Annotated in this window: 42 protein-coding genes and 1 pseudogene (1 of these 43 running past the window's edge); 24 read left to right on the top strand and 19 right to left on the bottom strand. The window is 50.4% G+C overall.

All coding sequences use genetic code 11. The features are described 5' to 3' along the window. The 3 genes from A7098_RS18585 to pdeL form a co-directional block, all read left to right on the top strand. Nucleotides 1–397: the 3' portion of a LutB/LldF family L-lactate oxidation iron-sulfur protein gene (locus A7098_RS18585; protein WP_000023938.1), read on the top strand. It extends 1,031 nt beyond the left edge of the window; only the last 397 of its 1,428 coding nucleotides appear in the window; its start codon lies beyond the left edge, outside the window; its stop codon occupies nt 395–397. After that, nucleotides 390–1,085 (top strand): lactate utilization protein C, encoded by a 696-nt coding sequence (locus A7098_RS18580; RefSeq protein WP_000370408.1) that lies wholly within the window; start codon nt 390–392, stop codon nt 1,083–1,085. The genes A7098_RS18585 and A7098_RS18580 overlap by 8 nt, the downstream gene beginning before the upstream one ends. A gap of 998 nt (nt 1,086–2,083) precedes the next feature. Further along, nucleotides 2,084–3,172: a DNA-binding transcriptional activator/c-di-GMP phosphodiesterase PdeL gene (pdeL, locus tag A7098_RS18575; protein ID WP_010350394.1), complete on the top strand. Its 1,089-nt coding sequence runs from the start codon at nt 2,084–2,086 to the stop codon at nt 3,170–3,172. A 41-nt stretch (nt 3,173–3,213) separates the two neighbouring features. Here the strand turns inward: pdeL and A7098_RS18570 are convergent, their stop codons facing one another. After that, nucleotides 3,214–4,146 (bottom strand): LysR substrate-binding domain-containing protein, encoded by a 933-nt coding sequence (locus A7098_RS18570; protein ID WP_001084384.1) that lies wholly within the window; start codon nt 4,144–4,146, stop codon nt 3,214–3,216. Between the two features lie 91 nt (nt 4,147–4,237). Further along, nucleotides 4,238–4,735 (bottom strand): DUF1097 family protein, encoded by a 498-nt coding sequence (locus A7098_RS18565; protein WP_001013863.1) that lies wholly within the window; start codon nt 4,733–4,735, stop codon nt 4,238–4,240. 257 nt (nt 4,736–4,992) lie between these two features. Between A7098_RS18565 and A7098_RS18555 the strand changes: the two genes are divergently transcribed. From A7098_RS18555 to A7098_RS18530, 6 genes are all read left to right on the top strand, one after another. After that, nucleotides 4,993–5,598 carry an ankyrin repeat domain-containing protein gene (locus A7098_RS18555; protein ID WP_105281252.1) on the top strand — a complete coding sequence of 202 codons (606 nt, stop codon included), beginning with the start codon at nt 4,993–4,995 and terminating at the stop codon, nt 5,596–5,598. Between the two features lie 39 nt (nt 5,599–5,637). Beyond that, nucleotides 5,638–6,501, top strand: coding sequence for a DUF2877 domain-containing protein (locus A7098_RS18550; RefSeq protein ID WP_024165068.1), 864 nt, complete (start codon nt 5,638–5,640; stop codon nt 6,499–6,501). Next, complete coding sequence (gene fdrA / locus A7098_RS18545) at nt 6,491–8,038, top strand: acyl-CoA synthetase FdrA (protein ID WP_105281251.1); 1,548 nt, start codon at nt 6,491–6,493, stop codon at nt 8,036–8,038. Before A7098_RS18550 ends, fdrA begins: the two co-directional genes overlap by 11 nt. Next, entirely contained in the window at nt 8,038–9,456 is a 1,419-nt protein-coding gene (locus tag A7098_RS18540; RefSeq protein WP_105281250.1) for a DUF1116 domain-containing protein, read from the top strand. Before fdrA ends, A7098_RS18540 begins: the two co-directional genes overlap by 1 nt. A gap of 212 nt (nt 9,457–9,668) precedes the next feature. Beyond that, on the top strand, nt 9,669–10,619 hold the full coding sequence (locus A7098_RS18535; protein WP_000661628.1) for a carbamate kinase family protein: 951 nt from the start codon (nt 9,669–9,671) through the stop codon (nt 10,617–10,619). 9 nt (nt 10,620–10,628) lie between these two features. Continuing rightward, nucleotides 10,629–12,011 carry an amidohydrolase family protein gene (locus A7098_RS18530; RefSeq protein WP_105281249.1) on the top strand — a complete coding sequence of 461 codons (1,383 nt, stop codon included), beginning with the start codon at nt 10,629–10,631 and terminating at the stop codon, nt 12,009–12,011. A gap of 154 nt (nt 12,012–12,165) precedes the next feature. Here the strand turns inward: A7098_RS18530 and A7098_RS18525 are convergent, their stop codons facing one another. Next, nucleotides 12,166–14,031, bottom strand: coding sequence for a YaaW family protein (locus A7098_RS18525; RefSeq protein WP_085460434.1), 1,866 nt, complete (start codon nt 14,029–14,031; stop codon nt 12,166–12,168). 312 nt (nt 14,032–14,343) lie between these two features. Here A7098_RS18525 and zorA1 point away from each other — a divergent pair, with 312 nt between their 5' ends. The 4 genes from zorA1 to zorD are packed head-to-tail and all read left to right on the top strand — an operon-like array spanning nt 14,344 to nt 22,671. Then, entirely contained in the window at nt 14,344–16,899 is a 2,556-nt protein-coding gene (gene zorA1, locus A7098_RS18520; protein ID WP_085460435.1) for a type I Zorya anti-phage system protein ZorA1, read from the top strand. 11 nt (nt 16,900–16,910) lie between these two features. Then, the gene (zorB1, locus tag A7098_RS18515) at nt 16,911–17,648 is read left to right on the top strand and encodes a type I Zorya anti-phage system protein ZorB1 (RefSeq protein ID WP_000483327.1); all 738 of its coding nucleotides are present in this window, start codon (nt 16,911–16,913) and stop codon (nt 17,646–17,648) included. Beyond that, nucleotides 17,645–19,432: a type I Zorya anti-phage system protein ZorC gene (gene zorC, locus A7098_RS18510; protein WP_105281248.1), complete on the top strand. Its 1,788-nt coding sequence runs from the start codon at nt 17,645–17,647 to the stop codon at nt 19,430–19,432. The genes zorB1 and zorC overlap by 4 nt, the downstream gene beginning before the upstream one ends. Further along, nucleotides 19,432–22,671 (top strand): type I Zorya anti-phage system protein ZorD, encoded by a 3,240-nt coding sequence (zorD, locus tag A7098_RS18505; RefSeq protein ID WP_105281247.1) that lies wholly within the window; start codon nt 19,432–19,434, stop codon nt 22,669–22,671. Before zorC ends, zorD begins: the two co-directional genes overlap by 1 nt. Nucleotides 22,672–22,984: 313 nt before the next feature. On the opposite strand, the gene A7098_RS18500 is transcribed toward zorD, so the two are convergent. The 3 genes from A7098_RS18500 to A7098_RS18490 all read right to left on the bottom strand — a co-directional run bounded on the left by A7098_RS18500 (nt 22,985) and on the right by A7098_RS18490 (nt 29,838). Continuing rightward, complete coding sequence (locus A7098_RS18500; RefSeq protein ID WP_123056771.1) at nt 22,985–23,617, bottom strand: LysE family transporter; 633 nt, start codon at nt 23,615–23,617, stop codon at nt 22,985–22,987. Between the two features lie 133 nt (nt 23,618–23,750). Then, on the bottom strand, nt 23,751–26,396 hold the full coding sequence (locus tag A7098_RS18495) for an autotransporter outer membrane beta-barrel domain-containing protein (protein WP_105281245.1): 2,646 nt from the start codon (nt 26,394–26,396) through the stop codon (nt 23,751–23,753). Nucleotides 26,397–27,210: 814 nt separating this feature from the next. Further along, a complete protein-coding gene (locus tag A7098_RS18490) occupies nt 27,211–29,838 on the bottom strand; it encodes an autotransporter outer membrane beta-barrel domain-containing protein (RefSeq protein WP_105281244.1) in 2,628 nt (875 codons plus the stop codon). A 582-nt stretch (nt 29,839–30,420) separates the two neighbouring features. On the opposite strand from A7098_RS18490, the gene yahO reads away from it, so the two are divergent. Continuing rightward, nucleotides 30,421–30,696: a DUF1471 family periplasmic protein YahO gene (gene yahO, locus A7098_RS18485; protein WP_000848012.1), complete on the top strand. Its 276-nt coding sequence runs from the start codon at nt 30,421–30,423 to the stop codon at nt 30,694–30,696. 110 nt (nt 30,697–30,806) lie between these two features. Here the strand turns inward: yahO and prpR are convergent, their stop codons facing one another. Next, nucleotides 30,807–32,393, bottom strand: coding sequence for a propionate catabolism operon regulatory protein PrpR (prpR, locus tag A7098_RS18480; protein WP_105281243.1), 1,587 nt, complete (start codon nt 32,391–32,393; stop codon nt 30,807–30,809). A gap of 238 nt (nt 32,394–32,631) precedes the next feature. Here prpR and prpB point away from each other — a divergent pair, with 238 nt between their 5' ends. The 6 genes from prpB (at nt 32,632) to codA (ending at nt 41,786) form a co-directional block, all read left to right on the top strand. Beyond that, nucleotides 32,632–33,522: a methylisocitrate lyase gene (prpB, locus tag A7098_RS18475; protein ID WP_000052204.1), complete on the top strand. Its 891-nt coding sequence runs from the start codon at nt 32,632–32,634 to the stop codon at nt 33,520–33,522. A gap of 160 nt (nt 33,523–33,682) precedes the next feature. Further along, nucleotides 33,683–34,852 carry a 2-methylcitrate synthase gene (gene prpC / locus A7098_RS18470; protein ID WP_105281242.1) on the top strand — a complete coding sequence of 390 codons (1,170 nt, stop codon included), beginning with the start codon at nt 33,683–33,685 and terminating at the stop codon, nt 34,850–34,852. A gap of 505 nt (nt 34,853–35,357) precedes the next feature. Beyond that, nucleotides 35,358–36,809 (top strand): 2-methylcitrate dehydratase, encoded by a 1,452-nt coding sequence (gene prpD, locus A7098_RS18465; protein ID WP_105281241.1) that lies wholly within the window; start codon nt 35,358–35,360, stop codon nt 36,807–36,809. A gap of 39 nt (nt 36,810–36,848) precedes the next feature. Beyond that, nucleotides 36,849–38,735 (top strand): propionate--CoA ligase, encoded by a 1,887-nt coding sequence (gene prpE / locus A7098_RS18460; RefSeq protein ID WP_105281240.1) that lies wholly within the window; start codon nt 36,849–36,851, stop codon nt 38,733–38,735. A 518-nt stretch (nt 38,736–39,253) separates the two neighbouring features. Continuing rightward, complete coding sequence (gene codB / locus A7098_RS18455; protein WP_000076233.1) at nt 39,254–40,513, top strand: cytosine permease; 1,260 nt, start codon at nt 39,254–39,256, stop codon at nt 40,511–40,513. After that, complete coding sequence (codA, locus tag A7098_RS18450; protein WP_105281239.1) at nt 40,503–41,786, top strand: cytosine/isoguanine deaminase; 1,284 nt, start codon at nt 40,503–40,505, stop codon at nt 41,784–41,786. Before codB ends, codA begins: the two co-directional genes overlap by 11 nt. 39 nt (nt 41,787–41,825) lie before the next feature. Here the strand turns inward: codA and cynR are convergent, their stop codons facing one another. After that, a complete protein-coding gene (gene cynR / locus A7098_RS18445; RefSeq protein WP_105281238.1) occupies nt 41,826–42,725 on the bottom strand; it encodes a transcriptional regulator CynR in 900 nt (299 codons plus the stop codon). A gap of 109 nt (nt 42,726–42,834) precedes the next feature. Here cynR and cynT point away from each other — a divergent pair, with 109 nt between their 5' ends. Genes cynT through cynX form a run of 3 tightly spaced genes read left to right on the top strand, consistent with a single transcriptional unit; the run spans nt 42,835 to nt 45,182 of the window. Beyond that, on the top strand, nt 42,835–43,494 hold the full coding sequence (cynT, locus tag A7098_RS18440) for a carbonic anhydrase CynT (RefSeq protein ID WP_000658635.1): 660 nt from the start codon (nt 42,835–42,837) through the stop codon (nt 43,492–43,494). A 30-nt stretch (nt 43,495–43,524) separates the two neighbouring features. Further along, nucleotides 43,525–43,995, top strand: a complete 471-nt coding sequence (cynS, locus tag A7098_RS18435) for a cyanase (RefSeq protein WP_105281237.1) — start codon at nt 43,525–43,527, stop codon at nt 43,993–43,995. 5 nt (nt 43,996–44,000) lie between these two features. Then, nucleotides 44,001–45,182: a cyanate transporter CynX gene (gene cynX, locus A7098_RS18430; RefSeq protein ID WP_038809064.1), complete on the top strand. Its 1,182-nt coding sequence runs from the start codon at nt 44,001–44,003 to the stop codon at nt 45,180–45,182. Between the two features lie 102 nt (nt 45,183–45,284). Here the strand turns inward: cynX and lacA are convergent, their stop codons facing one another. The 5 genes and pseudogenes from lacA to A7098_RS18400 all read right to left on the bottom strand — a co-directional run. Further along, the gene (gene lacA, locus A7098_RS18425) at nt 45,285–45,896 is read right to left on the bottom strand and encodes a galactoside O-acetyltransferase (protein WP_085460755.1); all 612 of its coding nucleotides are present in this window, start codon (nt 45,894–45,896) and stop codon (nt 45,285–45,287) included. Between the two features lie 65 nt (nt 45,897–45,961). Continuing rightward, complete coding sequence (gene lacY / locus A7098_RS18420; RefSeq protein ID WP_000499563.1) at nt 45,962–47,215, bottom strand: lactose permease; 1,254 nt, start codon at nt 47,213–47,215, stop codon at nt 45,962–45,964. A gap of 51 nt (nt 47,216–47,266) precedes the next feature. Continuing rightward, the gene (gene lacZ, locus A7098_RS18415) at nt 47,267–50,341 is read right to left on the bottom strand and encodes a beta-galactosidase (protein ID WP_105281236.1); all 3,075 of its coding nucleotides are present in this window, start codon (nt 50,339–50,341) and stop codon (nt 47,267–47,269) included. Nucleotides 50,342–50,463: 122 nt separating this feature from the next. Then, nucleotides 50,464–51,555, bottom strand: a complete 1,092-nt coding sequence (gene lacI / locus A7098_RS18405; RefSeq protein WP_123056770.1) for a DNA-binding transcriptional repressor LacI — start codon at nt 51,553–51,555, stop codon at nt 50,464–50,466. 27 nt (nt 51,556–51,582) lie between these two features. Further along, nucleotides 51,583–51,684, bottom strand: a pseudogene (locus A7098_RS18400) (GlxA family transcriptional regulator); the annotation flags it as partial. A 62-nt stretch (nt 51,685–51,746) separates the two neighbouring features. Here A7098_RS18400 and A7098_RS18395 point away from each other — a divergent pair. Next, a complete protein-coding gene (locus A7098_RS18395) occupies nt 51,747–52,286 on the top strand; it encodes a DUF2058 family protein (protein WP_001096716.1) in 540 nt (179 codons plus the stop codon). 57 nt (nt 52,287–52,343) lie between these two features. On the opposite strand, the gene frmA is transcribed toward A7098_RS18395, so the two are convergent. The 6 genes from frmA to A7098_RS18365 form a co-directional block, all read right to left on the bottom strand. Further along, nucleotides 52,344–53,453: an S-(hydroxymethyl)glutathione dehydrogenase gene (gene frmA, locus A7098_RS18390; RefSeq protein WP_000842101.1), complete on the bottom strand. Its 1,110-nt coding sequence runs from the start codon at nt 53,451–53,453 to the stop codon at nt 52,344–52,346. Nucleotides 53,454–53,487: 34 nt separating this feature from the next. Continuing rightward, a complete protein-coding gene (frmR, locus tag A7098_RS18385; protein WP_001141271.1) occupies nt 53,488–53,763 on the bottom strand; it encodes a formaldehyde-responsive transcriptional repressor FrmR in 276 nt (91 codons plus the stop codon). 201 nt (nt 53,764–53,964) lie between these two features. Continuing rightward, nucleotides 53,965–54,738: a YaiO family outer membrane beta-barrel protein gene (locus tag A7098_RS18380; protein WP_085460444.1), complete on the bottom strand. Its 774-nt coding sequence runs from the start codon at nt 54,736–54,738 to the stop codon at nt 53,965–53,967. A gap of 1 nt (nt 54,739) precedes the next feature. Continuing rightward, a complete protein-coding gene (locus A7098_RS18375; RefSeq protein ID WP_000582576.1) occupies nt 54,740–55,264 on the bottom strand; it encodes a hypothetical protein in 525 nt (174 codons plus the stop codon). A 34-nt stretch (nt 55,265–55,298) separates the two neighbouring features. Next, nucleotides 55,299–56,495, bottom strand: coding sequence for a glycosyltransferase family 2 protein (locus tag A7098_RS18370; RefSeq protein ID WP_000860450.1), 1,197 nt, complete (start codon nt 56,493–56,495; stop codon nt 55,299–55,301). Between the two features lie 9 nt (nt 56,496–56,504). Then, nucleotides 56,505–57,176, bottom strand: coding sequence for a PIG-L deacetylase family protein (locus A7098_RS18365; RefSeq protein ID WP_000362065.1), 672 nt, complete (start codon nt 57,174–57,176; stop codon nt 56,505–56,507). Between the last annotated feature and the right edge of the window lie 495 nt (nt 57,177–57,671).

Below are 57,671 nucleotides of genomic sequence, written 5' to 3'. Positions count from 1 at the left end.
GATTTCTCCATTGCTTGGCGGCTATAAAGATTTTAAAGATTTGCCTTACGCCTGCTCTTTATGCACGGCCTGTGACAGCGTTTGTCCGGTGCGTATTCCTCTGTCGAAACTGATTTTACGCCATCGTCGGGTGATGGCTGAAAAAGGAATCACCGCAAAAGCAGAGCAACGGGCGATCAAAATGTTTGCTTATGCCAATAGTCATCCGGGATTGTGGAAAGTCGGAATGATGGCTGGCGCCCATGCGGCAAGCTGGTTTATCAATGGCGGCAAAACACCGCTCAGGATCGGCGCAATTAGCGACTGGATGGAAGCACGCGATCTTCCTGAAGCTGACGGAGAGAGTTTCCGTAGCTGGTTTAAGAAACATCAGGCGCAGGAGAAAAAGAATGGATAATCGGAGCGAATTTTTGAACAACGTTGCTCAGGCACTGGGGCGCCCGCTGCGACGTGAACCGCAAGCAGAAGATGCGCCGCTTAACAACTATGCTAACGAGCGGCTTACCGAACTTAATCAACAGCAGCACTGTGATGCGTTTATCCAGTTTGCCAGCGATGTCATGTTGACGCGTTGTGAACTGACCAGCGAGGCGCAGGCGGCAGAAGCGGCATTACGTTTGTGTAAAGAGCTGGGAGATCAGTCGGTCGTGGTGAGTGGCGACAAGCGACTGGAGGAGCTGGGGATCAGTGGACGTTTACAGCAGGAATGCAATGCCGCTGTTTGGGATCCGGCGAAAGGTGTCGAGAATATCGCTCTGGCGGAGCAGGCGAAAGTTGGCGTTGTGTATGCTGAATATGGCTTAACAGAGTCGGGAGGTGTGGTTCTTTTTTCCGCCGCTGAGCGCGGGCGTTCATTGAGTCTGCTACCTGAGTCCTCTATTTTTATCTTGCGTAAAAGCACTATTTTGCCCCGAGTGGCGCAGCTGGCAGAAAAATTGCACCAGAAAGCGCAGGCCGGTGAACGTATGCCATCCTGCATTAACATCATCAGTGGCCCCAGTTCAACAGCGGACATTGAACTTATCAAAGTCGTTGGGGTTCACGGGCCGGTGAAGGCGGTGTACCTGATTATTGAGGATTGTTGAGAGAGAGATTGGCGGCCATTCTGGTATTCAGCAGCCAGAAAGACATCGATAGCGACTATATCGCTATTACTGATTTGCACTGCGGGACACAAGTTTGCGCCATGTCCAGGATATGGCGCACTTTCTTATACCTCTGGTGCCATCATCACTGTGTAGATAATCATGTATCCTCTCGCAGATGTTATATCTATACAGCGCAGCCATTAGTTTAGATTGGTGGTCTGCCAGACAGCGAATTATAAAAAAACATAAAAAGAAACATTGATGCCTAAAATTACCACTGGGCTGAAAACATTGTTCAATAAGCTTATTCTTATTTAATGCAATTGAATTGACATATTTGAGTTGCAACCTTATTCATGAAAGGCGTGTAGAGTCAACGCGTCAGATTCAAGATAACCATATGTTATTTAAGGTTTAATTATCTGTGCGTGATATTTTATTGGATGTTTGAAATGTTATTTTTTCTTAATCTCTCATTAATATTTCAATGCAAGCTGAATGGATTCAGCCCTAAAGCTGATGGAATCAAAACATGCGCATAGCATGAATAATTTGCATGTTTAACACGCATCTTTACTCATTTTGTAATCGGATGTTGACGCTATGTTCATATCGATGGGGATATTTTAAGTTGATTTGGATTGTTAAATTCATATAATGCGCCTTCGCTCGTGACTGAAAGTCAGTACTTAGTGGTAAATTATAAATATAGTAAAACTACTTCTCTAGTACCCAAAATGAGTTGACTGAAATTTTTGGCTTTAAATATTAAATTTGCGTGATTATCTGCTGAGATTCACTTGTGATGACATTTCTGAGGTATTTAACGTAATCGTTATTGAGTAAACATTAGAGGTAACGATAAGCTGCTTGATAGTGGTGTTTGTTGTTATAGATACGGCATCGCTGATGTTTATGGTTACCCCTTATGCGTACTCAGGAATCCACCAGTAGTAACTCATACTGAACAGCGATAAAAGATAAAAGGTGTGTTCATGGATTCATGTGATTTTCGTGTTTTTCTGCAAGAGTTCGGTACAACGGTTCATTTGTCATTGCCCGGTAACGTATCCGAGAAAGAACGACTGCTACTCAAGCTGCTGATGCAGGGGATGTCGGTAACAGAAATATCACAATACAGAAATCGCAGTGCAAAGACAATTTCACATCAAAAGAAACAACTCTTTGAGAAACTGGGGATTCAGAGTGATATTACTTTCTGGCGCGATATTTTCTTTCAGTACAATCCGGAGATCATATCTGCCACTGGTAATAACAGTCACAAATATATTAATGACAACCGTTGCCACCATATTGTCACGCCTGAAGCCATCAGCCTGGCGCTGGAAAACCATGAATTTAAACCGTGGATCCAACCTGTTTTCTGCGCACAGACAGGGGTACTAACAGGCTGTGAAGTGCTTGTTCGCTGGGAGCACCCGCAAACGGGAATTATCCCTCCGGATCAGTTTATTCCTCTGGCGGAGTCATCTGGCCTTATTGTCATAATGACCCGCCAGTTGATGAAACAGACTGCGGATATTCTGCTGCCGGTAAAACATTTGCTACCGGACAATTTCCATATTGGTATCAACGTCTCGGCGGGCTGTTTTTTGGCTGCGGGATTTGAAAAAGAGTGTCTGAACCTGGTCAAGAAATTAGGTAATGATAAAATCAAGCTGGTTCTTGAGCTGACAGAACGTAACCCCATTCCGGTAACACCAGAAGCCAGAGCGATATTTGACAGCCTTCATCAGCACAACATTACCTTTGCGCTGGATGACTTTGGTACGGGTTATGCGACCTATCGTTATCTGCAGGCGTTTCCGGTCGATTTTATTAAAATTGACAAGTCGTTTGTGCAAATGGCGAGTGTTGACGAAATTTCCGGCCATATTGTGGACAATATTGTCGAACTGGCGCGTAAGCCTGGTCTGAGTATCGTAGCGGAAGGGGTAGAAACCCAGGAGCAGGCGGACTTAATGATCGGTAAAGGTGTTCACTTTTTGCAGGGCTATTTGTACTCTCCGCCGGTTCCGGGTAATAAATTTGTCTCTGACTGGGTAATGAAAGCCGGTGGTTGATGTAAGCCGCTATTCACAGCGCATCGGGAGGTTGGCAGCGATTAATTCTCCCGATGCAGTAAATCCTGATAGATCCCCGTTAATATGCCATTTGGCGCAAATTGCCTTTTAATCCACTGCGTCACCTGACCCGTTGCAGAGTGCTGGGTCGCCAGTAACATGCGTGAATCCTGGCGCGGATTATGAATTTGTCGGGTAACCAGCAGTGATTGCGCCATCGCTTCACGAACCATGTAATCTGGCAAAAAACCAATCCCTTCACCTAAAATCTGGCACTGACATTTGGTGTTGAAATCTGGCACCAGAATCGACTCCTGCCCATGCAGCAACCAACCCACCTTTTTATTAATCGTATGCGCGGTGTCCTCCACCATAATATTAGGGTAGAGACGCAGCTGGCTTTCGGCGATCGGCTCCGGCACAAAGGCTAACGGGTGATCCGGGGCGATAGCAAAAGCCCAGCGAATCGCACCAATCTCGGTGTAATCAATGCCGCCACCGTCCAGCAGCGTATCGGGCGCGCCGATGGCGATATTCGCCTGGTTATTGATAATCGCATCCCAGACGCCGTTATACACTTCGGTGGTGACGGTAATCTGGCAGGTAGGAAACTGCTTTTTCAGCACCTGTAATAAGCGTGCGGTGTGTTTGGGTGTATAAAGTAGCTGATTAATACAAATGCGCACGCGTGCTTCTATGCCCTGCGAAATAGTATCGATGCTGCGTTTGATGGCGTGAAAATCATTCAGCAGGTCGGTGGCCTTGCGGAAAAAATAACGCCCGGACTCCGTTAACTCAATGCTGCGGGTATTGCGGGTGAACAGCACTACATCCAGCCCCGTTTCCATTCGCTTGATGGTGTAGCTAATGGCGGAAGTGGTTAAACCCAACTCTTCTGCGGCTTTACTGAAACTGCCAAAACGCGCAGCGGTAGTAAATGCCAACAGGTTTTCTTCGGTAAAAATTGAGTTCATTAAACCATTCCCGCCATTTTCTAATATGAATTTCTCCAGCCATGACTGTAGAGGTATCGGTTAAAGATAGATAATCATTTTTGAATAACTTTTAATACCCGTCGCGTTTAGTTGTCGCTTCGCTTAATTTTTGTCCGCCATATTCGGAAATTATCCCCACGCAGTTACCCGCCAGAAAACCCAGTAACGTTACCGTCCAGTTCATCCCGCTAGCAAAAAATAGCGTCATGCCGAGAAAGCCACCGGGAATGAATGACAGTAACCAGAAACGTCCTTGCCAGACCACCACCGCTGAGAAGGGCACGGTAGTAATCACGCTTGCCCAGAATCCAGAAAGACCACTTACAGAAGCCAGCCAGCCGGCAGCCAGCGCGGCGAAAAACGCCCACACCATCCCGGAATAATTAACCGCCAGGCTTCTGATAAACCCCGATTTACCGCCGCCAGCGGCATAAAAACTGCAAAAGGCGACGAAGCCAATGGTTCCTAATAATTCCCATCCCTGAGAGAGCCCGACATGTGAAGCCACTAACTGCCAAAGCCCAGCACAAATACCGACGGTGACACCCGTTGCCGTGAGTCCGTTCATCTTGTTCCCCTCTGGTTAGACATGGACGAAAGCTACTCTTACATGTGCAGACTATAGAGAAATAAAACCTGATTGAGTGAAAGGGTATCGGGTCAAAGAAACAAATATTGCACTACCGCACACTGCGAAAAGATTATTGAACATCATTCAACAAAAAGGCGAAATACGGCGAATTAAATTTAAGCGGGTTCTTTTAGCTGAATTTCGTTGCTATTCTCAATTCATCGAAAACAGCCACAAAAACCAGGGGAATGTTAATGACTATAAATAATCTGCCTGCCGACTATTTATTGGCTGCACAACAGGGCGATATCGATAAAGTAAAAACCTGCCTTGCGCTGGGTGTCGATATAAATACCTGCGATCGTCAGGGGAAAACGGCAATTACGCTGGCAAGTTTATATCAGCAATATGCTTGCGTTCAGGCATTAATTGATGCCGGAGCGGATATTAATAAGCAAGATCATACCTGTTTAAATCCTTTTTTAATTAGCTGTCTGAACGATGATTTAACGCTACTACGAATTATTTTACCGGCTAAACCCGATCTTAATTGCGTAACCCGTTTTGGCGGTGTCGGCCTGACGCCTGCCTGTGAAAAAGGCCATTTAAGTATTGTAAAAGAGCTTTTGGCGCATACGGAAATTAACGTTAACCAGACCAACCATGTTGGCTGGACACCGCTGCTGGAAGCGATTGTGCTTAACGATGGCGGTATTAAACAGCAGGCGATTGTCCAGTTATTGCTGGAACACGGTGCCAGCCCGCATCTGACCGATAAATATGGCAAAACGCCGCTGGAACTGGCGCGGGAACGCGGTTTTGAAGAGATTGCTCAATTGCTGATTGCCGCAGGTGCATAATCCGGGAGGCTTGCTATCGACACACCACAAAGACGGTGTGTGTGGGCGCTAACTGCGGATGCGGATTTTCTGGCGCAGCGGGGGCAAGGACAGGTTGAACAGGTCTTTGCCAGAGCGGTAAATATCGCACTCCCGGCTCGCCAGCAGTTGCTGACGCTGCTTTGTGAAGAATACGACAATGCACCAAACAGTTGTCGGTTGGCACTCACTCACTTTGATGGTCTGTTCCATCATGGCGATAAGGTTCAGTTTGACGAGCACGGGATTACGATTGGTAAAGATATTCATATAGATAAGCATCGTTGTCAGCGTTGGCTGTCCCCAACACTGCAAATGACCGCTCTGAATTTTCACCTTATCGCCTGGCAACAGTGGTACGACATTATTCATCAGCATCTGGGGGAAAATGAAACCCTGTTTAATTATCGCGGCGATAATCCATTTTATCAGGCGTTAAATAAAGAATTACATATCAGGCGACGTGCTGTTATTCAGGCATTAAACGATAAACAAAATATCGCGTCAGCGGTCGCTAATATGATTGGGTTAGGGATTGGTCTGACGCCTTCAGCCGATGATTATTTAACAGGTCTGGCGCTTGTTTTATTTATTTCCGGGCATCCGGTAGAAAAATACAAAGAGGAATTTTATCTCGGCCTGCAACGCGGCAGAAATAATACCACGTTATTAAGTGCCATAACGCTGGAAGCCGCATTACAACAACGCTGTCGGGAAAATATTTATCACTTTATTCACGGCATCATTAATGACATCCCTGAGAACGCCACTCAGACAATAGAAAAAATTAAACATATTGGCTCCAGTTCCGGCTGCGACATGCTGTATGGCATGGCCGATGGTTGTGCGCTGAGCCAAACCTACGGAGGGAATTATGTCAGTTAAAATAGTCATTAAACCGAATACCTATTTTGATTCTGTCTCGCTGATGTCTATCTCCACGCGTGCAAATAAACTCGACGGCGTCGAGCAGGCATTTGTGGCGATGGCGACCGAAATGAACAAAGGCGTGCTGAAAAATTTAGGGCTGCTGACGCCGGAACTGGAGCAGGCGAAAAACGGCGACCTGATGATTGTCATCAATGGTAAATCGGGTGTGGACAACGAGCAGTTGCTGACGGAAATTGAAGAACTGTTCAACACCAAAGCGCAAAGCGGCTCGCACGAGGCGCGTTACGCCACTATTGCCAGCGCCAAAAAGCATATCCCGGAAAGTAACCTGGCGGTGATTTCCGTCAACGGCCTGTTTGCCGCTCGCGAAGCGCGTCAGGCGCTGCAAAATGACCTCAACGTGATGCTGTTCTCCGATAACGTCTCGGTTGAAGATGAACTGGCGCTCAAGCAGCTCGCTCACGAAAAAGGGCTGCTGATGATGGGACCAGACTGCGGCACGGCGATTATCAACGGTGCGGCGCTCTGCTTTGGTAACGCCGTGCGTCGCGGCAATATCGGTATTGTTGGTGCATCCGGCACCGGCAGCCAGGAACTGAGTGTCCGCATCCATGAATTTGGCGGCGGCGTTTCACAACTGATCGGCACCGGCGGGCGTGACCTGAGCGAGAAAATTGGCGGCCTGATGATGCTCGACGCCATCGGCATGTTAGAAAACGATCCGCAAACTGAAATCATCGCCTTAATTTCTAAACCGCCAGCGCCGGCGGTGGCTCGCAAAGTGCTGGAACGCGCGCGCGCCTGCCGCAAACCGGTGGTAGTCTGCTTCCTCGGTCGTGGCGAAACGCCAGTGGATGAGCAGGGGCTACAGTTTGCTCGCGGCACCAAAGAAGCGGCGCTGAAAGCAGTGATGCTCTCCGGCGTGAAACAGGAACATCTCGACCTGCATACGCTTAACCAGCCGTTGATTGCGGATGTGCGTGCGCGTCTGCAACCGCAGCAGAAATACATTCGTGGCCTGTTCTGCGGCGGTACGCTGTGCGACGAAACCATGTTCGCGGTGATGGAAAAAAATGGCGATGTCTACAGCAACATTCAGCCCGATCCTGAATTCCGCCTGAAAGATATCAACCGCAGCATCAAACACACCTTCCTCGACTTTGGCGATGACGACTTCACCAACGGCAAACCACATCCAATGATTGACCCCACCAACCGTATCAGCCGCTTGATCGAAGAGGCGCGCGATCCCGAAGTGGCGGTGATCGTGATGGATTTTGTGCTCGGATTTGGATCGCATGAAGATCCGGTTGGTTCCACCATTGAAGCGATCAAAGAAGCGAAAGCGATCGCCGCTGCCGAAGGCCGCGAGTTGATCATTCTCGCCTATGTGCTGGGTACCGATCTTGATACGCCATCGTTAGAACAACAAAGCCAGATGTTGCTTGATGCCGGAGTGATTCTGGCGAGCAGCAGCACCAATACCGGATTGCTGGCGCGTGAATTTATCTGCAAAGGGGAGGAAGCCTGATGAGCCCGTCACTGTTTAGCCAACCGTTGAACGTTATTAACGTCGGTATCGCCATGTTTAGCGATGACCTGAAAAAGCAGCATGTAGAAGTGACTCAACTCGACTGGACGCCGCCGGGGCAGGGCAATATGCAGGTGGTACAGGCGCTGGATAACATTGCCGATTCGCCGCTGGCAGACAAAATCGCTGCCGCTAATCAGCAGGCGCTGGAGCGCATTATTCAGTCGCATCCGGTGCTGATTGGTTTTGATCAGGCGATTAACGTGGTGTCCGGCATGACGGCGAAAACCATTCTTCACGCCGGGCCGCCGGTCACCTGGGAAAAAATGTGCGGCGCGATGAAAGGCGCGGTCACCGGGGCGCTGGTGTTCGAAGGGCTGGCGAAAGACCTCGACGAGGCGGCTGAACTGGCGGCCTCCGGGGAGATCACCTTCTCGCCGTGCCACGAACACGACTGTGTGGGATCGATGGCGGGTGTTACCTCGGCCTCGATGTTTATGCACATCGTAAAAAACAAAACCTACGGCAACATCGCTTATACCAACATGAGCGAGCAGATGGCGAAGATTTTGCGTATGGGCGCTAACGACCAGAGCGTGATTGACCGCCTGAACTGGATGCGTGATGTGCAGGGACCAATACTGCGCGACGCGATGAAAATTATCGGCGAAATCGATCTGCGCTTAATGCTGGCGCAGGCGCTGCATATGGGCGATGAGTGTCATAACCGCAATAACGCCGGGACGACGCTGCTGATTCAGGCGCTGACGCCGGGGATTATTCAGGCGGGCTATTCCGTCGAGCAACAGCGCGAAGTGTTTGAGTTTGTCGCCAGCAGCGACTACTTCTCCGGCCCGACGTGGATGGCGATGTGTAAAGCGGCGATGGATGCGGCGCACGGCATCGAATACAGCACCGTGGTCACCACCATGGCGCGTAACGGCGTTGAGTTCGGCCTGCGGGTCAGCGGCCTGCCAGGGCAATGGTTTACCGGTCCGGCGCAGCAGGTGATCGGCCCGATGTTTGCCGGGTATAAGCCGGAGGATTCGGGGCTGGATATCGGCGACAGCGCCATCACCGAAACCTACGGCATTGGTGGATTTGCTATGGCGACCGCGCCCGCAATCGTCGCGCTGGTGGGCGGCACGGTGGAAGAGGCTATCGATTTCTCCCGCCAGATGCGTGAAATCACTCTCGGCGAGAACCCGAACGTCACCATTCCGCTGCTCGGTTTTATGGGCGTACCGTCGGCTATCGACATCACCCGCGTGGGCAGCAGCGGCATTCTGCCAGTGATCAACACCGCCATTGCCCATAAAGATGCGGGCGTCGGCATGATTGGCGCGGGCATTGTGCATCCACCATTCGCCTGCTTCGAGAAAGCCATTCTTGGCTGGTGCGAACGTTACGGCGTCTGACTTACATGTTTATGCCGGATGCGGCGTGAACGCCTTATCCGGCCTACGAATGGCACAAGAGTTTGTAGGCCTGATAAGACGCGCGAGCGTCGCATCAGGCATTTTTCACCATTGCCGGATGGCACAAGAATCTGTAGGCCTGATAAGCGTAGCGCATCAGGCAGTCTGGCGTTGGTCATAACCCCATCACCCTCTGTCGCGGACATAACAACATGAAAGAACTTGTGGTCGTTGCCATTGGTGGCAACAGCATTATCAAAGATAACGCCAGCCAGTCGATTGAGCATCAGGCAGAGGCGGTGAAAGCCGTCGCTGATACGGTGCTGGAAATGCTGGCTTCCGATTACGACATTGTGCTGACCCACGGCAACGGGCCGCAGGTCGGGCTGGATTTACGCCGCGCGGAGATTGCCCACGAGCGCGAAGGGCTGCCCTTAACGCCGCTGGCGAACTGTGTGGCAGATACGCAAGGCGGCATTGGCTACCTGATCCAACAGGCGCTGAACAACCGACTGGCGCGCCACGGCGAGAAAAAAGCCGTCACCGTGGTGACTCAGGTGGAAGTGGATAAAAACGATCCGGGTTTTGCTCATCCCACCAAGCCCATCGGTGCATTCTTTAGTGAAAGCCAGCGTGACGAATTACAAAAGGCAAACCCGGACTGGCATTTTGTTGAGGATGCCGGACGGGGCTATCGCCGCGTTGTCGCCTCGCCGGAACCGAAACGCATTGTGGAAGCGCCTGCTATTAAGGCGCTGATCCAACAAGGCTTTGTGGTGATTGGCGCGGGCGGTGGCGGAATTCCGGTGGTGCGCAGTGAAGCGGGGGATTACCAAAGCGTGGACGCGGTTATCGACAAAGATCTCTCCACTGCACTGCTGGCGCGCGAAATTCACGCTGACATTTTAGTGATTACCACCGGTGTCGAAAAAGTGTGCATTCACTTTGGCAAGCCGCAGCAGCAGGCGCTGGATCGGGTGGATATTGCCACCATGACCCGCTATATGCAGGAAGGGCATTTCCCGCCCGGCAGCATGTTGCCAAAAATTATCGCCAGCCTGACATTTTTAGAACAGGGCGGCAAAGAAGTGATTATCACCACACCGGAATGCCTGCCAGCGGCGCTGCGCGGTGAAACGGGCACCCATATTATTAAAACGTAAGGACGTAAGATGAAAGAAAGCAATAGCCGTCGTGAGTTTTTGAGCCAGAGCGGTAAGATGGTTACCGCCGCCGCGCTGTTTGGTACCTCTGTGCCGCTCGCCCACGCGACAGTCTCTGGCACCGCAAACTGCGAAGCGAATAACACCATGAAAATCACTGACCCGCACTACTATCTCGACAACGTGTTGCTGGAAACTGGTTTTGATTACGAAAACGGCGTAGCGGTGCAGACCCGCACGGCGCGCCAGACCGTGGAAATTCAGGACGGCAAAATTGTTGCCCTGCGCGAGAATAAGCAGCATCCGGACGCCACGCTGCCGCACTATGACGCTGGCGGTAAGTTGATGTTGCCCACCACCCGCGACATGCATATTCATCTCGACAAAACCTTTTACGGCGGGCCGTGGCGCTCGCTCAATCGCCCGGCAGGCACCACCATCCAGGACATGATTAAGCTTGAGCAGAAAATGCTGCCGGAGCTGCAACCTTACACTCAGGAGCGGGCGGAAAAACTGATCGATTTATTGCAGTCGAAAGGCACCACCATTGCCCGCAGCTACTGCAATATCGAACCGGTTTCCGGCCTGAAAAATCTGCATAACTTACAGGCGGTGCTGGCACGACGTCAGGCGGGCTTCGAGTGTGAAATTGTCGCCTTCCCGCAGCACGGTTTGCTGCTGTCGAAATCGGAACCCTTAATGCGCGAAGCGATGCAGGCGGGGGCGCATTACGTCGGCGGGCTGGACCCGACCAGCGTTGATGGCGCGATGGAAAAATCCCTCGACACCATGTTCCAGATTGCGCTGGACTACGACAAAGGCGTCGATATTCACCTGCACGAAACCACGCCGGCGGGCGTGGCAGCTATCAATTATATGGTTGAAACCGTAGAGAAAACGCCGCAACTGAAGGGCAAGCTGACCATCAGTCACGCCTTTGCGCTGGCAACGCTTAACGAGCAACAGGTGGATGGACTGGCAAACCGCATGGCGGCGCAGCAAATTACTATCGCCTCGACGGTGCCGATTGGCACGCTGCATATGCCGCTCAAACAGTTGCACGACAAAGGCGTAAAAGTCATGACAGGAACTGACAGCGTTATCGACCACTGGTCACCTTACGGCCTGGGCGACATGCTGGAAAAAGCCAATCTGTACGCGCAACTCTATATTCGTCCTAACGAACAGAACCTCTCCCGATCGCTGTTTTTAGCCACTGGCGATGTCCTGCCGCTGAATGAAAAAGGCGAGCGCGTCTGGCCAAAAGCGCAGGATGACGCCAGCTTTGTGCTGGTGGACGCCTCCTGTTCCGCCGAGGCGGTGGCGCGTATCTCGCCACGTACCGCAACGTTCCATAAAGGGCAACTGGTATGGGGGCGTGTGGCAGGTTGATGTCCGTTTGAAATGTCTTCAACGGTGAGTCGTAAGAGATTTATCGCCCCAGGGAGTGGGGCAACTTGAATATGGGTTTGTTGGCCTTGATTCTTCTGAGCCGGAGACATTGTGTGTGGCACCGCTAACCACACAGTAAACCTTACGAGCCGCCTTAAGCATCCGGCAACGCATAACACTTCACCGGTTTTCCGTCTTTCATTTCCACCAACATGCGGCTGGTCTGCAACGGCTTGTCCAGCATATTTTGCTGGAATTGGTCGAACGCCATGCGGGCTTCCTTAATTGCGACTTTTTGCGGCATTAAGCGGTTATTGCACCATTTTCGCAAAATGACTTTATTGGCGCTGGTGGTATTCGCCTGTTCCGCTACGGCGCCGATGCTATCAATTCGTGACTGTAATTGTTTTTCTACCTTGCTGATAACCGTATCGAACTGCGCATAATGATGTTCTATAGCCTGCTGACGACGTTCTACCAGCATCGTCTGACCCTCACTATGGCTGACCAGATGTAATGCTTGCCCGCGTACCCTCATCGCTAAATCCCACTCCATCGTCCGTTCTTCAATAATTTTTTGTTGCGCCTGAATTTTACTGGTGATGGTTGCGCTACTGAAAAAACTGCCGTCATTTATAGAGGCTACCTTCTCGCCAGCAAAGGCAATATCCGTCAGCAGATGATCCTGGAGCGTTGAAAAATCTTTTTCGATAGCTTCAAGTATTTGCCGTATTTCTGGCGAAGATTGCCCCTCAATGACGACAGGTGTGATTTGCTGTAAATACTGAATAGCGCCGACAATTTCAGATTTGCGGGCATTGTTCTGGAACGCAGAAATCTCCCGAATAGTTTCAATTATCTGCGTCAGTTTATTGCTGATATCTGCCAGATGTTTTTGTGCCAGTATCGCTGAAGCGACATTCAGTAATATGCTGGCATTGACTAATTGATTCAGTTTGTCAGGGTTCAGCAAAACTGCGTGCGCTTTAATTCCTTTTTCCCCGAGACTGAAGCCACGATATCCCGAGCCATCTTTCACTTTCGCCAGTGCGCCATCAATTATGACTTCCATATAGTGATGACTGGCGACATGGGCGGCGGTGGCGAGCGAAGGAAGCGTCTGTAAGAGTGGGCCTAACCGTGAAATTTCAGTAATGTCATGCCGTATCAGAGTGTCGGGGTGGGTAATTTCATTTAAAGCGATAGACGATACAGTTAAAACGCGCTGCGACTTTTCATTTTCAAACACCCAGCGATTGCCATAGTTTGCGGTTGACATTGCCGTTGATGATACCGATTCGCTCAGACGGTGATGGCGGGAATTTTTTAAGCGAATCCAGGCAATTTGCACTACACAGGGCAAGGTGATTCGGAACGCCGGGTTGGAAATATCATAAGCGGTATATAAACCGGTGAGGGCTAACCCGACAGGACCGGTGAGAACGCCCAACACGCGACCTATCCCCAGACCCGCAATTAGCGGGAGTGCCTTCCCCGTGGCGATCTGCGCCAGACCGCTTGCTACCATTGCCGCACGTTGCAAAAGTGGCAGCTCCATACGTGACAACTTATCCAGGCTAATACTGGTGTTAATTCCCATATCACGGAGAAGCTGACGGCGATCGTCATCTGACATTTTGTTCCAGGATGACGCAAAAACGGCATCGATAATCAGTGATTCTTTTTCTTTTACCGGTGCATTTTTCGCGACTTTAATTTTCAGATGGCTGGCGACATCGTCAACAATTTCGCTATAGCTAACGCCATTGCGTCGGAACAGATTCATTACGGTGTTACCGCCAAAATGTTGCAGTTCGCGAATCAGCAAACGCAATGTTTCCTCATCAACAGCTTCGCTATTTTTACCATCGCGCAAGGCCTTTTTAACGCGGTCAGACTGGGAAAAATTAAATTTTCCGTCTGGGGTAATGTAATCAATCAGCAGATCGATATCGTTTTTGTCGGCGTTCAGTAGCAGAGCAACCAGCGTTTCATCGCCCTTAATGTCAATCTCACTCATTTAATTGTCTCGTTGAATAGTGACTGGACGTTATTAGAAGCAGCGCGCCCTACGAAAAAGTTTCATACGTAAGTCTGGCGGCGAAAAAAAATAAAATCCCCAATCTTTGTGTCATAAAGCATAAATTCTGTGAATTATTTTCACCAAGCGATTTAAATTTCTTACACATGCGTGTGATCAATGTTTTTGTGAGATATATAACGTTTTATTGATGTAAAAATTGAGACTTTTCCTATAATGAGCGGGCGATTTTTTTCCTTGCTGGTGATGTTCTGCCCTGCAAATTTCTTTTCCTTCACTCAAGGTATTTAGATGTTTTCGCTGACTTCGTTCCTCGACACGTTAACCTCTGTTAATCCAGAAAATGTGCCGATTTATGTCGCTATTGTGGTTGGGGTTTTGTTGTTGGGTTTCATTGTCCGTTACGCTATTCCTTCATTTAGGGTTTCAGCGCGCTTTAAACAAAAAGCGAAAGCAATTCGGCAACTTGGCAATGAAAAACCGGCACAACAACTCGAAAAATTAGACGCGTTATTCTCTGATAAATTTTTTGCGCATCCCTGGAGCGAATTTAAAGAGTCTCTACATCGCCAGTTTGAGTTTGACGAAAACAGCGGGCAAAAAAAAATTAGCGCCATCCGTTCAACGGCTCCGTCGTCAGCATGGTTTACGGAACCGTTATTAGTCGAAATTCCTCTCTATACGGAAGCGTTTAAACATCTCCCTGGCATCCTGACCGGAATTGGGATCATCGGCACCTTTTCGGGGCTGATGATTGGTTTGCACCATTTTGACCCCAGCACGCCAGAGCAGGTCAGCGCCAGCGTCGCTAACCTTTTACGCGACGTTCTGTATGCGTTTTTAGGTTCGGCGTTTGCTATTACGTTTTCCATTCTGGTCACCATGTTTGAAAAATGGCGACTGGCGCAATGTTATAAAAACCTTGAACTTCTTACCGCCAGCATTGACCAGCTTTTTGAGGGCGGCGTCGGTGAAGATTACCTTTCGCAACTTCTTTCCAGTACTAAAGAAAACACCACCCATGCGCGGCAACTTAAGGATGGTCTGGTCACTGACCTGCGCGAAATGCTGCAAAACCTGGTGGATAGCCAGGTGCGGGAAAATCAAAAGCTGGCAGAGACATTATCAACAACATACCGCGAGTCAGGCCAACAGTTTGCTGAACAGGTCAGTGGTGCTATCGAAACCAGTCTGAAAAATCCGCTGGATAAAATTGCTGGTGTGGTGCAAACCGCCTCCGGCGATCAGAGCCATCGTGTGCAGTCGATGCTGGAGAACGTCCTGACCGCCTTTATGAGCAAAATGGATAATACCTTTGGTCAGCAATTCACCACCATGCAGGAGATGATGGGGCGTTCTGTGGAAGCCATTCAGTCTATGCAAAGCGGCTTCTCAACGTTGTTGCAGGATATGCGTCAGGCCGGGGATGACTCACGTCAGGGCAGCGCGCAACTGATCTCTCAACTGTTAAGCGAAATGAAAAGCGGTCAGCAGGAGATGCAGGCAGGGATGAATGAGATGCTGCGCAGCTTGCAGGAATCCGTTGCCCGTATTGGCGCAGAAGGTGAGGGCGCGGGCGAACGGATGGCGCAACAACTGGAAAAAATCTTTGCCGACAGCGAAGCGCGTGAAAAAGCGATGGCGGAACAGATGCGCGCGTTTATTGAGGCTATCCAGTCCAGTGTTCAGCAAGGGCAAAATGAAACCATGGAGAAAATGGCAGCTTCCGTGGATACGCTTGGCAGCCATATGGCGACGCTCTTTGCACAACTGGAAAATGGTCAGCAGCAACTTAATCAGCAGCAAAACCAGGCGCAAAATCTGCTGATGGGCAATATGAGCAAAGGTATCGAAACGCTGACGCAAAACCTGGCGGGCGTATTCAGCCAACTGGAGTCAGGGCAAAAACAGATGAGCCAGACTCAGGAACAGGGGCAACGCGTGCTGCATGAAGAAACTCAGCAGCTTCTGGCACGTAGCGAAGCGCGTGAGCAGGCGGCGGCTGAGCAACAGCAACAGTTTATGACGTCGTTACAGCAAACCATGCATTCCGGTCAGGATGCCCTGCGAGAGAAAATGACCAGCGGTATCGATCACCTGGGTAGCCAACTTGGCAACCTGTTTGGGCAACTGGAAGAAGGTCAGAAGTCGCTCAGTCAGCAACAGCAATCTGCGCAGAGTGCGTTACAACAGGAAGCGCAGCGAATCATTGGTCAGCTTGAAAGTCAGGTTGAGTCGCTGATGCAGATGCTGCGTGAACAGCAATCTGCTTCAGGCGATCTGCTGCAACGGATGGCGCAAAACACCACGCGCCATCTGGAAGAGATACAAACAGGAGCCGATAAAATGCGCGTGGCTGCCGACCGCTTTGAAGCTGCGGGCGATCGTGTTGCTGAGGCTAATCAGTTGACCGCTGAGGTGCTCAATGGCACGCAACAGGCAGGACGCACGCTTTCCAGTGCCAGCGCGGAGTTGGGGGCATTGATTGCCGATTATCGTAATACCCGTGAAGTCGTGGCGAATGCCATAACGGCACTCGAAACGCTGATTAACCGTAGCCATGATGAACAAACATCGCGCAGCCGTTTTGTTGACGATCTGAAAGCGTACTCTGAACGCCTGCAACAATATAACCGTGAGGCTCAGGAGTTCCTGCATAACATTGCCGAGGTAATGGGAACCAGTTTTGAATCCTTTACGACCGGAGTGGAAAACGGCCTGAATCGTTCACTGCAAGAGATGGATACGCAACTGACGAAAGCGGCGGGAGCCTTAAGTTCTTCGGTTGAGATTATCGGTGAAAGCGTGGATACGCTGGAAACAGTACTCCGTCATCGTCGCGCGTAAGGAACAGGCTGATGTTTAACCGGGTATTTAATGGCAGGCAACGGCGCAGCGATGAAGCGGAAAAACCCTTCTGGATCTCCTATGCAGACCTGATGACCGCCATGATGGTGCTGTTTCTGGTGGTGATGGTGGCGTCACTTAGCTCTGTTACGCAGCGGATCCAGCAGGCGGAGGCGGGGGAGAAATCGCGCGGGCATGATATCGCTCGCCTGTGTGAAAAACTTGAGCTTCAGGCGAAAAATCTCAACAAGACGATTCAGGTTGACTGCCATGACAACCGTATCAGCTTTGGTGAAGCCGGGCGTTTTGAGCACAATCGCTTTGCGCTTAACGCCGAAGGATTACAGGCGCTACAGGATGTGGTGCCGTTAGTGCTGGAGGCGGCAAATAGCGATGAAGGCAAAAAATGGTTTAAGCAAATTGTTATAGAAGGTTTTACGGATACTGACGGTTCTTATCTCTATAACCTGCACCTTTCGTTGCAACGCTCGGAATGGGTGATGTGCAGTTTGCTGGATAGCAGAAGCGCGCTACAGCAAAAAATAACCCCGGAACAACAGGTCCAGATCCGTAAATTATTTCTGGCGGGCGGGGTTTCGTTCAACAATGCGAAAGAGAGCAAAGAAGCCAGCCGTCGCGTAGAACTGCGGATGCAATTCTTTGGCCTGAAAGACAAAAAGCGCGACGAAAGCATGGATGTTGTTCCTGGCATTAGTCAGGAAACCTGTCAGTTGGGAGCCATGCAATGACTTCCGCTATTGAAAAACTGAAAACCCGTTTGCTGCCCTATCGGGAGCAGAACGTGCAGCCGACGGTAAGTCATGCTTTTCACTATCTTCAGCGCGTTATCGCGCAACTTGAGAGGAAGGTAGATGCTCGCGCGGTGCAGATGGTTCCCCCTCTGGAGAAACGCCGACAAGCCATTGCCCGGCTGCGTGCGGGGGATACGCCAAAGCCCTTCGAGTGGAAGATGATTTTTTTTGGTCTTAATGACGTGGCAGAAGGCGATCTGTTTGAAATTGCATTGATTGATGATGCAACAAACTTCGCGAGGATTATCGCTGAAATTGAACAAAAAATTGCGCAGCAGCGGTTAACACGCCGCGAATGGCTGGCGCTATGTACCAGCTACTTTGGTCATTCCAACGATACACCGGAAAAGAATCCGCAGTGGCTTCAGCTACGCACGCAGATTGCTCGCGGGTTTCAACAGCTAAAAGAGAGTGCGCCGCGTCAGATGTCCTGGATGTCGGTCATTGACACCTATAGCGATATTTTTACCGATAATGCAGGTTTTCTTCTCGGACAACAGCTTGGGCGTGGAGAAATCACGGATATTTCGGTGCTGGAGAAAGTCGCGCAAATTCCGCAAACCAGCTGGTTATGGCGCAAAATTGTTAACCACCTGGTCAATGAGATTTTTTGCCTGACTGACGATGATTTTCAGCAGAAAATTCATTCTCTTATCGCCTTGAGCCGCCAGCTTACGCGGTTTAAAGATAATATTCTGGCAGCCACTCTGACCCGTTATTATCAGTCGGCTTTTAAACATCAAACGCATTTCGAACTCAAGCAATTGGCCCTGGAATATTGGGGAAATCCGCAGTTAACCAGCCGTAATAAAAGCTGGCAGGTTCACGTTGAAAATCCGGTATTACTGATGGTGCAAGGATGGTTCGCCAAAGACGACCTGAAACTGTTCTTTGAATTGCTGAAAGGCAATCGGGATGTTGACCATGCGCGCCTGTTCTACTGGCTACGTTTTGCCAACCAAATGAGCTATACGCGCATTGTGCTGGGCGAAGATGCGCTGCGATCCAAAGATGCCGATTATGTTGAATTCAGGGCGAAAAACGCAGGGCGATTAAGCCGTCTGCAAGGTTCTGGTTCACGCGATAACAATGCCATGATTATGCGCATTGGTGATTATCTGTTTGTCGAATTTTCGAAAGTGGGGGCGATGTATGCCTACCATATGGGGAATGCGCCCTTTAATCCGGAAACCGGCATTCTTGATATTGATTATGATCTGAAAGATAAGCGGAATAACCGCCGTAAAGTCCGGTTGCGTTTACCGCATTTGTCGCCGGTATTTCTCTACTCACTCAACCGAATTGAGGGGTGGATGAGCCGATATGACGAAGAACTTCGTAAGCTGGGTATTGATTACGTTGCGGAAGATTTAAATCAGTCCTCTGTCACTTTGGATATATCTCGCTTCAATGCCTCAAAGACCGTGAGTCGGCCTGAACCTGCATCGTTATCTGAACATGAAGTCAGTGATGCAAAGTCAGACCGGGAAGAGCAAATCAAAATCATCGCCTCCTCGTTAAAAGCCAAAAAAGATCTCCCCGACCGGGAACAACAAATCCGGGAGATTATTCGTTCGGTCGATTGCAAAGTGATGGATAAACGCGGGCTGGGGGGCGCAATCCATATTCAGTTCAATGAACCAGACCATGAAGCGGCGCAAAAATTACTCAGCCTTGGGTTTAAACCTGTGCTGGGTAAATTTACTTACTGGAGCAAATAGTGTTCAAAAAATTGTTGGGTAAATTTATTAAAGAGAATACTTCACTACCTGCTTCATTTGCGCCGCTGTATGTAATGAAAGAAGAGGGTTTTGCTTTCCCCTTTAGTCTTGCCGATAGCGAAGATAACTGGCCTGTCGCCTCATGCCTGGAACAGCTTCATGAGGAAGATTATGTTTCACACTGGTCTGATTGCTGGTTTCTTAGCTGGGATGATTTTTACCGCATCCGGAAAAATGACGACTATGCCAGCAGTCTGGCGATTTTTGCTTTCCCTTCACAGCGCAATCTGACGGCTCATCTTGCTGCAACAGGAAGCATTAGCGATGACACTTTTCGCGTTTTCATTGATAAATGGACCCTACCTGATGACTATCGCCCCGTTGAGATAACTTGCACAGGCGCCAGCTTTTCCTCTGCGGAAGGCACCTTTGTGTTAAGTGAAGAGAACTGGCAGCTTCTGGACGCACTACAGCAACTCAGGTTGCAGCAGCGACAGACGCCGGGTGAAACGGTCAACCAAACCCGTTGGGCCAAAATACGGCGGCAGGCCAAAAAAGCAGGGGCAAAACTGGATGACTATCTTGCGAAAACGATCGTCATCAGGCCGGAATCGTTGCAGTTAAAACTGCGAAAATCGCTGGTGGTGGATACTCCGGTGCTGGAAATTGAACCTGTTTTTGATGAGCAGCCTGCCAACTGGTTACAGAGTTTTGACCGCACGCAACAGGTGCAGGATCGTTACCGTGTTTTAGGGGACGATGGTGTCTTAAACCATGTCATTCTTTCTCCTGAAGTCAAAGACGTCCTGACCTCCGTGCACGCTATTACGGGGCGTCGCGTGGCGGGGGATGATGCGCTCTCATTTGTTCGCAACCCCTACACCTGGATTGGTGAAGAGGCGAGCCTGGTGCTTGATCCTGACGTTTATGAGCAGAATTTGCAGGACGCCGGGATCTACTTTTATGATTTCCGTCTGGAGCCGCAGATTGATGAAAACAGGCAAATTGCGGCGGTAACGCTTCTTCTCAGCCCCAGAACTGAGCAATCTGTGGCGGATGAAACCTATATCTTTAAACGTCCAGGTGAACTGGCGGCGTTGCTCTCTGAACTGGAGCAAAAGTTAGCGGCACAACTGCCCGCCGGAGTCTGGCAGGGTTACGATCTGGAGCTTTCCAGATTCAGCCAGGAAGAACTGCAAGGTTATCAGGCGTTGCTTGAAAACTGGCAGCACCAGGCGGCGGGAATGAATTTTACCCACGTCCTCGATCTGAACAAATACAGCGACCGGGTTATCGGGATCGGTGAATTTGAAAAAATAAGTTCGCCTTATCTGGTCAAAAGTGAAAGTGAAAAATGGCTTCCGGAGAACCTTGCGCAAGAGATGTGCGAGGCCATGTTCTCTGGCTGGGATCTCGATAATCATCAACATTTTCAGGAACTGGAAGAGCGGCTGGAAGAGGCAAAAGCCACGGATGCGCCGGAAGTCGCCATGCCCTGGAACGACAACCTTTTGCCCCGTGAAGAAGCAGAAATTTTCCACGATAAATGGAAAAAGAAAATCGACGGTGAAACAAATGATGGCGTCAGTAGTGAGCCGGTCAGTCGCGCCGTTCTGCTGATAGAACAAAATATCGAGCAGGCGCTGTATGTTAAACAACGGCGGGATTCCTTGCTCGGTGCACATCAGGCAGAAGTCGAACTGCCGATGATCCTCAAAACGTCCATTCAGCTACGTGAACACCAGCGTAAAGGGGTAGCGTGGCTCCAGCAGTTGTATCTAAAGTCGCCAATAGAGACGGCGGGATGTTTACTCGCAGACGATATGGGGCTGGGTAAAACCTTACAGATTCTAACTTTTCTCATCTGGCATCGTGAACGTTTCCCGGATGCGCCTCCTTCGCTGATTGTTGCTCCGGTGTCGTTACTCGATAACTGGGAGCGTGAGGTTGGGAATTTCTTCCTGCGCGAGCAGGTGTCGATTTTAAAACTCTACGGTAATGAACTTAAGGCTAAGAAATGCGCGAAAGAGAGTATTCCACAGGCGCTTAAAAGTAAGGGGATTAAGAACTTACTGCAAAGTGACTGGGTGGGTGACGCGCATATTGTTCTTACCACCTATGAGACGTTGCGCGATCAGGAATTTTCGCTGGCTCGTCAGCCCTGGTCCATAATGGTGTGCGACGAAGCGCAGAAAATTAAAAATCCGGCGGCATTAATTACCCAATCGGCAAAAGCCATTCAGGCACAATTTAAAGTCGCATGTACCGGAACACCGGTCGAAAATACCCTTGTCGATCTGTGGTGTTTATTTGACTTCGTGCAGCCAGGTTTGTTGGGGGCTTTAAATAATTTTGGTAAAGATTATCTGCGCCCCATTGAGCAACAGAATGATAATGCTGTCCTCGAATCGCTACGTAAATTAATAGAACCGCAGACGCTGCGCCGCACCAAAGAAGAAGTGGCGAAAGACCTGCCGGATAAGATTGAAGATCAACGCTGTAAACAGTTGAATATGCTGCCATTGCAACGGGATCTCTATACCCACTCGGTTGCAAGCTGGCAAAATCAACAGGAGATCAGCGAAGGGCTGGATCAACGAGGCTCAGGTATGCTGGGGTTACTGCATCGCCTGAAACTTATTTGCGCATGGCCTTATTCCGTAAGTGCAGATTTGCGCTTACGGAACGATGCCCCGAAAGTAAAATGGCTGCTGGAGACATTAAATACGATTCGCCAGTCATCTGATGACAAAGTGATTATTTTTACGGAACTGCGCGATATTCAACGAGAACTGCAACATCTGATTGCGCAGCATTTTGGCTTTAAGCCTTTTATTATTAATGGTGATACCAGCACCAAATCTGGCAGCGATCAAAATCGTCAGAGCCTGATCGATGCATTTCAATCAACGCCCGGTTTTAACGTCATTATTTTATCCACCATTGCGGTTGGGTTTGGCGTCAATGTCCAAAAAGCAAATCATGTCATCCACTTTACCCGTTGCTGGAATCCGGCGAAGGAAGATCAGGCGACCGATCGGGCCTACCGTATCGGGCAGCAGAAAGATGTTTACGTCTATTATCCGACGGTGCGTGATAGCCAGTTAATGACTTTTGAAGAAACGTTGGATGAATTACTGAACCGACGCCGGGCATTGGCGAGAGATATGCTCAAAGGGGCAACCGATCTGAGCGCCGCAGATTTTGAAGCGGTGCTGGCGGGCACTCCCCTGGCGTAGGGAATACCATGGGCGAGTAAATCGACAGGGATTCGCTATTGCTTTATTAATGAACAACAAAGACATTTTGTGAATGTATGGGTTGACATTCATATGAAAAAAATCATAATTCCGTCAGGTTTGCGTAGGGCACTTTCTGTATCTTATGCATCGCACCAGGGCCTGACAGAAAATATGCTGTAAGGTTCGTATCAAAAAACCGCCATTAGCTCATCAGGAAGAGCAGACGACAACCAGGATTGTTGTATGGTACGGGGTTCGAGGCCTCGATGGCGGTCCAATTTTTCAATCGTATTAATTACCAATCATCAGCTCATTGCCGCGTCACCCCTTCATAAATCAGCCGTAGCGCAAATAGACCAATAACCATACCAATAATCCGACTGGCGACCTGCTGCATACGTCCATATGCGCGACGCACGGCGGGTAAAGAAAACGCCTGACTAAGAAATATACGCCAGATAACAGACGCGAGCACAATCCCTGCCCAGGCCATTAAACGCGCCCAGGTCGGCGTTTCTGCACTTAACGTCACTGAGAAGATACTGATAAAAAATAAAACTGTTTGTGGATTCGAGAGATCGGTAATTAACCCACGGCGGAAAAATACATACCAGGGGGCGCTAAGGGGCTGCTGTAACGCGCTCATCTGTGGTGTTGATTGTCGGCGCATACTGTTCCAGGCAAACCATAAGAGATAAGATCCGCCGACGATTTTAATGAGTGAGAAAATCTCTTCACACTGGGTAATGAGCGTTGCCATCCCAAATAATCCCAGCCCGGAATAGATGGCGTCGCCCAACGCCACACCAAGCCCGGTGAGTACGCTCGCGCGACGACCAGAAGCCAGACTGGTTTGAACCACGACAAAGAGATTTGCGCCTGGATTAAAAAACGTGATGACGAACAGTCCGACGGTCAGGTAAACGGCGTGCAAAGGATCCATAGTCATTTCACCCATGAATAAGCTGAATTAACTTCATCATATTTATAGTAAAAATGACTGAATGCGAGCGCGATCACAAAGAACGTTGATCTAAAAAGAGTGCCACCCGCACGTGACGGGCGGCAAAGTGGCATTAAAAGAGATATTTCATGCCCAGCATTCCCTGGGTATCGCTGTAACCGTTGTCACCCAACTGCTGGGCGACGTTGCCCCACAGTTGCAGACGTGGATTAAGCTGACCTTCCACCCCAACTTTTAGCTCGCCGATGTTACGCGTGCCGATGATTTCATCGCTGATGCCATCCATCTTCACGCTGTAATTGCGGGAGTTATAAATCCAGTTGGCTTCCACGAAAGGCTGGAAGGAACGCGCTTTATGATCATCAATAGCATTATGACCCTGCAGGTACGCTTTCACCCCCAGACGCGTTTGCAGGTTGCCTTCGGTGCTGTCCTCAACCAGAGTGCCATTGTCTTCAGTATGGTTGTCTGCCTTCACATCCATCCACGTCAGTTGCATTTTAGGCTGCAACCAGTAGCTGGTGCGGGCATCTGCGCTTTCACCAAGACGGAAGGTATAACCCGCTTCAATGGCGGCGGTGATACCGTCAGAGTGATATTTTTCACTGGGCAGATACTCGCCGGAGACGGTGTTATCAAACCAGTTATAGAGCAACCAGCTATCAACATAAGTTCCTGTTTTATCTGCTTCGTTAGCGTACCAGGTGCCATACATGCCCACACTGTAGCCGTCGATTTGCCCGCGTGAGTTGTACCCGGTCAGGCTGGAATGTGTGTGGTTCTTGCTGTTGGCATAGCCAGCCATCAGGCCGAGATGCCAGCGATCGAGTGCGTTACTGCTCCATTGCGCAAGATCGCCGCCAAGTTGCAGAACATAACGGTTGCTCTGAGTGCTCAGTTCATCCGAGCGATCTTTAAAACGATTGTGTCCACCAATGTTACGCATCCACAAGCTGGTCGCTTTCTGCTCACCGGTCAGCAGGTCGGTATATTGTGTTTCCCCCAGACGGTCATGCAGTCGGGTATTAAACAGCGTATTTGCCGCCTGAATATTGGCAAGATAGCTACCAATTTCCGGGCGATACAGATGTTTTCGTTCTGGTTGTGGGACAGATGGCGTAACAGGCGGCTCCGGTGTCACAGGCGGTTCTGGTGTTACAGGGGGGTCTGGTGTTACAGGAGGCTCAGGATCTGGTTCCGGGATGACGGGCAGTTCCGGTGGAGTATACGGTCCTGCGGGAATTTCACTGGTTAAAAACCAGTTCTGGTTGTCGCTTTTTACCACGTTGTAGTCATAGGGACCGGCAACAATGCGCCCCTCTTTACTGAAAACGCCCTCTGACAGGCCGTCAACCTCTACAATTTTTATCCCTTCCAGAGTATTCGCGCCCAGACCGCCCGCATTGTTGACCATAATGCGGGTACTACCGGAAGTATCACCTTTTACGATGAGTTTATCTGTTACGGAATTATCATCGCCTAATACAGTATGCATGACTAACAGGCCATCATTGGCGGTGTAGTTGCCGTTAATGGTCAGTGTGGTCGGCGTGAACTCGTGACCCTGTTCATACGAAGACAACGTTGTTGTTCCAGCCAGCGTCAGCGTTTTTAACGCCTGCGAATAACTGTTTAAATCGAGATGCCCATCGTTGTCGACAATATAATCGGAGTTGGGGCTGAAGGTATTTTCTTTACCTGCGCGTAGGCTGCCTTTGGTTATATAGGTATTACCGGCATAGTTATTCGAGCCGGATAATGTGGTTGTCCCGGAACCTACCTGGTTAACCTGACCATTTCCCTGGATAGGTGAGGCCAGAACAAAATCGGCACTGGAGTGATTAAAGTTTACTACCGACGAGGAAGAGGCATCCGCTGCGCCTAAATGAATAAATGGCGTATTAATCGAACCTGCAGGCTGTTCAGCCTCACCTTGCGCACCACCAATATTTAAAACGCCCGTGGCACCAGGTGCGACAGTAACCCAGATAAACGAATTGGCATTGATTGTTGCACCGTTATTAACGGTAAGGATACCGGTAGTATTAAAAGCAACATCTGGGCTGAATCCACCAAGATAAACATATTCAGCATTCAATGTTGAATTTTTACCGTCAACCAGAACCTCGCCATAACTATTACGATTTTTTGATATATCATTGGCTGGATAAGCATATCCAATAGCTACCTGAGCTGAGGTAGTGAGTGTGCCGCCATTAGTTATACGTAAATTGCCGGTTCCCTGATCGCCAACAAGAGTAATGTTAGAGGAAACTGATGAGTTTTCCCCATCAATAACCATCAACCCCTTGGCATCACCATAATATTCACCAACCCTTAGTTCCTGCAGGCCACTTATCTTACTGCCTTCTAACACATATACGGTGCCGGAACCATCATATGTCCCCAGCTCCATCCTGGGTGCAGTGAGATTAAACTGCCAGTTGGTATGGTTGGATAAAGTGAGGGAACCTTCAGCATTATTACCTACGGTAGCATTAGCAGTAATAAGTGAAATATTATCAATGAGTAGTGAGCCATTAGAGTTTTGGCCTACATTCAAAGAAGTAAAATGATTCCATCCAGGATCGTAACCTTCGGAGGCAATAACTTTTGCCTCTTCGCCATTATTAATGATAACAACGCTATTTGCATCTGTGGGTGGGGTTACGGCCAGGGATACGGGTGTAAATAATACTGTTGAAATTGCTATCGCCCGTGTCGATAAGCTTTTTTTTGCTGATTTCATATCACTCACTTTCATCCTTAAATTTAAATGGCGAGATGTTTTTTATTGCACTGTTTTTCTTCCTGAAGCCTTGTAAGGCGCATACATGCAAGTTACTAAATAAGAATATATGTAATATTAGATGTAATAAATTTATTAAAGTGTTAGTTGTTCATTACATTGATTGGTTTTAGTGGTTTGTAAGTGGAGTTAATGCAGTTTTTTTATGTCGTTTAGAAAAAATACATCTAATAATCCTAAAGTTTATATAAGTGAAATAACGAAAGGGTATGGAAATCACATTAATAGATGGGTGGTGGTTTTTTGTCCAGAAAAGTAATATGGCTTATGTGAATTTTATATTGGATTTTAGCGGAGGCAGGAATTTGAGATTTTTATGAAAATTAAATTAAGGAACACCAGCGATAATTATCGTGAGCATTATTCAACAACAGGAGAAATGTGGCTGTTTTTGAGAAAAATAGAAATATATCCTCTTTTTTTGTAGATTTTTCCTAACCGCTGAACTAATTATTAATCAACCCTGATGATGATTGATAGCTTTAGTGCATTGGCCTAATCACACATCATGACCGGGTACGACGGTACCGTAAGAGAGGTCGGATATACGAATGCAACTAACTTCCGTTACACAGATGAAAAATAACTTGCACAACGGGAGGGGTTATATACGGCGTGCAAGGGAGCCATAGTCATTTCACCCATGAATAAGCTGAATTAACTTCATCATATTTATAGTAAAAATGACTGAATGCGAGCGCGATCACAAAGAACGTTGATCTAAAAAGAGTGCCACCCGCACGTGACGGGCGGCAAAGTGGCATTAAAAGAGATATTTCATGCCCAGCATTCCCTGGGTATCGCTGTAACCGTTGTCACCTAACTGCTGGGCGACGTTGCCCCACAGTTGCAGACGCGGATTAAGCTGACCTTCCACCCCGACTTTTAACTCGCCTGTGTTACGCGCGCCGATGATCTCATCGCTGATGCCATCCATCTTCACGCTGTAATTGCGGGAGTTATAAATCCAGTTGGCTTCCACGAAAGGCTGGAAGGAACGCGCTTTATGATCATCAATAGCATTGTGACCCTGCAGGTACGCTTTCACCCCCAGACGCGTTTGCAGGTTGCCTTCGGTGCTGTCCTCAACCAGAGTGCCATTGTCTTCAGTATGATTATCTGCCTTCACATCCATCCACGTCAGTTGCATTTTGGGCTGCGACCAGTAGCTGGTGCGGGCATCTGCGCTTTCACCAAGACGGAAGGTATAACCCGCTTCAATGGCGGCGGTGATACCGTCAGAGTGATATTTTTCACTGGGCAGATACTCGCCGGAGACGGTGTTATCAAACCAGTTATAGAGCAACCAGCTATCAACATAAGTTCCTGTTTTATCTGCTTCGTTAGCGTACCAGGTGCCATACATGCCCACACTGTAGCCGTCGATTTGCCCACGAGAGCTGTACCCGGTCAGGCTGGAATGCGTGTGACTCTTGCTGTTGGCATAGCCAGCCATCAGGCCGAGATGCCAGCGATCGAGTGCGTTACTGCTCCATTGCGCAAGATCGCCGCCAAGTTGCAGAACATAACGGTTGCTCTGGGTGTTCAGTTCATCTGAGCGATCCTTAAAGCGGTTATGTCCGCCAATGTTACGTAACCACAGACTGGTCACTTTCTGCTCACCGGTCAGCAGGTCGGTATATTGTGTTTCCCCCAGACGGTCATGCAGTCGGGTATTAAACAGCGTATTTGCCGCCTGAATATTGGCAAGATAGCTACCAATTTCCGGGCGATACAGATGTTTTCGTTCTGGTTGTGGAACAGATGGCGTAACAGGCGGCTCCGGTGTCACAGGGGGTTCTGGTGTTACAGGAGGCTCAGGATCTGGTTCCGGGATGACGGGCAGTTCCGGTGGAGTATACGGTCCTGCGGGAATTTCACTGGTTAAAAACCAGTTCTGATTGTCGCTTTTTACCACGTTGTAGTCATAGGGACCGGCAACAATGCGACCTTCTTTACTGAAAACGCCCTCTGACAGGCCGTCAACCTCTACAATTTTTATCCCTTCCAGAGTATTCGCGCCCAGACCGCCCGCATTGTTGACCATAATGCGGGTACTACCGGAAGTATCACCTTTTACGATGAGTTTATCCGTTACGGAATTATCATCGCCTAATACAGTATGCATGACTAACAGGCCATCATTGGCGGTGTAGTTGCCGTTAATGGTCAGTGTGGTCGGCGTGAACTCGTGACCCTGTTCATACGAAGACAACGTTGTTGTTCCAGCCAGCGTCAGCGTTTTTAACGCTTGTGAATAACCGTTTAAATCGAGATGCCCATCGCTGTCGACAATATAATCGGAGTTGGGGCTGAAGGTATTTTCTTTACCTGCGCGTAGGCTGCCTTTGGTTATATAGGTATTACCGGCATAGTTATTCGAGCCGGATAATGTGGTTGTCCCGGAGCCGACCTGGTTAACCTGGCCGTTCCCCTCAATAGCGGAGGCTAGGACAAAATCAGCGTTGGTGTGATTAAAGTTTACTACCGAAGAGGAAGTGGCATCCGCTGCGCCTAAATGAATAAATGGCGTATTAATCGAACCTGCAGGCTGTTCAGCTTCACCTTGCGCACCACCAATATTTAAAATGCCTGTGGCGCCAGGGGCGAGAGTAACCCAGATAAACGAATTGGCATTGATTGTTGCACCGTTATTAACGGTAAGGATACCGGTAGTCGTAACCGGAACATCAGGGCTAAATCCGCCAAGATAAATATATTCAGCATTCAATGTTGAATTTTTACCGTCAACCAGGATATTTCCATAACTATTAAGATTTTCTGATATACCATTGACTGGAGAAGCATAGCCTATATTTAGTTGAGCTAAGGAAGTGAATGTACCGCCATTAGTAATACGTAAATTGCCGGTTCCCTGATTGCCAACAGTAGTAATGTTAGAGGTAACTGACGAGTTTTCCCCATCAATAAACATCAATCCTTTGGCATCACCATAATAATCACCAATTTTTAGGTCTTGCAGGCCACTTATCTTACTGCCTTCTAACACATATACGGTGCCGGAACCATCATATGTCCCCAGCTCCATCCTGGGTGCAGTGAGATTAAACTGCCAGTCGGTATGGTTTAATAAAGTGATGGAACCTTCAGAATTTCTACCTATGGTAGAGTATCTGGTAATAATTAACATATTATCAAGGATAACGGAGCCATTAGAGTTTTCGCCCACCATCAAAAAACCAAATTGCTTCCATTTGGGATTGTAACCCTCTGAAGCAATGAGTTTCAATTCTTCATTATTATTGACGACAACTCTACTATTTAGATTTGAGGGAGGGTCAACGGCCAGAGATACTGGTGTGTATAGTATTGTTGAAATGGCTATAGCCAGGGTTGATAAAGCATGTTTTGTTAACTTCATATCACTCATATCACTCACTTTCATCCTTAAAATATAAATAGCGAGATGTGTTTTATTGCACTGATTTTCTTCCTGAAGACTTGTTGGGTGTAAGCATGCAAGTTGCCAAATAAGAATATCTGTAATATTAGATACAATAAATTTATTAAATTGTTAGTTGTTCATTGTATTGATAGGTTTTAGTGGTTTGTAAATGGTGTGAGTGAAGTTTTTTACTATTATCATTAAAAATAATAGTAAATCGTCTTAAGGTTAATAAGGAATAAAATAAATAATGCTTATAAAAATCAATCCAATAGATGGTTGGTTTTTTCTTGTTCAGAAAAATAATGTGGATAATGTAAGTTTTATATTGAATCTCTGGCAGGGTGAAAATATGAGATTTTTATGAAAAATAATTCAAATAACACCAGCGATACTTGCAGTGAAAGTTATTAACCAGTTGGACAAGAGTGGTTCGCATTAAGAACAATACAAATATATTCTCTTTTCCTATAGATTTTTCCTAACCGCTGAACTACTTATTAATCAACCCTGATGATGACTGTTAGCTTCAGGGCATTAGCCAATCACACATTATGGAGTTCACTTATGAAAACTGGAACTAAGCTCTTAGTTGGTGCGTTAGCTTTTGTTGTTACAAACGTCTATGCTGCTGAATTGATGACCAAAGCGGAATTTGAAAAGGTTGAATCGCAATATGAAAAAATAGGTGATATTTCAACAAGTAATGAAATGTCGACTGCAGATGCAAAAGAAGATTTGATCAAAAAAGCGGATGAAAAAGGTGCTGATGTGTTGGTACTGACCTCCGGTCAGACTGACAATAAGATCCACGGTACGGCAAATATCTATAAGAAGAAGTAATTCTGAAGCCCCTGTAAATATGCCCGATGCGCACGTCTATCGGTGAGCGTAATATATTGAAATTCATGGTTTTGTAGGCCGGATAAGGCGTTCACGCCGCATCCGGCAATTTAATTTTTCAGCCGCCGCCAGAACGTCGTCCGGCTGACGCCTAAATAATTCGCCGCTGCTGTTTTATTACCATTAAATTTATCCAGTGCCTGTTGGGGTGTCAGCAAAGGGGAGGCGGTAATTTTCGCCGACTCGTGGACTAATTCCGGCAGTAGCTGTTGCAAAAACTGCGGTGTTAAATCCGGCGTCGGTTCCACACTTAAAAATAGCGCCAGTCGCTCCATCATATTGCGTAGTTCACGAATATTTCCCGGCCACTCATAGTGCAATAAAACCACCTGGCAGGTATTTAACCCCTCGCGTAATGCAGCAGAAAACGGGGCGGAGAGCGCCGCCAGAGACGCTTTCAAAAAGCTTTCCGCCAGCGACAGAATATCCGCATCTCGCTCGCGCAATGGTGGCAATTGCAGACGCAGAATACTCAGTCGATAAAACAGATCACGGCGAAAATGTCCTTGCTGCATATCCTCTTCCAGATTGCAGTGGGTGGCGCTGATGACCCGCACATCCACCGGAATCGGTTGATGTCCGCCGACGCGAGTGACCTCTTTTTCTTCCAGAACCCGCAGCAGGCGAGTCTGCAAAGGAAGCGGCATTTCGCCAATCTCATCAAGAAACAGCGTGCCGCCGTGGGCGATTTCAAACAGCCCGGCGCGGCCTCCGCGTCGTGAGCCGGTAAACGCCCCTTCTTCATAGCCAAACAGCTCCGCTTCCAGCAATGATTCAGCAATCGCCCCGCAGTTGACGGCAACAAACGGATGCGACTTTTTGCCCTGTCGCGCATCGTAGCGGGCAAAGTATTCCCGATGAATCGCCTGAGCCGCCAGCTCTTTACCGGTTCCCGTTTCTCCCTCAATCAACACCGCCGCACTGGAGCGGGCATAGAGCAAAATGGTTTGCCGCACTTGTTCCATCTGTGGTGATTGACCAAGCATATCGCTCAGAACGTAACGAGTACGCAGGGCGTTGCGGGTAGTATCCTGGGCGTTATGCCGGAGAGACATGCGCGTCATATCCAGCGCATCGCTGAACGCCTGGCGCACGGTGGCAGCGGAATAGATAAAAATTCCGGTCATTCCGGCTTCTTCTGCCAGATCGGTAATCAGCCCGGCACCGACCACGGCTTCGGTGCCGTTAGCTTTTAGCTCGTTAATCTGCCCGCGTGCGTCTTCTTCGGTGATGTAGCTACGTTGATCAAGGCGCAAATTAAAGGTTTTTTGAAACGCGACCAGCGCCGGAATGGTTTCCTGATAGGTGACAACGCCGATAGAAGAGGTGAGTTTTCCGGCTTTTGCCAGTGCCTGTAACACATCGAATCCGCTGGGTTTGATCAGAATCACCGGCACCGACAGGCGGCTCTTCAGATACGCGCCGTTAGAGCCAGCGGCGATGATAGCGTCGCAGCGTTCGCTGGCCAGTTTCTTGCGGATGTAGGTCACCGCTTTTTCAAAGCCAAGCTGGATAGGCGTAATGTTCGCCAGGTGATCAAACTCAAGGCTGATATCGCGAAACAGTTCGAACAAGCGCGTCACTGATACCGTCCAAAAAACGGGTTTGTCGTCGTTCAGCCGTGGTGGATGTGCCATAGCACCCTAAAGAATTAAGAAACCGAATATTGGGTTTAGTCTTGTTTCATAATTGTTGCAATGAAACGCAGTGAAACATTGCCTGAAACGTTAACTGAAACGCATATTTGCGGATTAAATTAAGGATTTTAAGTTAACTTATTGAAAATAAAAATTTAATTACATTCATGCAATTGTGGCACATCCCTTGCTTTGTGTTTATTAACGCAAATAACAAGTTGATAACAAAGGATGTGCTATGTCTCTACACTCTCCAGGTAAAGCTTTTCGCGCTGCACTCACTAAAGAAAATCCATTGCAGATTGTCGGCACCATCAACGCTAACCATGCGCTGCTGGCACAGCGTGCCGGGTATCAGGCGATTTATCTCTCCGGGGGCGGTGTGGCGGCAGGCTCGCTGGGGTTGCCCGATCTCGGTATTTCTACCCTTGATGATGTACTGACCGACATTCGCCGTATCACCGACGTTTGTTCGCTGCCGTTGCTGGTGGATGCTGATATTGGTTTTGGCTCTTCGGCCTTTAACGTCGCCCGCACCGTGAAATCGATGATCAAAGCAGGGGCGGCAGGCTTACATATTGAAGATCAAGTCGGCGCGAAACGCTGCGGTCATCGTCCGAACAAAGCGATCGTCTCAAAAGAAGAGATGGTGGATCGGATCCGCGCGGCGGTGGATGCGAAAACCGATCCTGATTTTGTGATCATGGCACGCACCGATGCGCTGGCGGTAGAGGGGCTGGATGCCGCGATCGAGCGTGCGCAGGCCTACGTTGAAGCCGGTGCCGAGATGTTGTTCCCGGAGGCGATTACCGAACTCGCCATGTACCGCCAGTTTGCCGATGCGGTGCAGGTGCCAATCCTCGCCAACATTACCGAATTTGGCGCAACGCCCCTGTTCACTACCGATGAATTACGCAGTGCCCATGTTGCAATGGCGCTGTACCCGCTTTCAGCGTTTCGCGCCATGAACCGCGCCGCTGAACATGTCTACAACGTCCTGCGTCAGGAAGGCACGCAGAAAAGCGTGATCGACACCATGCAGACCCGCAACGAGTTGTACGAAAGCATCAACTATTACCAGTACGAAGAGAAGCTCGACGACCTGTTTGCCCGTAGTCAGGCGAAATAAAAAACGCCCGTTGGTTGTATTCGACAACCGATGCCTGATGCGCCGCTGACGCGACTTATCAGGCCTACGGGATGAACTGAACTGTAGGTCGGATAAGACGCATGGCGTCGCATCCGACAATAATCCCGACCCTACAAATGATAACAATGACGAGGACAACATGAGCGACACAACGATCCTGCAAAACAATACCCATGTCATTAAACCGAAAAAATCTGTGGCACTTTCCGGCGTTCCGGCGGGCAATACGGCGCTCTGCACCGTGGGTAAAAGCGGCAATGACCTGCATTACCGTGGCTACGATATTCTCGATCTGGCGGAACATAGCGAATTTGAAGAAGTGGCGCACCTGCTGATCCACGGCAAACTGCCAACCCGTGACGAACTCGCCGCTTACAAAACGAAACTAAAAGCCCTACGTGGCTTACCGGCTAACGTGCGTACTGTACTGGAGGCTTTACCTGCGGCGTCACATCCGATGGATGTCATGCGCACCGGCGTTTCCGCGCTCGGCTGCACGCTGCCGGAAAAAGAGGGGCACACCGTCTCTGGTGCGCGGGATATTGCCGACAAACTGTTGGCGTCACTTAGCTCGATTCTTCTCTATTGGTATCACTATAGCCACAACGGCGAACGCATCCAGCCGGAAACTGATGACGATTCCATCGGCGGTCACTTCCTGCATCTGCTGCATGGCGAAAAGCCATCGCAAAGCTGGGAAAAGGCGATGCATATTTCACTGGTGCTGTACGCCGAGCACGAGTTTAACGCCTCCACTTTTACCAGCCGGGTGATTGCGGGCACCGGCTCTGACATGTATTCAGCCATTATCGGCGCGATTGGCGCACTGCGCGGGCCGAAACACGGTGGGGCGAATGAAGTGTCGCTGGAGATCCAACAACGCTACGAAACGCCGGACGAAGCCGAAGCAGATATCCGCAAACGCGTGGAAAACAAAGAAGTGGTCATTGGTTTTGGGCATCCGGTTTATACCATCGCTGACCCGCGTCATCAGGTGATCAAACGCGTGGCGAAGCAGCTCTCGCAGGAAGGCGGCTCGCTGAAGATGTACCACATTGCCGATCGCCTGGAAACAGTGATGTGGGAGAGCAAAAAGATGTTCCCCAATCTCGACTGGTTCTCAGCCGTTTCCTACAACATGATGGGCGTTCCCACCGAGATGTTTACGCCACTGTTTGCTATCGCCCGCGTTACTGGCTGGGCGGCGCACATTATCGAACAACGTCAGGACAACAAAATTATCCGTCCTTCCGCCAATTATGTTGGCCCGGAAGACCGCCCGTTTGTCGCGCTGGATAAGCGGCAGTAAGAAGAACGGAGCAGGAGGTAACCGCGTGCACAATTTGCCCGTTAGGGTGAGGGGGAAGGTCAGCTCAGGTGCGAGCACAGACCCTCACCCCGGCCCTCTCCCTGGAAGGGAGAGGGGGAAAAACGCGCCCCATTTGACCGGGTGCACGAACAATTCCCTCGCCCCGGCCCACTCCCCGGAAGGGAGAGGGGGAAAAACGCGCTCCATTTGACCGAGTGCACGGACAGTTCCCTCGCCCCGGCTCACTCCCCGGAAGGGAGAGGGGGAAAAACGCGCTCCATTTGACCGGGTGCACGAACAATTCCCTCGCCCCGGCTCACTCCCCGGAAGGGAGAGGGGGAAAAACGCGCTCCATTTGACCGAGTGCACGGACAGTTCCCTCGCCCCTCCGGGGAGAGGGTTAGGGTGAGGGGAAAGGCCTGCTCAGAAGCAAACACTCACTCTCGATAACAGAGTAAAAAATGATCACTTTAACTTTATAAAAAATCCGAAGGAAACGTACCCAATGTCAGCTCAAATCAACAACATCCGCCCGGAATTCGACCGCGAAATTATTGATATCGTCGATTACGTAATGAACTTCGAAATCAGCTCCAGAGTGGCCTACGACACTGCACATTACTGCCTGCTCGACACTCTCGGCTGCGGTCTGGAAGCTCTCGAATACCCGGCCTGTAAAAAACTGCTGGGGCCAGTTGTCCCCGGCACCGTCGTACCTAACGGCGTGCGCGTCCCCGGAACTCAGTTCCAGCTCGACCCCGTCCAGGCGGCATTTAACATCGGCACGATGATCCGTTGGCTCGATTTCAACGATACCTGGCTGGCGGCGGAGTGGGGCCATCCTTCCGACAACCTCGGCGGCATTCTGGCAACGGCGGACTGGCTTTCGCGCAACGCGGTCGCCAGCGGCAAAGCGCCGTTGACCATGAAACAGGTGCTGACCGCAATGATCAAAGCCCATGAAATTCAGGGCTGCATTGCACTGGAAAACTCCTTTAACCGCGTCGGCCTCGACCACGTTCTGTTAGTGAAAGTGGCTTCCACCGCCGTGGTCGCCGAAATGCTCGGCCTGACCCGCGAGGAAATTCTCAACGCCGTTTCGCTGGCGTGGGTAGACGGTCAGTCGCTGCGCACCTATCGCCATGCGCCGAACACCGGCACGCGCAAATCCTGGGCGGCGGGCGATGCCACTTCCCGCGCGGTACGTCTGGCACTGATGGCGAAAACCGGCGAAATGGGTTATCCGTCAGCCCTGACCGCGCCGGTGTGGGGCTTCTACGACGTCTCCTTTAAAGGCGAGTCGTTCCGTTTCCAGCGCCCGTATGGTTCCTACGTTATGGAAAATGTGCTGTTCAAAATCTCCTTCCCGGCGGAGTTCCACTCCCAGACGGCAGTTGAAGCGGCGATGACGCTCTATGAACAGATGCAGGCAGTAGGCAAAACGGCAGCAGATATCGAAAAAGTGACTATTCGCACCCACGAAGCCTGTATTCGCATCATCGACAAAAAAGGGCCACTCAATAACCCGGCTGACCGCGACCACTGCATTCAGTACATGGTGGCGATCCCGCTGCTGTTCGGGCGTTTAACGGCGGCAGATTACGAAGATAACGTTGCGCAAGATAAACGCATCGATGCCCTGCGCGAGAAGATCAATTGCTTTGAAGATCCGGCATTTACCGCTGACTACCACGACCCGGAAAAACGCGCTATCGCCAATGCCATTACCCTTGAGTTCACCGACGGCACGCGCTTTGAAGAAGTGGTTGTGGAGTACCCGATTGGTCATGCCCGTCGCCGTCAGGATGGCATTCCGAAACTGGTCGATAAATTCAAAATCAACCTCGCACGCCAGTTCCCGACTCGCCAGCAGCAGCGCATTCTGGACGTTTCTCTCGACAGAACTCGCCTCGAACAGATGCCGGTCAATGAGTATCTCGACCTGTACGTCATTTAAGTAAACGGCGGTAAGGCGTAAGTTCAACAGGAGAGCATTATGTCTTTTAGCGAATTTTATCAGCGTTCGATTAACGAACCGGAGCAGTTCTGGGCTGAGCAGGCTCAGCGTATTGACTGGCAGACGCCCTTTACACAAACGCTCGATCACAGCAATCCGCCGTTTGCCCGTTGGTTTTGTGAAGGCCGAACCAACTTGTGCCACAACGCTATCGACCGCTGGCTGGAGAAACAGCCAGAGGCGCTGGCGCTGATTGCCGTCTCTTCGGAAACAGAGGAAGAGCGCACCTTTACCTTTCGCCAGCTTCATGACGAAGTAAACGCGGTGGCGTCAATGCTGCGCTCACTGGGTGTGCAGCGTGGCGATCGGGTGCTGGTGTATATGCCGATGATTGCCGAAGCGCATATTACCCTGCTGGCCTGTGCGCGCATTGGCGCTATTCACTCGGTGGTGTTTGGTGGTTTTGCCTCGCACAGCGTGGCGGCGCGGATTGATGACGCTAAACCGGTGTTGATTGTCTCGGCAGATGCCGGAGCGCGCGGCGGCAAAATCATTCCCTATAAAAAATTGCTCGACGATGCGATAAGCCAGGCGCAGCACCAGCCGCGCCACGTTTTGCTGGTGGATCGCGGGCTGGCGAAAATGGCGCGCGTCAGCGGGCGGGATGTCGATTTCGCGTCGTTGCGCCATCAGCACATCGGCGCGCGGGTGCCGGTGGCGTGGCTGGAATCCAACGAAACCTCCTGCATTCTCTACACCTCCGGCACGACCGGCAAACCTAAAGGCGTGCAGCGTGACGTCGGCGGTTATGCGGTGGCGCTGGCGACCTCGATGGAAACCATTTTTGGCGGCAAAGCGGGTGGCGTGTTCTTTTGCGCGTCGGATATCGGCTGGGTGGTAGGGCATTCGTATATCGTCTATGCGCCGCTGCTGGCGGGGATGGCGACCATTGTTTACGAAGGATTGCCGACCTGGCCTGACTGCGGCGTGTGGTGGAAAATCGTCGAGAAATATCAGGTGAGCCGGATGTTCTCAGCGCCGACCGCCATTCGCGTGCTGAAAAAATTCCCTACCGCTGAAATTCGCAAACACGATCTTTCGTCGCTGGAAGTGCTCTATCTGGCAGGAGAACCGCTGGACGAGCCGACAGCCAGTTGGGTGAGCAATACGCTGGATGTGCCGGTGATCGACAACTACTGGCAGACCGAATCCGGCTGGCCGATTATGGCGATTGCTCGCGGTCTGGACGACAGGCCGACGCGGCTGGGAAGCCCCGGCGTGCCGATGTATGGCTACAACGTGCAGTTGCTCAATGAAGTCACTGGCGAGCCGTGCGGCGTCAACGAGAAAGGGATGCTGGTGGTGGAAGGGCCATTGCCGCCGGGCTGTATTCAGACCATCTGGGGCGACGACGACCGCTTTGTGAAGACTTACTGGTCGCTGTTTTCCCGTCCGGTTTACGCCACGTTTGACTGGGGTATCCGCGACGCTGACGGTTATCACTTTATTCTCGGGCGTACCGACGATGTGATTAACGTTGCCGGGCATCGGCTGGGCACGCGCGAGATTGAAGAGAGTATTTCCAGTCATCCTGGCGTTGCCGAAGTGGCGGTGGTTGGGGTGAAAGATGCGCTGAAAGGGCAGGTGGCGGTGGCGTTTGTCATTCCGAAAGAGAGCGATAGCCTGGAAGACCGCGACGTGGCGCACTCGCAAGAGAAGGCGATTATGGCGCTGGTGGACAGCCAGATTGGCAACTTTGGCCGCCCGGCGCACGTCTGGTTTGTCTCGCAGTTGCCGAAAACGCGATCCGGAAAAATGCTGCGCCGCACGATCCAGGCGATTTGCGAAGGGCGCGATCCGGGGGATCTGACGACCATTGATGATCCTGCGTCGTTGGATCAGATCCGCCAGGCGATGGAAGAGTAAGGTACAGTCGGATGCGTCGTGCGCCGTATCCGACAGTTGTGCGCAGATGCCTGATGCGACGCTGACGCGTCTTATCATGCCTACAGGACTGAACCGTAGGTCGGATAAGGCGCTCGCGCCGCATCCGACATCGTGCGCAGATGCCTGATGCGACGCTGACACGTCTTATCATGCCTACAAGTCTGAACCGTAGGTCGGATAAGGCGCTCGCGCCGCATCCGACACCGTGTGCAGATGCCTGATGCGACGCTGGCGCGTCTTATCATGCCTACAGGTCTGAACCGTAGGTCGGATAAGGCGCTCGCGCCGCATCCGACACCGTGCGCAGATGCCTGATGCGACGCTGACGCGTCTTATCATGCCTACCCACTGTTTTTACACTGATAAATTTTTCCCCATCTTTTTTTATTCATTCATATAAAAAATATATTTCCCCACGGAAACGATTGCTTTTTATTTTCAGATGAATAGAATGCGGCGGATTTTTTGGGTTTCAAACAGCAAAAAGGGGGAATTTCGTGTCGCAAGATAACAACTTTAGCCAGGGGCCAGTCCCGCAGTCGGCGCGGAAAGGGGTATTGGCATTGACGTTCGTCATGCTGGGATTAACCTTTTTTTCCGCCAGTATGTGGACCGGCGGCACTCTCGGAACCGGTCTTAGCTATCATGATTTCTTCCTCGCAGTCCTCATTGGTAATCTTCTCCTCGGTATTTACACTTCATTTCTTGGTTACATTGGCGCAAAAACCGGCCTGACCACCCATCTTCTTGCTCGCTTCTCGTTTGGTGTCAAAGGCTCATGGCTGCCTTCACTGCTGCTGGGGGGCACTCAGGTTGGCTGGTTTGGCGTCGGCGTGGCGATGTTTGCTATTCCGGTGGGCAAGGCAACCGGGCTGGATATCAATTTGCTGATTGCCGTCTCCGGTTTACTGATGACCGTTACCGTCTTCTTTGGCATTTCGGCGCTGACGGTTCTGTCTGTAATTGCGGTTCCGGCGATTGCCTGCCTGGGCGGTTATTCCGTGTGGCTGGCCGTTAACGGCATGGGCGGTCTGGATGCATTGAAAGCGGTCGTTCCCGCACAACCGTTAGATTTCAATGTCGCGCTGGCGCTGGTTGTCGGTTCATTTATCAGTGCGGGCACGCTCACCGCTGACTTTGTCCGGTTTGGTCGCAATGCCAAACTGGCGGTGCTGGTGGCGATGGTGGCCTTTTTCCTCGGCAACTCGTTGATGTTTATTTTCGGTGCGGCGGGCGCTGCGGCACTGGGGATGGCGGATATCTCTGATGTGATGATTGCTCAGGGTTTGCTGCTGCCTGCGATTGTGGTGCTGGGGCTGAATATCTGGACCACCAACGATAACGCGCTGTATGCGTCAGGTTTAGGTTTCGCCAACATTACCGGTATGTCGAGCAAAACCCTTTCGGTGATTAACGGTATTATCGGTACGGTCTGCGCACTATGGCTGTATAACAATTTTGTCGGCTGGTTGACCTTCCTTTCGGCAGCTATTCCTCCGGTAGGTGGCGTGATCATCGCCGACTATCTGATGAACCGTCGCCGCTATGAGCACTTTGCGACCACGCGTATGATGAGTGTCAATTGGGTGGCGATTCTGGCGGTCGCGCTGGGGATTGCCGCAGGCCACTGGTTACCGGGGATTGTTCCGGTCAACGCTGTATTAGGTGGTGCGCTGAGTTATCTGATCCTTAACCCGATTTTGAATCGCAAAACGACAGCAGCAATGACGCATGTGGAGGCTAACAGTGTCGAATAACGCTTTACAAACAATTATTAACGCCCGCTTACCCGGCAAAGAGGGGCTGTGGCAGATTCATCTGCAGGACGGAAAAATCAGCGCCATTGATGCGCAATCTGGTGTGATGCCCATAACTGAAAACAGCCTGGATGCCGAACAAGGTTTAGTTATACCGCCGTTTGTGGAGCCGCATATTCACCTGGACACCACGCAAACCGCCGGACAACCGAACTGGAATCAGTCCGGCACGCTGTTTGAAGGCATTGAACGCTGGGCCGAGCGCAAAGCGTTATTAACCCATGACGATGTGAAACAACGCGCATGGCAAACGCTGAAATGGCAGATTGCCAACGGTATTCAGCATGTGCGTACCCATGTCGATGTTTCGGATGCAACGCTGACCGCATTGAAAGCAATGCTGGAAGTGAAGCAGGAAGTCGCGCCGTGGATTGATCTGCAAATCGTCGCCTTCCCGCAGGAAGGGATTTTGTCGTATCCCAACGGTGAAACGTTGCTGGAAGAGGCGTTACGCTTAGGGACTGACGTAGTGGGGGCGATTCCGCATTTTGAATTTACCCGTGAATACGGCGTGGAGTCGCTGCATAAAACCTTCGCCCTGGCGCAAAAATACGACCGTCTCATCGACGTTCACTGTGACGAGATTGATGATGAGCAGTCGCGTTTTGTCGAAACCGTTGCCGCCCTGGCGCACCGTGAAGGAATGGGCGCGCGAGTCACCGCCAGCCACACCACGGCAATGCACTCCTATAACGGGGCGTATACCTCGCGCCTGTTCCGCTTGCTGAAAATGTCCGGTATTAACTTTGTCGCTAACCCGTTGGTCAATATTCATCTGCAAGGGCGTTTCGATACGTATCCAAAACGTCGCGGCATCACGCGCGTTAAAGAGATGCTGGAGTCCGGCATTAACGTCTGCTTTGGTCACGATGATGTCTTCGATCCGTGGTATCCGCTGGGAACGGCGAATATGCTGCAAGTGCTGCATATGGGGCTGCATGTTTGCCAGCTGATGGGCTACGGGCAGATTAATGATGGCCTGAATTTAATCACCCACCACAGCGCCAGAACGTTGAATTTGCAGGATTACGGCATTGCCGCCGGAAACAGCGCCAACCTGATTATCCTGCCGGCTGAAAATGGGTTTGATGCGCTGCGCCGTCAGGTTCCGGTGCGTTATTCGGTTCGTGGCGGTAAGGTGATTGCCAGTACACAACCGGCACAAACCACCGTATATCTGGAGCAGCCAGAAGCCATCGATTACAAACGGTAATTTCCTCTGTGTTGAAGAGCCACTGACCTGTGTCAGTGGCTACCGTGATTCATTCCCGCCAACAACCGCGTATTCATCCAACGCCATGTGCAAAAATGCCTTCGCGGCGGCTGTCTGCCAGCTATTTTTCCGCCGCAACAAAACCGCTGTTCTCTCCAGTAGTGGAGGGGCAAGAGAAATAGCTTTAAGCCCGTCATGTTGTGTGGCAATAGCTGCTGGTAATAATGTGGAAAGGGAAGTGCGGCGAATCAGCTCCAGAACCGCGCTAATTGAGTTCGCCTCAATGACCACCTGTGGATGCAGCCCCGCTTTCTCGCAGTAGTGGTCAATTTGCTCTCTGGTGGCAAATTCCGCGCTGAGCAGCACCAGTTTTTCATCATGCAAGCGACTCAACGCCACCTGTTCACAGGCAGCCAGCGGATGATGTTGCGCCACGACTAACGCTAAACTTTCTGTCAGTAGAGGAATTGCCTCAAGCTCCGGCGAATGTACAGGCGCGAACGCAATTCCAACGTCCAGCTCGTCGCGGCAAAGCAGATCTTCGATTTTCTCCTGCGACATTTCCTGTAGCCGGAGCGTGATGCCGGGGTAGCGCGCATAGAAATCCGCCATTAAGGGGCCGATAAAGTAGCTCGTAAAGGTGGGGGTGACGGCGATACGCAGCGATCCTCGCGTCAGATCGGCAACATCATGAATCGCCCGTTTACCCGCTCCCAGTTCCTGTAATGCCCGGCTGGCGTACTGTCGCCAGACTTCTCCTGCATCAGTGAGACGAATCGTTCGCCCGCTACGGTCAAACAGCGGCACGCCTAAACTCTCCTCTAACTGGCGAATCTGCTGGGAAAGCGCAGGCTGGGAGACGTGCAACGCACTGGCGGCACGGGTGAAGCTGCCATGTTCAGCCACGGCAAGAAAATAATTGATATGTCGAGAGAGCATTCGCCAACCTATAAGTAAATCCAATAGAACTCATCATAAATGAGACTTTTACCTTATGACAATCGGCGAGTAGTCTGCCTCTCATTCCAGAGACAGACAGAGGTTAACGGTGAAAGAGATTATTGATGGATTCCTTAAATTCCAGCGCGAAGCATTTCCTGAGCGGGAAGCCTTGTTTAAACAGCTGGCGACACAGCAAAGCCCGCGCACCCTTTTTATTTCCTGCTCCGATAGCCGTCTGGTCCCTGAGCTGGTGACACAACGCGAACCCGGCGATCTGTTTGTTATTCGCAACGCGGGCAATATCGTTCCTTCTTATGGGCCGGAACCCGGTGGCGTTTCTGCTTCGGTGGAGTATGCCGTCGCTGCGCTTCGGGTATCTGACATTGTGATTTGTGGTCATTCCAACTGTGGCGCCATGACCGCCATTGCCAGCTGTCAGTGCATGAACCATATGCCTGCCGTCTCCCACTGGCTGCGTTATGCCGATTCTGCCCGCGTCGTTAATGAGGTGCGCCCGCATCGCGATTTACCGTCCAAAGCTGCGGCGATGGTGCGTGAAAACGTCATTGCTCAGTTGGCTAATTTGCAAACGCATCCATCGGTGCGCCTGGCGCTCGAAGAGGGACGGATCGCGCTGCACGGCTGGGTCTACGACATTGAAAGCGGCAGTATCGCAGCCTTTGACGGCGCAACCCGCCAGTTCGTACCACTGGCAACCAATCCCGGCGTTTGTGCCATACCGCTACGCCAGCCAACCGCAGCGTAACCTTATTTTTAAACCATCAGGAGATTTACCATGATTCAGTCGCAAATTAACCGCAATATTCGTCTTGATCTTGCCGATGCCATTCTGCTCAGCAAAGCGAAAAAAGATCTCTCATTTGCCGAGCTTGCCGACGGCACCGGTCTGGCAGAAGCCTTCGTGACCGCTGCTTTGCTGGGGCAGCAGGCGCTTCCTGCCGACGCCGCCCGCCTGGTCGGGGCGAAGCTGGATCTCGACGAAGACGCCATTCTACTGTTGCAGATGATTCCACTGCGTGGCTGCATTGATGACCGTATTCCAACCGACCCAACGATGTATCGTTTCTATGAAATGTTGCAGGTGTACGGCTCAACCCTGAAAGCGTTGGTTCATGAGAAGTTTGGCGATGGCATCATCAGCGCGATTAACTTCAAACTCGACGTCAAGAAGGTGGCGGATCCGGAAGGTGGCGAACGCGCGGTCATCACTTTAGATGGCAAATATCTGCCGACCAAACCGTTCTGACAGCCATGCGCGACCATCAAAAGACGTTCACGATGCTGCTGGTTCTGGTGCTGATTGGTCTTAATATGCGACCACTGCTCACCTCCGTCGGGCCACTGCTACCGCAATTGCGCCAGGCGAGCGGAATGAGCTTTAGCGTGGCTGCCCTGTTGACGGCTCTGCCGGTGGTCACCATGGGCGGGCTGGCGCTGGCCGGAAGCTGGCTTCATCAGCATGTCAGCGAACGTCGCAGCGTCGCCATTAGCCTGGTGCTGATTGCCGTCGGTGCATTGATGCGTGAGCTTTACCCTCAAAGTGTGCTGCTGCTTAGCAGCGCACTGCTCGGTGGGGTGGGGATCGGCATCATTCAGGCGGTGATGCCTCCGGTGATTAAACGGCGGTTTCAGCAGCGCACGCCACTGGTGATGGGGCTGTGGTCTGCGGCTCTGATGGGCGGCGGTGGACTTGGTGCCGCCCTGACGCCCTGGTTAGTTCAACACAGCGAGATTTGGTATCAAACACTCGCCTGGTGGGCGCTGCCTGCCGTTGTTGCGCTCTTTGCCTGGTGGTGGCAAAGCTCCCGCGAGGTCGCCTCTTCCCACAAGACAACAACCACTCCGGTTCGCGTAGTATTCACTCCCCGCGCGTGGACGCTGGGACTTTACTTCGGTCTGATTAACGGCGGTTACGCCAGCCTGATTGCCTGGTTACCCGCCTTCTATATTGAGATTGGCGCCAGCGCGCAGTACAGCGGTTCTTTGCTGGCGTTGATGACGCTTGGGCAAGCGGCGGGGGCGTTACTGATGCCTGCTATGGCTCGCCATCAGGATCGGCGCAAACTTTTGCTGTTGGCACTGGCGTTACAACTGGTGGGTTTCTGCGGCTTTATCTGGCTGCCGCTGCAATTGCCGGTATTGTGGGCGATGGTGTGTGGTTTAGGTCTGGGCGGCGCATTTCCGCTCTGTTTGCTGCTGGCGCTCGATCACTCTGCGCAACCGGGTATTGCTGGCAAGCTGGTGGCGTTTATGCAGGGGATCGGTTTTATTATCGCCGGGCTTGCTCCCTGGTTTTCTGGTGTGCTGCGTAGCATCAGTGGCAATTACCTGATGGACTGGGTGTTTCATGCGCTGTGCGTTGTTGGGTTGATGATCATAACCCTGCGCTTTGCACCGGCACGTTTTCCGCAGCTGTGGGTCAAAGAGGCATGAGGCGACGCCTGTTCCTGCGCTTTGTTCATGCCGGATGCGGCCAACGTAGATCACTGAATTTGTAGGCCTGATAAGCGAAGCGCATCAGGCAATTTTTATAATTTAAACTGACGATTCAACTTTGTAATCTTTGAAATAATACTGCTTATCCCGGTCGTTTATTTCGCGAATAACCCGACAGGGAACGCCCGCAGCTACGACGTTTGGTGGAATGTTTTTTGTGACGACGCTACCCGCGCCAATAACCGAATTATCCCCGATGGTGATGCCTGGATTAATGACCACATGACTCCCGATCCAGACATTATTGCCTATCGTTATCGGAAAAGAGTACATCTCTCCGTTTTTTCTTAATTCATGGTGTACCGGGTGCCCCGTAACGGAAAGAGTAACGTTGGGGGCAATCAGTACGTTATCACCGATCGTTACCGTGTAATCATCGACAATGGTTAAATTGAAATTTGCATAAAAATTGCGGCCTATATGGATGTTGGAACCGTAAGAGAAATAGACAGGCGGTTCTATCCAGGCATTTTCTCCTACTGTGGCAAACATTTCATTAATCAGGCTTTCCCTTTTTTCAACTTCCGCTGGATGCGAGTGATTAAACTCATACATTAACGTTTTCCCACGAAGTCTTTTTTCAGGTAAGCCTTCGCACATATCGGTAAATAGCTTTCCTGCTTTTATTCTTTCTGTCATCGACATGTTCATTGCGATCATTCCGTCCTGATATGTTGGTCGGATAAGGCGCTCGCGCCGCATCCGACATTGATTGCTTAAGCGACTTCATTCACCTGTCGACGCAGCAGAGAAAGCGGGCCGGGGCCGCTGAGCGTGAACACGGAAATTAAGGTGAAGCCCAGCGCCACCAGACCTAGCACCAGATACGCGCCCTGGAAACCGATGCTTTCATACATATTGCCCGCCAGTACAGACATAAAAATCATCGCCAGTTGCTTAAAGAAGCAGAAACAGACCAGATAAATCGTCGCTGAAAAACGCACTTCAAACTGGCTGGTAATATATTTAAAGCAGCCCACCAGCAGGAACGGGACTTCAAACATATGCAGCGTTTTTAGAATAACCACTTCCAGCGCCGAGGTGGCGAACGATGAGCCAATAATACGTACTGACATAATGGTGCCAGCCAGTAGCAGGGCGTTTTTCCCGCCGATGCGATTAATGATCAGCGGCGCAAAGAACATAATCGAGGCGTTAAGTAATTCGCCCATTGTTGTGACATAGCCAAATACCCGCGTACCTTGCTCACCGGTGGCAAAGAACGAAGTAAAGAAATTAGCAAACTGTTGGTCAAAAACATCGTAGGTGCAGGAAACGCCAATAACATACAGTGACAAAAACCACAGCTTTGGCTGTCTGAACAGTTCCAGCGCCAGTTTAAGGCTAAATGCCGAATGGTTGGCACCTACGGCATTGGCAACCGTGGCGGAAGAAGGGGCATCTGTTTTGGCGAAAAAGAGCAATACAGCGAGGATGAGTGCACAGCCAGAACCCAGCCAGAAAACAAACTGGTTGTTGATGGTGAACATGATGCCGACAATCGAGGCACACAGCGCCCAGCCAACGCAGCCAAACATTCGCGCGCGACCAAATTCGAAATTACTGCGACGGCTGACCTTCTCGATAAATGCTTCTACTGCTGGCGCACCGGCGTTAAAACAAAAACCAAGATAAATACCGCCAACAACCGAACCCAATAAAATATTGTATTGTAACAGCGGGCCAAAGATAAAAATAAAGAATGGCGCAAACATCACTAACATGCCGGTAATAATCCATAGCAGATATTTGCGCAGCCCAAGTTTGTCAGAAAGCAAGCCAAACAGCGGTTGGAATAACAGAGAGAATAGAGAAATAGCGGCAAAAATAATACCCGTATCACTTTTGCTGATATGGTTGATGTCATGTAGCCAAATCGGGAAAAACGGGAAGTAGGCTCCCATGATAAAAAAGTAAAAGAAAAAGAATAAGCCGAACATCCAAAAGTTTGTGTTTTTTAGATAGAACATAATGGATTTCCTTACGCGAAATACGGGCAGACATGGCCTGCCCGGTTATTATTATTTTTGACGCCAGACCAACTGGTAATGGTAGCGACCAGCACTCAGTTGGTATTCTGCCGACACTGACGGGCTCCAGGAGTCGTCGCCACCAATCCCCATATGGAAACCGTCGATATTCAGCCAACTGCCTTCTTCTGCGTGCAGCAGATGGCGATGGCTGGTTTCCATCAGTTGTTGTTGGCTATAGCGGCTGATATTGAACTGGAAGTCGCCGCGCCACTGGTGTGAGCCATAATTCAATTCGCGCGTCCCGCAGCGCAGACCGTTTTCGCCTGGGAAGACGTATGGGGTATACATGTCAGACAATGGCAGATCCCAGCGGTCAAAACAGGCCGCAGTAAGGCGGTCGGGATAGTTTTCTTGCGGCCCCAGCCCCAGCCAGTTAACCCGCTCTGCGACCTGTGCCAGTTGGCAGGTCAGGCCAATCCGCGCCGGATGCGGTGTATCGCTTGCCACTTCAACATCGACGGTAATCGTCATTTGACCACGACCATCAATACGGTAGGTTTTGCGGCTGATAAATAAGGTTTTCCCCTGATGCAGCCAGGCGTGGACAGTCGTAATCAGCACCGCGTCGGCAAGCGTATCTGCCGTGCACTGCAACAACGCCGCTTCGGCCTGGTAATGTCCTGCTGCTTTCCAGCGTTCTACCCAGGCGTTCGGGTCAATGCGGGTCGCTTCACTCACGCCAATGTCGTTATCCAGCGGCGCACGGGTGAACTGATCGCGCAGCGGCGTCAGCAGTTGTTTTTCATCGCCAATCCACATCTGTGAAAGAAGACCTGACTGCCGGTTAAATTGCCAACGTTTATTACCCAGCCCGATGCAAAAATCCGTTTCGCTGGTGGTCAATTGCGGGGAGGAGTGGGGCGCGGAGAGGGGCGTCACACTAAGGTTTTCCGCCAGACGCCACTGTTGCCAGGCGCTGATGTGTCCGGCTTCTGACCATGCGGTCGCGTTCGGTTGCACTACGCGCACTGTGAGCCAGAGTTGTCCGGCGCTCTCCGGCTGTGGCAGTTCAGGCAGCTCAATCAACTGTTTACCTTGTGGAGCGACAGTCAGAGGCACTTCGCCACTTGCCAGCGGCTTGCCATTCAGTGCCACCGACCAGTGCAGAATTTCGTTATCGCTATGACGGAACAGGTATTCGCTGGTCACTTCGATGATTCGCCCGGATAAACGGAACTGGAAAAACTGCTGTTGGTGTTTTGCTTCTGTCAGCGCCGGATGCGGCGTGCGATCGGCAAAGACCAGACCGTTCATACAGAACTGGCGATCGTTCGGTGTATCGCCAAAATCACCGCCGTAAGCCGACCACGGGTTGCCGTTTTCATCATATTTAATCAGTGACTGATCCACCCAGTCCCAGACGAAGCCGCCCTGTAAACGTGGGTACTGACGAAACGCCTGCCAGTATTTAGCGAAGCCGCCAAGACTGTTACCCATCGCGTGGGCGTATTCGCAGAGGATCAGCGGGCGTAACTCACCTGGCAGCGAAAGCCATTTTTTGATTGACCATTTCGGTACTGCCGGGAAGGGTTGATCTTCATCCACGCGTGCGTACATCGGGCAAATAATATCGGTTGCGGAGGTGTCTGCACCGCCGCCTTCATACTGTACCGGGCGGGAAGGATCGACGGATTTGATCCAGCGATACAGCGCGTCGTGATTAGCACCGTGGCCTGATTCATTACCCAGCGACCAGATAATTACGCTCGGGTGATTACGATCGCGCTGCACCATCCGCGTTACGCGCTCGCTCATCGCGGGCAGCCACTGCGGATCATCTGTCAGGCGGTTCATCGGCACCATACCGTGAGTTTCAATATTAGCTTCATCCACCACATACAGGCCGTAGCGGTCGCACAGCGTGTACCACAGTGGATGGTTCGGATAATGCGAACAGCGCACGGCGTTAAAGTTGTTCTGCTTCATCAGCAGGATATCTTGCACCATCGTCTGCTCATCCATGACCTGACCATGCAGAGGATGATGCTCGTGACGGTTAACGCCGCGAATCAGCAACGGCTTGCCGTTCAGCAGCAGCAGACCATTTTCAATCCGCACCTCGCGGAAACCGACATCGCAGGCTTCCGCTTCAATCAGCGCGCCGTCGACGGTGTGCAGTTCAACTACCGCACGATAGAGATTCGGGATTTCGGCGCTCCACAGTTTCGGGTTTTCGACGTTCAGACGTAGTGTGACGCGATCGGCATAACCACCACGCTCATCGATAATTTCACCGCCGAAAGGCGCGGTGCTGCTGGCGACCTGCATTTCCCCCTGCCATAAGGATACCGTTACCCGCAGATCGTCGCGCAGTTCGCCACACATGCGGACTTCAGCGTCGAGAACGGCACGGCTGAAATCGTCATTAAAATGGGTAGCAACATGGAAATTGCTGATTTGCGTGGTCGGTTTGTGCAGCAGCGAGACGTCGCGGAAAATGCCGCTCATCCGCCACATATCCTGATCTTCCAGATAACTGCCGTCACTCCAGCGCAGCACCATCACCGCGAGGCGGTTTTCTCCGGCGCGTAAAAAGTTGCTCAGGTCAAATTCAGACGGCAAACGGCTGTCCTGCCCATAACCGACCCAGCGTCCGTTGCACCACAAATGGAATGCTGAGTTAACGCCATCAAAGATAATCCGCGTCTGGCCTTCCTGTAGCCAGCTTTCATCAATATTAAATGTGAGCGAGTAACAGCCCGTCGGATTCTCTGCGGGAACAAACGGTGGATTGACCGCAATGGGATAGGTTACGTTGGTGTAGATGGGCGCGTCGTAACCGTGCATCTGCCAGTTTGAGGGGACGGGGAGTGTATCGGCGTCAGGAAGATCGCACTCCAGCCAGCTTTCTGGCACCGCGTCTGGGGCGGGAAACCAGGCAAATTGCCATTTGCCATTCAGACTGCGCAACTGGCGGGAAGGGCAATTCTCGCGGGCTTCTTCACTATTTCGCCAGCTGGCGAAAGGGGGATGCGCCGCAAGGCGGTTGAGTTGGGTAACGCCAGGGTTTTCCCAGTCACGACGTTGTAATACGACGGCCAGTGAATCCGTAATCATGGTCATTGCTGTATCCTGTGTGAAATTGTTATCCGCTCACAATTTCACACAACATACGAGCCAGAAGCATAGAGTGTAAAGCCTGGGGTGCTCAATGAGTGAGCTGACTCACATTAATTGTATTGCGCTCACTGCCCGGTTTCCAGCCGGGAAATTTGCCGTGCGAGCTGTATTAATGAGTCCGCCAACGCGCGGGGAGAGGCGGTTTGCGTATTGGGGGGCAGGGTGGTTTTACGTGTCACCAGTGATACGGGCAATAGCTGATTTCCCTTCACCGCCTGACCCTGAGAGAGTTGCAGCAAGCGGTCCACGCTGGTTTGCCCCAGCAGGCGAAAATCCTGTTTAATGGTGGTTAACGGTGGGATATAACACGAGCTGTCTTCGGTATCGTCATACCCCACCACTGAGATATCCGCACCAACGCGCAGCCCTGACTCGGTAATGGCGCGCATTGCACCCAGCGCCATCTGATCGTTAGCAACCAGCATTGCGGTGGGGGTAATGCCCTCATTCAGCATCTGCATGGTTTGTTGAAAACCAGACATGGCGCTCCAGTCACCCTCAAGCCCCGCTATTGGCTGTAGTTGATTGCAATCGAGATATTTGTGCCAGCCCGCCAGACGCAGACGCGCCGAGACAGAACTTAATGGACCCGCCAACAGCGCAATTTGCTGGTGACCCAACGCGACCAGATGTTCCACGCCGAGCCGTGCGCCGTCATCATGGGAAAAAATAATGCTGTTAATGGGGGATTTGTCGGAGACATCAAGAAACAAAACCGGCACGTGGCCGCAGGCTGCCTCTACGGCGATGGCATCTTGTTCATCCAGGGGATAGTTGATAATCAGTCCGCTGACGCGTTGTGCGAGAAGATTATGAACCGCCGCTTTACAGGCTTCGACGCCACTGCGTTCCACCATTGATACCACGACGCTGGCACCGAGTTGATCGGCGCGGGATTTAATTGCCGCAACAATTTGTGAAGGCGCATGAAGCGCCAGGTTGGAAGTGGCAACGCCAATCAGCAACGACTGTTTGCCCGCTAGTTGCTGTGCCACGCGGTTGGGAATGTAATTCAGCTCCGCCATTGCCGCTTCCACTTTTTCCCGCGTTTTCGCAGAAACGTGGCTGGCCTGATTTACCACGCGGGAAACGGTCTGATAAGAGACTCCGGCATACTCGGCGACATCGTATAGCGTTACTGGTTTCACATTCACCATCCTGAATTGACTCTCTTCCGGGCGTTATCATGCCATACCACGGAAGGTTTTGCGCCACCCGGCAGGACTGACACCAAAGTGAAATTTAAAATGCTGACGCCAGGTCACAGGAGAGAGAAAGCCCACTTCGATACACTCACTGTATTTACAGGTATACTCGCAAAAATTATTCAGCGGGTTTGGAAATAAAGATGGCAAAACTTACCTTACAAGAGCAGTTGCTCAAAGCAGGATTAGTCACCAGCAAAAAAGCGGCGAAGGTCGAGAGAACGGCGAAAAAATCGCGTGTTCAGGCGCGTGAAGCACGGGCGGCGGTAGAAGAAAATAAAAAGGCACAGCTTGAGCGTGATAAACAGCTTAGTGAACAACAAAAACAAGCGGCATTAGCGAAAGAATATAAAGCCCAGGTGAAGCAGCTTATTGAAATGAACCGTATCACCATTACCAATGGCGATATCGGTTTTAACTTCACCGACGGCAATCTGATTAAGAAAATTTTTGTTGATAAGCTCACGCAAACGCAGTTGATTAATGGCCGCCTGGCAATTGCCCGTTTGGTTACTGACGGCAATAGTGAAGGTGAATATGCCATTATTCCGGCAAGCGTTGCCGATAAAATCGCCCAACGTGATGCCAGCAGTATTGTGTTGCACAGTGCACTCAGCGCCGAAGAGCAGGATGAAGACGATCCGTATGCCGACTTTAAGGTGCCTGATGATTTGATGTGGTAATTATATGTCCGTCACCATCCGCGAACAGGATGGCGACGGTTCGTTACGTGCGGGATATTAATAACGGATCACGGTTCGAATTGATTTGCCTTCATGCATTAATTCAAAGGCGTCATTAATTTCATCCAGACTCATGGTATGCGTTACAAACGGCTCCAGGTCGATATTACCTTTCATCGCATCTTCAACCATACCCGGCAACTGGGAACGACCTTTCACGCCGCCAAACGCGGAACCTTTCCATACGCGACCGGTGACCAACTGGAATGGACGGGTTGAGATTTCCTGACCGGCGCCAGCCACACCGATGATCACCGACTGACCCCAGCCACGGTGAGCACTTTCCAACGCCGCGCGCATCACATTGACGTTGCCGATGCACTCAAAGGTATGGTCGATACCCCATTTGTTGATATCCAGCAGGACATCTTTAATCGGTTTGTCGTAGTCATTCGGATTAATGCAGTCGGTGGCACCGAAGCGACGCGCCAGATCGAATTTCTTCGGGTTAGTGTCGATAGCGATAATCCGTCCCGCTTTCGCCTGACGAGCGCCCTGAACAACCGCCAGACCAATCGCACCAAGACCGAATACGGCAACGGAATCACCAGGTTGAACTTTAGCGGTGTTGTGTACTGCGCCAATGCCGGTGGTGACGCCACAGCCCAGCAGGCAGACGTGTTCATGGTTTGCTTCTGGGTTAATTTTTGCCAGAGACACTTCCGCGACCACGGTATATTCACTGAAGGTGGAACAGCCCATGTAGTGATAAAGCGGTTGCCCGTTGTAAGAAAAACGTGTTGTGCCGTCTGGCATCAGACCTTTGCCCTGGGTTTCGCGAACCGCGACACAGAGGTTGGTTTTACCGGAACGACAGAATTCGCACTCGCCGCACTCTGCGGTGTAAAGCGGGATCACATGGTCGCCAGGTTTAACGCTGGTCACGCCTTCACCGACTTCAACCACAACGCCAGCCCCTTCGTGACCGAGAACGACCGGGAATACACCTTCCGGGTCATCGCCGGAGAGGGTAAATGCATCAGTATGGCAGACGCCGGTATGAGTGACTTTAATCAGCACTTCACCTTTCTTCGGTGGCGCTACGTCAATTTCAACGATTTCCAGTGGTTTACCGGGAGCAAATGCAACGGCAGCACGTGATTTCATATTTCGCTTTTCCTCAATAGGGTAGTGGTTTCTGCTATTTAAGATAGGCACGAACCAGTTCAATCGTGTCATCAACGGATTGGCTGACTTCGCGGCTGTAGCAGTCATTTCGGTCAAACGTTTCCCGGATATGGCTTTCAAGCACTTCTGCCATCAGCCCGTTAGCCGCGCCCCGAACGGCAGCGATCTGCTGGAGTATGGCACGGCATTCGGCATCACCTTCCAGTGACCGTTCCAGAGCATCAATCTGCCCCCGAATACGACGAACTCGAGTAAGCACCTTTTTCTTCTCTTCCGGAGTACTGGGCATTTCGCACCTCATCATCTGTACGCAATATACTATAGGGGGGTATGCTATATGTCAATGCATACCCCCCTATAGTATATAACACTGGAGAATAAAATTTATCCGATGAATGTGGGTGATATCTGGAGGAAACGAAGAGGAAAGAAGAGTGTTTGGGCGCTAATCTCGTGGGATTGCCGCCCGGATAGCAGGCGGCGGAAGGAATCAGAATTTCCAGGTCAGATTGGCAGCGAATTGCAGGCCGTTATAATCATCGGTCGGCGTGTCATACCACACTTTACCGGCAGTCAGCCCCAGATTCAGTTGCTCTGTCAAAGGCTGAATACGTTGTAAACTGGCGCTCTTCATGCTCCCGTGACGCGTCTCCGGAGACCAGTCGTAGGTGTAAGCTCCCGTCCCACGACTAAGCCAAAGTTGAGTATAACCGCCGCCGCGAGGGTCATTCAGACGCAAGGAAATCATATTGCTGTAACTGCCGCCAGCATCGCTGGAGTCATAATGGGTATAGCGATAGCTGGTGATCACCGGGCCAGTGTAGAGCGATACGCCGCCTTGCCAGGCATCGACTTCAACATCATCGTAATATTTAGTGTAGCGATAACCAGTCGTGAACAGCGTTTTTGGCAGCAAAGCCAGGTTAATATCCTGACGAAAATCCTGGCGGGCAAAGACCGGTGTATTATCGGCAAAGGCAATACCCGTGCGGGTTGTCAGCCAGTTATTCCATTTGTACCAGACAGCGCCCTGACCGCGTGTGGCATTGAAACGTTCAGTCTCATAATCACGACGCCCCTGGGAAAGATTAAAAAGCAGCGTTGCGTTTTCAACTTTCGCCACCAGTTCAGCATACGCTAAATTACGGTTGCCATGATCGCCAGAATAATCGGTAAAATCGTAGCCTGCGGTAATAGAAGTTAACCCGGCATAAGCGGGCAATGCGCTAAAGATTGCCGCTGCTAATAACGTCCGTTTTATCATTTTAATCTCCTGTACGGATAAGTTCTTGCCGGAGTGAATAATTTCCGGTAGGTAAATTGCGTTCTACAATAACGCGCGGGCCAAGTTGCGTGTTTGGCGAAATAATTCGGCCAGGTAAAATAATTACCTGCACGCCAAGACGTGAACGCTGACCAATATAACAACCTAATTTATCGCAGCCGGTAGCGATAATACCCTCTGGGGTGCGAACCGATACTGGCTGTTCATCCAGTCGATGGTTACTGGTACGCACCTGTGCGCCCAAATATGCCTGGCTTGCAACAACGGAATCGGCAATAAAGCATTGCGGTCCAATCATCGCTTCCGCCTCAATAACCGCATTTTTGATTTCAGTGGCAAAACCAATTTTTACGCCATTGTTGATTACCGTACCGGGGCGAATAAACGCATAATTACCTATCAGGCAGTTTGTACCAATCACTACCGGCCCTTGAATAACCACACCGTGGCAAATACGGGTATTGGCACCGATAACAACTTCACCGGCACTTTCATCAATAATCACCTGGTCAGCAATCTGAATATTTTTCTCTTTAACATTAAGCTTCAGATAGCTTTTCAGTTCCTGCGACAGAAGGTTGGGAATAAGCGGTTGGCGCTTCCACCAGTGCGGAATAACGGGTGGGTTTGTCGCGCTGAGGTTCGCGTCCAGTAAAAAAGGCAATAAGTCCATAAATAATCCAGATGGCATAAGCTAATAATACATACACAACGGAAAGTGGCGCTAAAGGCACCAACAACCAGCAACGATGAAACCAGGCGCTAAAAGCACCAATAACACAAACTACGCCGACCCAGATAAGCGGAAACATGGCCAGTACCACGCCATGTGGCCCGGTGGTGATTAATTCATTAAACCAGGTGGTTAGATAAATCCCAACGCCATAGAGCACGACCAACAGCATAGGGAAAATACTGAAGATGCCGAAACGGCTAAATAAAAGCCTTTTATGCAGACGCATACAGACCGCGTAACCCACAATCCAGCGCCGCCAGCGACGCCACTCCTCACGCGGGTTGTTGCATTCCTGAGGGTATACAATACAGCGATTCGCCTGACGAATGCGGTAACCATTGGCGACCAACGTCCAGGTGAGATCCAGATCTTCGACTTTGGTACGATCAGAGAAACCAAATTTACGCAATACATCGGTACGGAACATCCCACAGGCACCGCTGATAATAAAGGGCGCGCCGCCCAAAAGCTGTTGTAGCGTGCGCTTCATAACGATCATCGGCAGTTTTACCGTGGCGCGAATATGAGGCAGCAAACCTGCGCCTTTTAACGCTGTGGAAGGAATGCCGCCGACGGCATCAGCGCCGCGCTCAATTTCCGCCAGCATATAACCCATTCCGTCTTTATCGGGCGGAACATAGGTGTCAGCATCGCTTAAAAAAACCTGGTCGCAGGTGGCGTAGTTCAGGCCGTTCATCAGAGCGCCGCCTTTGCCGGTATTTTTTTGCGTAACAGCAACAAAGCGGTCGCCCCATTTGCGTTTGACTTCCGCCATTACCGCTTCGGTATTATCCGTGGAGCCGTCGTTAACACAAATTACCCGGCAAAAATAAGGATTGCGCAGCAGATTATCCAGTGATTGTGCCAGACAGGGGCCTTCGTTATAGGCAGGAATAATCGCGTCAATACAGCCTTTCTTTTGGCTGGGCTTACGCCTTAACGTACTCAAAAACCATAGCAATATTGCTACGGCCATAAATATAAAGATCCAGGTTTTCATTAAGTCTGCTCAAAGAATCATTTTATGAATAACAAAGCCTTCACCCAGATCACTATTGACCTGTTGTCCGCGAAATTGTGCAACAGCACGTAAACGTTCATGACGCATATAATCACGTCGCTCCTGGCTTTTATGTTTTTTTAACGCTGCAAGTTTTACGGTAAAATATTCTTCTTTTACGGATTCAAAAACCTGGGGCATAAATGAAAGCCAGGTGCTTGGCGTTTCATAGCCGAGGATCTGTGGAATAGTGCGGCAGGCAACCATTGATGCCTGATAAACTGCCAGATGATCCTGATGGCGGTCAGCATCATGCATGGTATATACCCGTATGATTTCTACATCAGCGGGAATTTGATTTTTAATAATATCTTCCAGGGAGGAAATCATATCATTGAGTTGCAGATGTGTACGGGTGTCTGAAAAATTAAGATGAATAGTTTTCTGACACCCCAACATCTTTAATGCTTCGCGAGATTCTTCATGACGATCGATGATTTCGCTTACACCCGAATCGCCAGCAGTCATGACAACGGCGGTGATATAAAATCCTTTCTGCGCAAGACGAGCAAGCGATGCGCCACAACCTAATTCAATATCGTCAGGATGCGCACCAATCGCAAGAATACCTTTCCTCTTTTCTGCTGAAGAATGCAACGCAGAATTTAAAACCTTATCCAATTCATGACACTCCATTGTAATTATTATGCTGAAAGCGCGACGAATGCAGAGCGGCAACCCTCTGCAACATACTCAGATGTTAAAAATGACACGCGGTAAAAAAAGAATAATCCTGAGAACAGGTCAATTAATGCCCGGAGGGCCGTAAGCGGTATAAGTTTGATTTGTGTGCATCATATGTTAAATATTTGTGTGTTTTGTGAGCGTGATTATATTTTTTACATATTGTATTTAGATGTGATTTAGTTTGTCAATTAATTGCATTTAAAAAATATCTTCTATCAACCATTACTTTTTATATTCGTTTTATGAATGAATTGGTATGGCAAAGAGGTTTTGAAGATTGCATTATATAAAATAAAAATAATATATATATTTATTATTGGTTGTCTGGTTGGTGGAGGGTGAAATAAATTTTTATTGTTTGAATTTTTATTCGTATATAAAAGGAAATGTGGCATTGCTTTGTAGGAAAACGGTTGGTAAATGCATAAC

This window comes from Escherichia sp. MOD1-EC7011 (genome assembly GCF_002965005.1).
GTDB lineage: Bacteria > Pseudomonadota > Gammaproteobacteria > Enterobacterales > Enterobacteriaceae > Escherichia > Escherichia ruysiae.
This window is presented reverse-complemented; position numbering and strand designations above follow the sequence as displayed.

What these genes read in the sequence shown, in the direction of transcription:
- A7098_RS18570 (WP_001084384.1), bottom strand. Translation starts at nt 4,146, where the DNA reads ATGAACTCAATTTTTACCGAAGAAAACCTGTTGGCATTTACTACCGCT.
- A7098_RS18525 (WP_085460434.1), bottom strand. Translation starts at nt 14,031, where the DNA reads ATGAGTGAGATTGACATTAAGGGCGATGAAACGCTGGTTGCTCTGCTA.
- A7098_RS18555 (WP_105281252.1), top strand. Translation starts at nt 4,993, where the DNA reads ATGACTATAAATAATCTGCCTGCCGACTATTTATTGGCTGCACAACAG.
- cynX (WP_038809064.1), top strand. Translation starts at nt 44,001, where the DNA reads ATGCGCGACCATCAAAAGACGTTCACGATGCTGCTGGTTCTGGTGCTG.
- A7098_RS18580 (WP_000370408.1), top strand. Translation starts at nt 390, where the DNA reads ATGGATAATCGGAGCGAATTTTTGAACAACGTTGCTCAGGCACTGGGG.
- lacA (WP_085460755.1), bottom strand. Translation starts at nt 45,896, where the DNA reads ATGAACATGTCGATGACAGAAAGAATAAAAGCAGGAAAGCTATTTACC.
- frmR (WP_001141271.1), bottom strand. Translation starts at nt 53,763, where the DNA reads ATGCCCAGTACTCCGGAAGAGAAGAAAAAGGTGCTTACTCGAGTTCGT.
- A7098_RS18535 (WP_000661628.1), top strand. Translation starts at nt 9,669, where the DNA reads ATGAAAGAACTTGTGGTCGTTGCCATTGGTGGCAACAGCATTATCAAA.
- lacZ (WP_105281236.1), bottom strand. Translation starts at nt 50,341, where the DNA reads ATGACCATGATTACGGATTCACTGGCCGTCGTATTACAACGTCGTGAC.
- A7098_RS18395 (WP_001096716.1), top strand. Translation starts at nt 51,747, where the DNA reads ATGGCAAAACTTACCTTACAAGAGCAGTTGCTCAAAGCAGGATTAGTC.
- lacY (WP_000499563.1), bottom strand. Translation starts at nt 47,215, where the DNA reads ATGTTCTATCTAAAAAACACAAACTTTTGGATGTTCGGCTTATTCTTT.
- frmA (WP_000842101.1), bottom strand. Translation starts at nt 53,453, where the DNA reads ATGAAATCACGTGCTGCCGTTGCATTTGCTCCCGGTAAACCACTGGAA.
- prpE (WP_105281240.1), top strand. Translation starts at nt 36,849, where the DNA reads ATGTCTTTTAGCGAATTTTATCAGCGTTCGATTAACGAACCGGAGCAG.
- A7098_RS18370 (WP_000860450.1), bottom strand. Translation starts at nt 56,495, where the DNA reads ATGAAAACCTGGATCTTTATATTTATGGCCGTAGCAATATTGCTATGG.
- fdrA (WP_105281251.1), top strand. Translation starts at nt 6,491, where the DNA reads ATGTCAGTTAAAATAGTCATTAAACCGAATACCTATTTTGATTCTGTC.
- A7098_RS18530 (WP_105281249.1), top strand. Translation starts at nt 10,629, where the DNA reads ATGAAAGAAAGCAATAGCCGTCGTGAGTTTTTGAGCCAGAGCGGTAAG.
- yahO (WP_000848012.1), top strand. Translation starts at nt 30,421, where the DNA reads ATGAAAACTGGAACTAAGCTCTTAGTTGGTGCGTTAGCTTTTGTTGTT.
- prpB (WP_000052204.1), top strand. Translation starts at nt 32,632, where the DNA reads ATGTCTCTACACTCTCCAGGTAAAGCTTTTCGCGCTGCACTCACTAAA.
- zorA1 (WP_085460435.1), top strand. Translation starts at nt 14,344, where the DNA reads ATGTTTTCGCTGACTTCGTTCCTCGACACGTTAACCTCTGTTAATCCA.
- prpD (WP_105281241.1), top strand. Translation starts at nt 35,358, where the DNA reads ATGTCAGCTCAAATCAACAACATCCGCCCGGAATTCGACCGCGAAATT.
- cynR (WP_105281238.1), bottom strand. Translation starts at nt 42,725, where the DNA reads ATGCTCTCTCGACATATCAATTATTTTCTTGCCGTGGCTGAACATGGC.
- A7098_RS18540 (WP_105281250.1), top strand. Translation starts at nt 8,038, where the DNA reads ATGAGCCCGTCACTGTTTAGCCAACCGTTGAACGTTATTAACGTCGGT.
- A7098_RS18565 (WP_001013863.1), bottom strand. Translation starts at nt 4,735, where the DNA reads ATGAACGGACTCACGGCAACGGGTGTCACCGTCGGTATTTGTGCTGGG.
- cynS (WP_105281237.1), top strand. Translation starts at nt 43,525, where the DNA reads ATGATTCAGTCGCAAATTAACCGCAATATTCGTCTTGATCTTGCCGAT.
- pdeL (WP_010350394.1), top strand. Translation starts at nt 2,084, where the DNA reads ATGGATTCATGTGATTTTCGTGTTTTTCTGCAAGAGTTCGGTACAACG.
- prpR (WP_105281243.1), bottom strand. Translation starts at nt 32,393, where the DNA reads ATGGCACATCCACCACGGCTGAACGACGACAAACCCGTTTTTTGGACG.
- A7098_RS18490 (WP_105281244.1), bottom strand. Translation starts at nt 29,838, where the DNA reads ATGAGTGATATGAAGTTAACAAAACATGCTTTATCAACCCTGGCTATA.
- A7098_RS18500 (WP_123056771.1), bottom strand. Translation starts at nt 23,617, where the DNA reads ATGGATCCTTTGCACGCCGTTTACCTGACCGTCGGACTGTTCGTCATC.
- zorB1 (WP_000483327.1), top strand. Translation starts at nt 16,911, where the DNA reads ATGTTTAACCGGGTATTTAATGGCAGGCAACGGCGCAGCGATGAAGCG.
- lacI (WP_123056770.1), bottom strand. Translation starts at nt 51,555, where the DNA reads ATGGTGAATGTGAAACCAGTAACGCTATACGATGTCGCCGAGTATGCC.
- prpC (WP_105281242.1), top strand. Translation starts at nt 33,683, where the DNA reads ATGAGCGACACAACGATCCTGCAAAACAATACCCATGTCATTAAACCG.
- zorC (WP_105281248.1), top strand. Translation starts at nt 17,645, where the DNA reads ATGACTTCCGCTATTGAAAAACTGAAAACCCGTTTGCTGCCCTATCGG.
- A7098_RS18380 (WP_085460444.1), bottom strand. Translation starts at nt 54,738, where the DNA reads ATGATAAAACGGACGTTATTAGCAGCGGCAATCTTTAGCGCATTGCCC.